Origin of the sequence: Novosphingobium sp. 9 (genome assembly GCF_025340265.1) — a bacterium.
GTDB lineage: Bacteria > Pseudomonadota > Alphaproteobacteria > Sphingomonadales > Sphingomonadaceae > Novosphingobium.
Genome location: NZ_CP022707.1, coordinates 2,895,126 through 2,952,466, shown reverse-complemented (window position 1 = coordinate 2,952,466; position 57,341 = coordinate 2,895,126). Strand labels below are relative to the sequence as shown.

Genomic DNA, 57,341 nt, shown 5'->3' with positions numbered 1-57,341 from the left:
GCGCAGATTCTCGTCGATCCCGATCGCGCTGAGCGGGTTCTCGCGCTGGGGCGGGTGCTGGCGGCCATCCCGAAGGCGGGCGTGCGCGAACTGTCGGAAGATGACAGGCTGATGATCCTGCGCCTGACGGAGCAGGTGGGGATGATCGCCGGACGCATCGAAAATCTGGCGCCGGGGGGCGCGGGGGACGCCCGTGATCCTGCCCGGACGGCTCCGGTGGCACCACCTCCCGGTCAATCGGGGGACGACGGCCTGCAGGCGCGGCAGCCAGCCTTGCCCGAAGCGCGGGTGGTGCGCCGTGTCATCCGGCAGCGACAGCTGCGCGGGCGCTTCATAGACGCCGCCCTGTTCGCCGATCCCGCCTGGGACATGCTGCTCGACCTTACGGCAGCGCGTGCCGAGGGTGGGCGGGTTTCCGTCACGTCGCTGTGCATCGCCGCGGCCGTCCCGCCGACGACGGCCCTGCGATGGATCGGCCAGATGGTCGAGGCGGGGCTGTTCGTGCGAACGTGTGACGATGCGGACCGTCGCCGGGCCTTCATCGAGTTGAGCGACAGCTGTGCAGAGGCAATGGCCCGTTATTTTGTCGAGATCGCCTGATCCGGTTTTTCGGCCTCTCGATGCGCTATGTAGGCAGGCCGGGTGTGAGGCTGGCTTTATTTCGAGATACCAAGGGCTCGATGATTACCCACTCCCGATCCGTCAGTGCATAGCGTCGCCGTGCCATCTAACCCTCCGATATGCAGGGCTCTGAGTCAGGATAGCCGTCAAACCTCAAGCGATTTTATGAGTTTATGCCCTAGGACGTAGACTCATTATCCAGCGCACCAGATGCGAGCGCATATGAGCTTGACGGCGGCGAGGTAGTTTTCGGGACACTTGTCGTAGCGGGTGGCGATGCCTCGGAAGTGTTTGATGTGATTGAAGAAGCGTTCGACGAGATTGCGCTGGCGATAGACCCAGCCCGAGAAGGCGAAGCGCTGCTTGCGGTTGGATCGTGCCGGGATGTTGGCCCAAACATTCTTGCGGGCGGCAGCCTCCCGGATGGCGTTGCTGTCGTAGCCTTTGTCGCCGAGTAGTGTCGCGCCTTCGAGTACAGTCTCAAGCAGGGCTTCGGCTTCCTGGCTGTCGTGAACCTGGCCTCCGGTCAGGCGCAGGGCGACGGGACGACCATCAGCGTCAACGAGGGCATGGATTTTGCTCGTGAGACCGCCTCGGGAACGTCCCATGCCGCGATCTCCAGTTCCCCTTTTTTACCCGTCGCACCGTGCTGGTGGACGCGGACGCAACTGGAATCGATCATCACGATCTCACTCGCGAAAGCGGCGGAGACCGCAACGAGCAGCCGGTCCCACACCCCGGCTTTGCGCCAACGGACGAACCGGTTGCAGCAGGTCGTGGAAGGTCCATAGCGTTCGGGTATCTCCACCCATGGCGAGCCGGTACGGAAACGCCAAAGGATGCCGTTCAAAACCCGTCGGTCATCAACTCGGGGAACGCCACGCGGCTTGTTGGGCAGCAAGGGCTCGATAATCGCCCATTCTCCATCCGTCAGTTCGTAGCGCCGCCGTGCCATCAAGCCTCCATTGCAATGGAAAGCCTGAATCACGTGAGACGGAAAACTTCAAGCCAGCTTGGAAATTTACGCCTTAGAGCGGATTTCGACCGGTATGAATCGGTAGGGATTCCCTACGATAGCGTTTTGTGATTCATAATCCGTGCTGGTGAAGGAGGCTGGCATGGATGGGTCATCCGCTTTCGATGGATTTGCGCTCGCGGCTTTTGGCAGCGATCGATAACGGATTGAGTTGCCGGGCGGCGGCGGCGCGATTTGGTGTTGCCCCCTCGACGGCGATCCGCTGGCATGCACTTCGGCGCGACACGGGCGCCTTTGCCGCCAAACCGCAAGGCGGTGATGTGCGTTCGCGCCGGATCGAGGAACGAGCGGCGGAAGTCCTCGCTGTCTGGGAGGCGCGGAAGGACATTTCGCTGGAAGAACTACGGGTGGATCTGGCCGCAGCCGGACTGATCGTCTCGGTAGCGGGACTTCATCGGTTTTTTGTACGTCGGGGCATGACGCGCAAAAAAAGACTGGCCATGCAATCGAGCAGGACCGTCCCGACGTCCTGAAGCAGCGGCATGATTGGTTCGAGGGGCAGGTCGACCTCGAACCAGGACGCCTGGTCTTCATCGATGAAACCTGGACCGCCACCAACATGACCCGCAGCCATGGCCGCTGTGCCAAAGGCGAGCGACTGCGGATGGGTTTCCCTCACGGGCACCGCAAGACCACTACGCTGGTCGCGGCTCTGCGCATGACGGGCATGGTCGCACCGATGGTACTGGACGGTCCCATCAACGGCGATTGGTTCGAGGCCTACGTGGCCCAGGTTCTCGTACCTGAACTGCGGCCAGGTGACATCGTCATAATGGACAATCTGTCGAGCCATAAGCGTCCGGCTGTCCGGGATCGGATCGAAGCAGCAGGTGCGACACTGCGCTTCCTTCCGCCCTACAGCCCGGACTTCAATCCGATCGAGAAGGCTTTCTCCCGCCTCAAGGCCCTCCTAAGGAAAATCGGGGAGCGAACAGTCAGCGGTCTGTGGAGCCTCATCGGAAAGCTCGTCGACATCTTCCAACCCGCCGAATGCGCCAATTACTTCAGCTCTTGCGGATATGATCCAGACTGATCGAAATCCGCTCTAAAAGTTCTGCGGCAGACCTTTGGAGATATCCCGCAGGCAGGACCGTGGTGGAGTGAATTTTCTACAGCTTGTGCGAACTTACTGGATTGGGCTTCTGCAGGAATTTTTCATGCTGAGGCTGTTGTAATGATGGTGTTTTGGACTTTGCCTTTTGCAATGTTGCTGGGCATAGACCAAAGGAATGACGGTTCTACGGGGCTGCGTAAATTTGTGCGCATTTGCGCTGCTGCTTGGTTGCCCCTTGTTCCTTGCATCGTTTGGGCAGTGATTTACCCTGGATTGTTGCGTCGGGCGCCAGATAGCTATGTGCTGTTGATGGTTGTTCCACTTGCAATCGGATTAACGCGAATTGCGATCTCAGCCAAAGGCATATTCAATCATCGCCATATAACGATACGCGACAGTGTTGACGCCGATGCCCTTTTGGCGGGGCATGAAGGTGGCGCGACTTGTACCCACGGATGACCGCTTATGGCATGGGTGCATACAACGCGGTTATATCTCCACCTGTCCTGCGCGTGTTCATCGGGCGGTATTTGCTCAGCCACGGCAGCAGACGCGCATCGTGGAAGCGGGCGAAGTAAGGTTCCATCCAGCTAAGCGCCGATGCAGTCTCGGACGGTTCCTGTTCAAAGCCGGTCAGCGATTGGAAAACGGATTTGTCCGCAAGGGCGCGAAGATTGAGGTCGATCAGTTTCTTGAGGCGCCCATCGTTGTAGGCGTATGCGGAAATACCATTGGTTTCTCCCGCTTCCGCCAGCATGATGAGGGGCTGCATGGCAAACATGTGGTAGCTGGCGGCCCGATTGCGACGTGCGAGCTCGAGGGGGAGAGTCCCGTCATCGCGGATCTGATCCACTCCAGTTCGGAAACAGTCCATGCCCCATTCCAGCAAGGAACGATCTCCTGTTGCAATCCCGGCTGCGGCTACGCTCCAACCCGCCCAGTAGAGGTGGTTGTTCTTGCGGCTATTGAGATCTGGATCACGGGAAAAGTCAGATTTTGCGGCAATCGCCAGTTTGTGAAGCCAATCAACAACTCGCGCCTGCTTTTCGGGGTCGAGGTGTGCATGCGAAATCTTGAGGAAGGTGGTGGCAAACGTGCCCAGTTCCCACTTCCTGACGGATTCACCCTGCCGATTGATTTTTCCCAAAAGAGCGTTACCGCGTGCCCATTCATCGAGCCACTCCAGCGCGCAAGAGGCGTCAAAATCCGCTGTGGATTTTGCTTCGACATAATGATCCGCGCGCTTGGTGACCGCATTGGCAAAGCTGGTGACCGGAGCGGTGTCCGCCAGATACTGCGCGTCTGCCTCTGCGTTTATTACAGTACTGTTTGTCTTGTTGTGTTCCCCATACTTGCTGACAGTTTCCATGTCTCGCACCGCAGGAGGGATGGGGCTGCACGGCTTGCCTGCCTTCTGGCGAGGAAGCTCTAAAGGGCTGGCCAAGGCAGGATAGAGGTTTCCAGGCCTCCAGTCTTGGGCTTGGGCTGGTAGGAAGAAACCGAATTGGATCGTGCTTAGCGCAATTAACGTCCGATTTCGCACTATAAATCCTCCAATATTCTAATTTTATTTATAACAATGGAGATTATGAAAATGATGCTCCACAAGCTATCGGCTAATAGTCGATATCGGATTTGGTTCGGCTTGGGCGTTCCTGTAACGGCCTGTCTCGCTGCAGCGATCGGCCCGGTGGTTTGGCAGGCAGTGTCCGGCAGTAACGAATCCGTGAAACAAGTTGTTTCTGTGCTATCCCCTCTGCAAGCTGCCAATGCCCAGCCGCTGGGTGAGCCGAGCATCTCAACCGATTGGGCTGCACCTGCCAAAAATCGCCTTGTGATGTGCGATGCGGCGCGCGATCCTAAATCTTACAAATTTCCCGGCGTGCAGGTTGTTGAGGAGGAAAATGGCTGGCTGTTCCGGCGTATGGAACTGTCCGCACAGTTTGGTTTTTCGGATGAACGGATTCATGACCTTGTCCGGGAACTCAACGGGCGATTGGCGCGCAACGGTACACGGTTGATCATTCTGTTGACGCCACCTCGTATGGTATTGGCAAAAAAACACCTTGCATTTCTTCCTGATGGGCAGAGCAGGGCTGAGCAAGTTGAGAAACGATATAGGGTTATGCTCGCCCAATTAAGGGCCGATGGCGCGCTTGTTCCCGATATTCTCGGTGAGGCTGACCGCAGCGGGACTTCCCGTGATCAACTTACGGATCCAGGCGATATCCATTGGACGCCAGTTGGTGCCCTGATGGCAGCGAGGGCGATCGCGCGCATCGTAAGAGCAGATCCTCGCGTGCAGCAAGTAAGTCCCGTCTCCTATCATTTTTCACGCAGCGGCTCTCCCGTCATTCTCGAAGGGCTGACCCGGTCGGTGAACGACATTTGCGGTTCACATATCCCTTATCCGCAGGTGCGAAGCTATGATGTGCCACAGCGAGTGGGGGCAGGGCAGTCGCTGCTAAGCAAGGACAACACGTTATCCTTGGTGGTTTTGGGAACGAGTTTTTCTGCGCTGGACCATCGGTATAATTTTTCTGGCTTTCTGGGGCAGGCAACAGGGCTGGACGTGACCAATCTGTCGGTAATTGGCGGCGGGGTGGACGAAGCTTTGGGTCAGTACCTGTCTTCCGGCGCGCTGGAGAAAGACAAGCCCGCTTACATAATCTGGGAGTTTACGCCTACAGATTTGCCGCGTGATACGAGTATTGCGGTTTTGCGCGGATTGACAGGTCGCGCCTGCTCGAACGGCCTAAGCTCAAATGTTTCTTTTGATCCTGGGGAAAGTACGGCGTTCGGCGGGGGGCAACTTCAGAAGGTGTCGGCCGGCGCAGCGACGATATCGCTTAGTAGCGACAACGCCGCACTCAAGAAGTTCACCATTCGCACCCGCGGGTTCGACGGCAGCGCGCAAAGCTTTGACTTCGACTTTGAGCGGTCAGCCAGTCCGCCACGTGATTTCAAGCTCAGATTGCCTACGTTGTCAGGCGTTGAAGCGATTACCATTCAGCCCGCAACGATGATTGCGGGTAAAATCAAGGCCAGTTTATGTAATTCTACTACCTGAGGGGGCATCTTTCATATGCGTTACCATTTTTGGCCCGCCGCAAGCTTTGCGGCGCTCAGCGTGGTGCCTGTTGCTCACGTGCATGCACAAGCGGTCGCAAGTCTGTGTGTCGTACCAAAGGCTGCCAATGTGGCTGGTCGTGTCGGGAACCGGGCGGTCGTGACTTCCAAAGATCCGCTGCAACGTCGCTTGCAAGCGGCCGATGCCTTACGGGCGCAGGGGCAGGATGGTGCAGCGGAGGCGGCCTATCGTGCATTGGCGCGTGTGCCTGAGGAGCGGAGGCAAGTGGCTCGCCGAGCGCGCCTCAGGCTTGCGCAGTACGCGCTAGCGCGTTCGGATTATGACGAGGCTGACGTCCTGGTTCGTTCCAGCATGGCGCCCGGAAGCAGTAAGGCAATTCGTCAGCAGACCTCGTATATTTTGCGCCGTACAGAATATGAACGAAGTCGAAATGCTGCATCGGCAGCGATGAAGGCTGTAGACGATAGGCGCAGAAAAGGGGCGCCGCTTACAACTCTTTTGGCAGACTATTCTCGGCTGGTTGAATTACCCTGTCCTTACCCACCCGACTTTCGGGTACGTGCGCATGAACGCCTTTCCGAAGTGAGGGCGGCATCGGGGGATTACCCTATTGCTCATCGAGAGCTTGATCTCGCGGAGCAGGCCATCCCGGCTGGCCTTTCCGATGGAGGGGCGGGGCTGAAGCAAAGATTGTTTCAGGATCGTGCTAACCTGAGGGTGGATGAACTTGTTGCACGCGCAGACAGTTTGGCCGTGACTGATCCTGTGCCAGCAAAGGCGCTCTATGCAGATTTTCTGGCGTCTCCGGGCATACCGGCTCCTTCGCCGAACAAGCTGATGCGGGTGCATCTCAAGCTTGCGGACCTGGAGGCGGACACCGGAAACTTCGCTGCAGCGCGAGCCCAGGTGGACGGGGCCTCACGCTTGCTTGCATCTGATGACGAGCAGGGGCGTCAAGGGCTGGCTCAGCAGCGAATAGATATAGATGCTCTGGAAATGTATGCCGGTTCGGATGCAGCGCGATCAAGTGACTCTACAGCGCAGCGTGCTTTCCTGAGCCGTATTCTGGCTATGGCCCCCCACCATCGCCTTCGCTAGTTCTTCGTGTCCATTTACGATTGGCCGATAGTCTCGCAAGGGATCATCAATTTGCCGAGGCGCGTCGTGAGCTTGATATGGCGGCAAAGGTGTTCTCATCCGATCCGGTGGCTAAAGCACGGATATCGACGGCAAGAGAAGGTATTGGGCAGCGCGAAGTCGATGTGCGGGCAGGCGATCGCCTCGATGCTCTGCGTATTTCCAGAGGATCGTCGCCTCATTCTGCTATCGCAGGTATGCGCGATTTGCAGCATACGAGCCCGCCTGTCTCGCCGAAAGTCCAGGATAATGTGCGGTTGACATTGGCCGATACGCTCCGGCGCGAGGGCTATTATGACGATGCGCGATCGCTTCTTGCCTCACCGGCCGCCGCGCTGGACGACGATGGTATCACTCACCGTACGGCAAACCTTCAGGCGCAGTTGGATGCTGATACGCCTGCGCAGACGCTGCATGGTCGTATCTCGATGGGCACTTACTACGACACCAACGCCCCAACTCTTGTTAGTGAATTACGGACGGACCAGAATGACACTGGATATCCGATTGATCGGAAATTCGACGATGGTGTTCTCGAATTGCGGGGGCATCTGACGCACACGGCACGATTGAACAGCAATTACGACTATTGGCGAACCGATCTTGATGCGACGCGTACAGTCCAGTTTGATCTCACCAATCTTGATAGGACCATGGCAGGCGTCGCTACAGGGCCCGTGTTCAATCTGCCGGATCAGCGCCTGCTGTTGTCGGTGGCAGGTCGGTTCAACTGGGAGCAGCGAGGTGGCAATTTTCTACGCGACTATTACGGGCTCGATGTGGGTGTAGAGCGCAAATTTTCCGATACCGTGACCGGGCAAGTGGATCTGAGCGCGCTACACAATAATGACACGCGAACTGGCCTGGATGGGGATTACTATGACATCGCCGTAGGAGCCGCGATTGGGGTTGGTGGCCATTCGCGGGTTATCCCGAGGTCGGCTTCCAAATCCGCAATCTGGATGACAACGCGTATGATTCGAAACGGTATTCCATTCGCTTAGGGTACGATGGCCGATGGGGAGTGCCGGATTTCGAATACGGGTTTGCCATAAGGCCGCGGATGCAGTGGATCGAGTACGACGAACCGCGTGAAACCGGCGATCGTCATGATACCAAGTTCGATGTTACCGCGCAGGCGTTTGCCAGGTTCAATCAGAAGTATCGAGTGACGCTGGAGTACCGTCATATCAATACCAATTCGAACCTGGCCGGAAGCGACAGGCTGCCGGATGATCGGGTTGGAGTGTCCCTTACGTATGAGTTTTGACGCGTTGGCAGTGCTATGCAGCCTTCAGAGATGAGACTAGAGAGATCGGCATGACTGAAATCGAAGCAATAGCACCTACCGTCGCCGCGATCATGGAGCAGAGCGGCGTGGCATTTGGAACCAGCGGTGCACGCGGTCTTGTCTCAGCGATGACAGACCGGGTTTGCTATGCCTACACGCAAGGTTTTCTGTCTTATTTGACGGAAATCGGCGAGTTCACGGCGGGAGACAGTGTCGCTCTCGCCGGCGATTTACGCCCCTCCACGCCCCGTATTCTGGCGGCCTGTGCAGCCGCGATTGTTGACGCTGGCGGCGTGCCGGTATTCTGTGGCTTTGTGCCGACGCCGGCCATGGCGCTTTATGCCCTGGATCAGCGGATCGCATCTTTGATGGTGACGGGCAGCCATATTCCGGCGGACCGCAACGGCATCAAGTTCTATCGACCTATCGGTGAAGTGTTGAAGTCCGATGAGGGCGGTATGAAGCGGCAGTCGGTCAATTTTCCGGCGGGGCGGTTCGATCACGATGGCATGCTGTCGCTTCCGTCTGACTTGCCTGAGCCCGTCGATGTGCTCGAAGCTTATGTGGCGCGTTATCGTGAGTTCTTCGGTGAGGACGCGTTAAAAGGGCGCCGGATTGGTGTCTATCAGCATTCTGCGGTGGGGCGTGACATGCTCGTCCGGATTTTTGAAGAACTGGGCGCGCGGGTTACGCCGCTTGGCCGTGCGGAAACGTTCGTGCCTGTCGATACCGAGGCGGTTCGTCCTGAGGATAAGGTGCTGGCTGCACAGTGGTCTGAAGCGCAGGGGTTCGATGCCATTGCTTCTACCGATGGCGATTCCGACCGCCCGCTGCTTGCCGACGAGAACGGCATATGGTTGCGCGGTGATGTGCTGGGCATCTTGTGTGCGCTGCAATTGAAGGCTGAAACGGTGGTTACGCCTGTGTCCAGTAACACGGCGCTGGAGCGTTCAGGGCAATTCGTCAGATGTGAGCGGACGAAGATTGGATCACCTTATGTGATCGCGGAAATGCAGAATGCAGGGAATGTCGGGGCGGGAATGGTATGCGGTTATGAAGCCAATGGAGGCTTCCTGCTGCAGACAGCAGTTCGAGCCGGAAGGAAGGTGCTGACTGCTCTGCCGACGCGTGATGCGGTTTTGCCGATAGTTGCTGCTCTAGTAGCAGCAAAAGGCGCTCCACTGAGCGAACTGGTGGGAACACTTCCCCTTCGTGTGACGTATTCGGACCGGATCGAGAACGTGCCGCCATCAAGAAGTCAGGCCTTGTTTTCCCGGCTTCTGGATGGGGTGAGCGATTTGGAAAGGTTGTCGGCGATTGATGGTGTCTTCTCTGATTTCGCAGGGTGCGCGACAGAGATCGACTTGACCGATGGGCTGCGCATCTCATTCGCATCGGGGGGCATTATACATTTGCGGGCATCGGGTAACGCGCCGGAGCTTCGCTGTTATACCGAGGCTGATACGGAAAAAGAGGCCATCCGGTTGAACGGATTGACGCTTGAGGTGCTGCATACCTTGTTGGGATGACGCCGATCCTGTTGTGGCTACAGAAATGGCCTTGACTGGAAATGCATGCCAAACCGCTGAGGTGTTGACATACTCCACCTTAGGAATGCCCAACAGTCTCGTGTTCAGAGTGTCAAATTGGACACCATAATACATACTGCGGACGGTGAGAAATCCCACCGTCCGCAGCCGGATGGTAATCGATCAGAGCATATAGAAGTCCGAAGCAGTCAGGTGCTGACCGGGCTGGACCGTGGCGAACAGGACGGCGTTGTGGCTGCCGTTGCCGTCATCATCATAGTAGACCTTGCCTTGAGCCTGGTCGTAGATGATCCGATCGGAAGCATCATGTGCCGCTGTGCCCGCATAGAAGGCGTCAGCCTGAAGCGCGCCTGCAGGCCCGGCCTTGGCGAAGATTGCCGTAGACAGGTAGAACTTGTCCTTGTCCAAACTGGAAAAGTCCGTGAGGGTATCTACGTTATTCTTTCCATCGAGTGCCGTATCGAAAATGAAGCGATCACGCCCTGCACCGCCGGTCAGGGTATCGTTGCCGGCGCCGCCGCGCAGATTGTCCGAGCCGTCACCGCCATCGAGTGCATCGTTGCCGCCTTCGCCATATAGTTGGTCGTCACCTGCGCCGCCGCTTATGATGTTGGCTGCATCGTTTCCTTTGAGGGAGTTGTTCAAGGCATTGCCGGATACGTCGATTGCCTTGTCGCCACGAAGATCGGCATCCTCGACATTGTCGAACAGGTGAAACGATACGGTGCTGACCACCTGATCGCGTCCGGCGTTGACCTGTTCGATCACCTGAGCGTTAACGTCAGTGATGTAGTAACGATCATCGCCACCGAAGCCTTCCAGAATATCCGCGCCGCCGCGTCCCAGCATGGCATCGTCGTGGGAAGTGCCGAGCAGGTGTTCGGCGTCGGTTGTTCCGTAGATGCTGATGGTGCCGGTCGCGGCCATATCGGTCTGAGTGGTCAAGCTCGCGAGTTGCGAGCTGGAGACCTGGTTGTCATTGAGCACCAGACCGTTCAGGCCGCTACCGGCGGTGTGGCCGAAATCCAGACCATAGTAAGATACTACGCCGTCGCCGGTCCCCTGGGTTTCGTTGACGCCGAGGTAGACCCCGGCCTTGAAATAGAGTGTGTCACTTTGCCAGACTTTGTTGACGTCGATGCTAGATGTGTAAAGCGTGCCATCGGCATAGACGCCCACAGTCATGTGGTCGCCCTTGGCGGTGATAACATAGGAAAACTTTTCACCTATTGATACCGAAGGACGGTTCCCATCTGCATCGGTGAAATCATAACGCAGTTCGGTGTTCTTGGCGCCGGCAAGATCATTTTTATAATAGACCGTGCCATTGTCCCAGTAGAGGCGGATCAGTTCATCCGATGCACCATGGATTTGGGCTACGACCATTTTACCGGCCTGTCCGTTCTTCAGTGTAGGTGCCCCGTCGACCGAGAGCGTCCCCGTCATGGTGCCGCCCTGCTTGAGGGTCCATGCGGCGCGATCTGAACCGGTGCTTTCACGCAGTTCGGAGCGGGCGTACTTTGTACCCTTCGAAACGGCACCATCTACAGAAGCAGTGAAGGTCATGGCTCCATCGGAGGCCGAATAGAACCACTTTGACTGGTAGCCTGCGAGGCTCTTGAGTTCGCTGGCGGTGCCGGAGGTGCCACCGGCGTTGTCGATTGGCAAGGTGATGTACCATTTGCTCAGGTGGAAGAGATCACTGTTAGTCGTCATTTTGCGTCCCCGTATTCGTTTGCAGGCCCGCAGAATGAAGGGAACTTGCTTTCGCCAAGCTGTTTTTATCGTTGGGTGTTTATCCCTATCCCAGGTGATCTTCCATTTTGGAGCAAGATCGGGTCGTAGGTCCGATTGCTGATGCGGGACGGCACAGCTCTTGTGTCGGAGGCTATGTGTGTGATTCGATCCGGTTTTGACGGCGTGGAGCACAGCATGATCCGGTGGATGGCGTGGGTCGGATTTCTCGTGGAGTGGCTAGGGAGGCGCCAGTAAGGTGCATCCAAAACCGATGCGATCGCGAAGTTCATTCGGAGTGTTGTGGGGAATTACGCTGTGCCGTGGACAGGCAGAGGCGTCTCTATCTTCTAGATCCCGGCAGATAAAGGCTGTCCCCCAACATTGAGAGCAGCTGTCGGTTGGGTGTGTTTCCAGGTGTCCGCATGCCGTACAGATTGCAAAGACGTGAGGTGGCCGTTTGGGGTAAGCCGGTGGTTCGTGAGCATAGGCATCGAAATCGGAAGTTGGCGGGTTCTTCATCAGTCGGTGATCTCCTGGAGACGATAAACTGGAGGTGGCAAGTTTATCCTGCCCCTACGTTGCAGATTTCCGGTTTGCTCTTTCGTGTCGAGCATTGAAATCAATCGATGGCGCGAAAGGCAATAGAGCGATGCTCGCGGCTTCGCCGTGGCCATGATCCTGGCTGCTATGTGTAGTCGCGCAGGACGACATATACCTTTCCGAAGATCAACGCGGTTTGATCATTGCTCAAGATATGGTGCAGGCTGTCTGTTCGCTAGAGGAAGTCAACCCACTATCGCTCCGAAACCAACGTTGAAGTGCTTCGCTGCTAGGAGAACATTGTTAGGATCGCAAAGGAGAGTGGTTGGGCGTTTGGTTTGTTGAATTTTCTCTTCTGAACAGAGTGAGGTCACAATAAGTGACGATCAGAAGAGAGTGGCCAATATCCAGCTGTTCGCATCAATTTCTGCATTATGATGGAGAATAAAGATGATGGTATGTTCTAGTAGTGGGGCGTTAGGGGCGGGCGTTGGAAGCGTCGCTTTTCCATGGAAAAATGCTTTGCTGTCGGTCCTTCTGCTTGGAGCGGCGGCGTGTGGAGGTGGCACTAAATCGACGGAGGCGACATCAATTGATGATCAGGCTGTCGGGATGCCTTCGGCCGGTACGGATGACCAAGTTGCCGCACTCGATAAACTGGCACGGGATGCGGTTGCGAATGGCGATGCTCCGGCTGCTATATCGTCATCAGAGCGATGAGGTGCGGTGGCGGATTGAATCGCCTCGGGATTGTTGGAGGTCTCAGGTGTTTGGTCCCATCGTTTACGGCACACACGAATAGAGGCAGCTGCTGTCAATCAGCAAATGCTTCAAAGCTACCAGAAATGAGGGATTTTTTCAGTCTCTGGCGAACTTCGCCAGTTTGAAGTTTGCCTCTGAGAGGCAAAAATGGAGGCCGAGCCGGAATCGAATTGGCGATATAAGCGTCTAATATAATGATGTTTTCTTTTGATGGAAATTTCTCGTCCATCAACGGAACCATCAAGTTTTATTTTTATCCGGGTTCTATTCCCAAAGCCGGAATCGAACTCTTTTTTGGGCTGATTCGCGAATCGCCCTTTCCTTTATCGGCTCAATTCAAATGGTCGTTAATGTCTTCCGCTGAGCAATTTAAGTTGCGATGAGGTGGGCTCGGCGCCACCAGCGGCCCGGACCATGCTGAAGACGGCAGGTCCGGGCTCACTGAGATCACTTGAAGCGAATGCCCACGCCGGCCATCAGGCGCTGGCGAGACGTGTCGCCGTGATAGTTCGAGTAAACGTACTGGACGTTCATATAGACCGGCGCCGGCCCCTGCGTAACGGTGTACTCGACGCCGCCGCCAACCTGGTAACCATCGGCATTGTAGTGATCGTACACGAGCTGGTCGCCAGTCGGACCGTCGATGCGGCGACGCTGCTCACCATTCACGTAGCCTGCCTTACCGAATACGAGCAGTTGGGGGGTGACGAGATAGCCGGCACGCACCGCAGCGCCCCATTCCTGAAACGCTTTGTGGCAAATGCTGTTGCCATCGTTCAGACCCTTGCAATTTTCATTGCCGTTGCCCGGATTCCAGTAACTGCCCTCTGCACCGATCACGACACGCTCGCCAATGGTGCCGTCGAACCCGACGGTGCCGCCATAACCAAACTTGTCATTGTGATCGCCTTCCGACTGGAAGCGATCGCCGCCGACGTTGCCTTCGATGCGGATGCCGCGGAACGACGTCCCGTTCGAGCTTACTGCCTCGCTGCTCGTCGATGCGTCGTCCTGCGCCATTGCAGGCTGAGCCGCAAAGCCAGCCACGATTGTCGCCGCCAGCGCGAGAGTTTGAATTTTCATGATATGTCTCCTGCTTTTTTGTCGGCAGGACAAGCGGCGAGACCCTAAGCCGGTTTCAGAGAAATCAACCGATTCCCAAGATCCGGATCATCTGTTGCAGTTATGCAACTTCTTCTGTTGCCTCGTCCAACTAGCGCACAGGCTCACCGCGTACCTTGTTAAAAGCGAGCGCGGATGAGGTTATTGGCTGAGAAATCCTTGTCATAGCGTTCGGAGAGGCGCGGGTAACCGCTTGCCTGGGATTGAAAAGGCTTCGCTGCTCGCAAAACTAAGGCAAAGCGAAAAGCGCTGCTTTGCGCTTACTCAGTTGAAATGTTTGCCCAGACGCCTCGCTGCGGAAGCCTCGCGTTTGGCTTGGTTGTCCCTTCGTGGTCGCCAAGGCAGTGTTATGCCTTCGGTAAGGGCCTCGATTAGCGCTCCATACCAGAACCTATGGGAAACTGACATACCAAGGGTATCGGGTTTGGCGCCGACGTGATCCAAGATCGCAAAGGCTTGGAGTTTGTCGATGGCCTGCGGCGTTCTTGGCGGCAGGGAGCCGAAGCGACGCAGGCCGGGGTGGCTGGGCTAGAGAGACCTGACGGTCGGCTCCTTGGCGCGTCAAATCGGCCCTCGAGCCATCGACAAGGGCGCGTATTCGACTGACAGGAGTATTGCCTGACCCCGTCAACGCTGCCGTGGGATCAGCCGCTCGGGTTAGGTCTATCGCCTTTAGTCCGGGCGTCCCGGGCCCTTGCGGCCCCGGCCGCGCTCTACCGCCGCTTGCGCTTCGGCCGAGCCCCCTCTCGGGTCTCGTCGGCACAGCCGCAACGATCGCGTGACGCTGGGGGCACGCCTGCGGTGCAGGTGCGCCACGCGGTCGCCGCGTGAGGGCACGCGGCGGCGTTGTGCCTGGCGGCTCCAGGTGACGGGGGCGTCGCTACCCGATAGCCCCGCCTCGCCGGGGCGCAACCCGGCCGCTTGGGCGGACCGGGTCTTCCACTGCGTTGCAGCCTTGCAGGTGCGCCCCGCCTTGGCCGGCGGGGCTGTCCGGTTCGCTCCTGCCGCCCCCCGCCACCCTGGCGCCGGGCCATGGCGGTTGAGGAAGGAGCGAGAGACACTATGGCCAAGGACGAACGCCACAGCCTCTATGGCGAGGTTACCAACCGGATCATCGCGCAGCTGGAAGAGGGGCGGGTGCCATGGGTACAGCCATGGGATGCCGACAGATGCCCGGTGACGATGCCTGCCAATGCCGTGACCGGCAGATTGTATTCCGGCATCAACGTGCTGCTGTTGTGGTGCGAAGGGATCGAGCGCGGGTTCACATCGCAGCGCTGGCTGACCTACAGGCAGGCCGCAGCGGCAGGGGGTAATGTCCGGCGCGGCGAGACCGGGACAGTGGTATGCTATGCCGACCGCTTTACGCCCCGTGAAGAAGCCGAGAAGGCTCGCAGCGAGGATCGTGACGCAAGGACGATCGCCTTTCTCAAGCGCTTCGTGGTGTTCAACTTCGACCAGTGCGAGGGGCTGCCCGAGACGCTGGCGGATCGCGCTGCACCAACCGATCCCGTGATCGCGATTGCCGAGGTGGATCGCCTGATTGCCAATTCGGGTGCGGACTTCCGGATCGGTGGGCCATCGGCCTTCTATTCCCCACTCGAGGACTATGTGCAGGTGCCCCCGCAGGCCGCTTTCCCCGAGCCGATCAACTGGTTCCGGACGGTCCTGCACGAGATGGGGCATTATGCCGGAGGGAAGGGGCGGCTGGAGCGTGACCAGAGCGGTGCATTCGGTTCGGCCTCGTACGCCAAAGAGGAAATGATCGCCGAGCTGACATCGGCCTTTGCCTGCGCCTCGCTCGGCATCGAGCCGACGGTACGGCATGCCGACTATATCGGATCATGGCTCGAGGTGCTGCGGGCCGACGAGAAGGCGATCTTCCGGGCGGCGAGCGCCGCCAGCAAGGGCGCCGATTATCTGCTGGCCTTTGCGACAGGAGGCCAGTGATGCGCGCGGCAATCATCCTGCACCATCGGGTGCGCGAATGGGGCCAGCGCTGGCGGTTCCGCCGGATCACCAATCCCCAGTTGCGCCGCATGCTGTGCGCCGTGCACGCCTTGCCCGCCCGCGAGCAGCAAGTCTTCCGGCTGGCCTGTTACGAAGACCTCTCCAACGAGCAGGTCGCAGCCCGCATGGGGCTGAGCACCGAGGAGGTGGTGCAGCACCTGTCGCTGGCCTTGCGGCTGGTTGCGGATTCCTACGAGCGGCAGCAGCAGGGGCGATGGTAGCCAAGGAGCAGTAGGGAGCGGGAGCCGCCCGGCCCGCCGGGCGGCTCCCGCCTTCGTTGGCAGGGGCAGGTTTATCCGGGCACGTGATCAGCGGCACGATAGCCGACGGGGTTGCGCTGCCATTCGCTGATGGCGCTCTCGCGCCATCCGGCGCAGCGCTGGGCAATGCGCACCTGCCTTGGGAAAGTGCCTTCCTGGATCTTGCGATAGAGGGTCGCACGCGACAGCCCGGTACGGTCGAGCACGACATGGAGGCGCAGGTAACGGTCGGGAAGCGGGGTACTCATGGGCGTAGTCCTTCATCGAAGGTGAGGGGGACTGGCCGGCCACGAGTAGAATTGGGGCAATTCGATACGAGCGCAAGACCTGCGACCAGCGCCCGCCAATGGGGCAGGCGCACGGTGGCGAACCCTGTACGACCATGGCGAACCTTGTCGCACTGTAGCGCAGGCAAAAATATTTTTCCGATGTGCGCACACGGATCGCGCTGGAGGCGCAAATTCTGCTCCATTTGAGGGACGAGGCAGTGCCATTTGCCTGATCCGGGACGCTTCGCGCTTGCGCCGTGAAGTGCAAATGCGCAGAGTCGCTGGAAAGGCCTGTCATGAAAACCGATCTCGATCATCTTCCCGCGAACAAGCAACGCGAACTCGAGCGCGTGGTGCAGCTCGTCTTCGAGGAATTCGAGGACGCCTTCGCGCTCTCGACCCACGAGTGGAAGAAGAAGGGGCGCATCGCCAAGATCGTTCTCTACGGCAGCTATGCGCGCGGCGGTTGGGTCGATGAACCGCATACTGCCAAGGGCTACCAGTCGGACTACGATCTGCTAATCATCGTCAGCGACAAGCGGCTGACCGATCGCGTCAAGTACTGGTCGAAAGTCGATGACCGGCTGATGCGCGAATACGGGATGGCCGGGACGATCCGCACGCCGGTCAACTTCATCGTTCACACCCTGCAGGAAGTGAATGATGGCCTCGCCCATGGTCGCTATTTCTTCATGGACATCGCCCGCGACGGGATCGTGCTCTACCAGAGCGAGAACAGCGAGCTTGCCCAGCCCCAGCCCAAGACCCCGCAGGCCGCGCTCGACATGGCGCGGGAGTATTTTGAAGAGTGGATGCCAGCTGCGAGCGGGATGCTCGAGACAGCAAAGTTTAGTCAATCGCAAGGCCGGTTGCGTGATGCTGCATTTCTAATGCATCAAGCCGCAGAGCGTCTCTATCACTGCGTGCTGCTGGTGAGCACTTTCTACACGCCCCACGTGCACAATCTGGCGTTCCTGCGCACACATGCCGAGCGCCTCGATCCGCGGCTTGTCCACGTCTGGCCGCGCGACAACCGCTGGCAGCGCGGAACCTTCGAGAAGCTCAAGGAAGCCTACGTCAAGGCGCGCTATTCGAAGCACTACAAGATCACTGCCGAGGAACTGACCTGGCTGGGTGAGCAGGTCGAGGAACTGGGCCGCGTGGTGCACGCGATCTGTGCAGAGCGGATCGCCGATCTCGAAGCACTCGCAGGCGAGCGCGCGGTCGGCCACAGCGCCTCCTGATCGCATCCGCAGGCCCGGCCCGGAGCCTGCCCGTCATTCCCTGTCTTCGGCAAAGGCGCGCGCGCCCCGCCGCCGCCACAAGGCGAGCGCCGTCTCGCGCTCTGCGGTGCGCAAGCGCGCTGCCGCTTCGACAAGAATGCCAAGGATCACCGCCCGATCATCACCGGTCAGATCGACCAGCCCGGCCTTGGCGACAAGCCCGCCAAGTTCGATCAACTGGCGCGTGCGCTCGCGCCGCTTCACCTGCCAGGCCCGGGTGTCATGCCGGGCCTTCGCTGCGAGCAGACGATGGCGCGCTGCCCGGCTGCGCCGCAGCGCCGCGCTCGTCGCCGCCAGCGCCGCCGCCAGGGCCTTCGGATGGACGGCCGCTCGTCCCGGCGCGCTCACCAGAAAAGAAGGCGGCGCCGCGCTTGCGCCATGCCTCCCGTCGTGCAGGCTCGGTGGTGCTCACCATGGCGAGCAGGGCGCCGGCCAGTTCCTCGATCGAGAGCGCATCGGCGCCGGTCGCGGTGACGAGCTCGCCCAGCTGCTGGACCTTGCGGTGCTTGAGCTGCCGGGCCTTGTCGTCGAGCGCCTTGAGCTCGGCATCGTAATCACGCGGTTTGCGCATGAGGGATGTCCTTCTTCTGGAGGGAAGCGGACAGTCCAGCTATCGGGAGTCTCACAGGCCAGCAAGACGCTGGAACGCCCTGAAACAGCGTGATCCCGAACGCGAGCAAATCGTGTGAGGGCGCGCTTATACGTCGTGCCGACGTGCTGCTGGAGGCGTAAATGGATCGCCGCCATGGCGATCTATCACTTCTCGGCCAAAGTCATTTCCCGCGCCACCGGATCCTCGGCGGTGGCGGCCGCAGCCTATCGCTCGGCCTCGCGCCTTCGCGACGAGCGGCTCGATCGCGATCATGACTTCTCCAACAAGAGTGGCGTCGTGCACAGCGAAGTGCTGTTGCCCGAGAACGCTCCTGAAGCCTGGCACGATCGCGAACGGCTGTGGAACGACGTCGAGGCCGCCGAGAAGCGCAAGGACGCGCAGCTCGCGCGCGAAGTCGAGTTCGCCATCCCGCAGGAGATGACGCAGGCCGACGGCATTGCCCTGGCGCGCGACTTCGTCACTCGCGAGTTCGTCGCGCGCGGCATGGTCGCCGATCTCAATGTCCATTGGGACATCGGCGCCGATGGCAGCCCCAGGCCCCATGCCCATGTGATGCTGGGCTTGCGGGAGGCCACCGAAGAAGGCTTGGGCGCCAAGGTGCGCGACTGGAACCGCACTGATCTGCTCACCCACTGGCGCGAGGCCTGGGCCGGGCATGTGAATGCGCGGCTTGCCGAACTCGATATCGCGGCGCGCATCGATCATCGCTCGCTCGAAGCGCAGGGGATCGATCTGGAACCCCAGCACAAGATCGGCCCCGCCGCCGGTCGCATGGCCGGCGAAGGCCTGGGGAGCGAGCGGCTCGAGGAACACCATGCCATCGCCAGGGCCAACGGCGAGAAAATCCTCGCGCAACCCACGATCGCGCTCGAGGCGATCACCCACAGTCAGGCGACCTTCACCACGCGGGATCTGGCAAAGTTCGTCCACCGCCACAGCGAGGGCAAGGACCAGTTCGATCAGGTCATGGCCGTCATCAAGGCCTCGCCTGAACTGGTCGCCCTTGGCAAGGACGGACGCGGCGAGCAGCGCTTCACGTCACGCGCCATGCTTGAGACCGAGCAGCGGCTGACCAAGGCCACCGTACATCTCGATGCCGCGCGCCGCCACGGCTTGCCCGAGCGCGTAGTTGAACGGGCGATAACCCGCGCCGAAACGCGCGGGCTTGCCCTCTCGCCCGAGCAGCGCGGCGCCCTCGAGCATGTGACCGGCGCCAGGGGTCTTGCGAGTGTCATCGGCTATGCCGGGACCGGCAAGAGCGCGATGCTGGGCGTCGCCCGGGACGCCTGGGAGCAGGGGGGCTACGAGGTGCGCGGCATTGCCTTGTCGGGCATTGCTGCCGAGAGCCTCGAGAGTGGCTCGGGGATTGCCAGTCGCACCATCGTCGGGCTCGAGCACCAGTGGGGCCAGGGGCGCGAACTGCTGAGCGACAAGTCTGTCCTCGTCATCGACGAGGCCGGGATGATCGGCACCCGCCAGATGGAGCGGGTGCTGGCCGAAGCCGAGCGCCGGCGCGCTAAGGTCGTGCTTGTCGGCGATCCCCAGCAGCTCCAGGCGATCGAGGCGGGCGCGGCCTTCCGTGCCATCGCCGAGCGCCACGGCGCGATCGAGATCACCCAGGTCCGCCGCCAGGTCGAGGACTGGCAGCGCGAGGCGACGCGTCAGCTTGCCACTGGGCGCACCGGTGAGGCGCTCGCCGCTTACGAGGAAGCAGGCCATGTCCATGCCGCGCCCTCGCGCGAGATCGCCCGTCAGAAACTCATCGATCACTGGGACAGCGATCGGCAGGCCAGTCCGGATACAAGCCGGATCATTCTGACCCATACGAATGATGAAGTGCAGGCGCTGAATGGAGAGGCCCGGGCCCGTCTTCGCGAGGCCGGCGATCTGGGCGAGGATGTGGCCGTGCAGGTGGAGCGCGGCACGCGCGACTTTGCCACGGGAGACCGGGTGATGTTCCTGAAGAACGAGCGCAGTCTGGGGGTGAAGAATGGAACGCTCGGCACTGTGCGCAGTGTCAATGCATTGGCCATGGGCGTGACCCTCGACGATGGCACCTCGGTGGCCTTCGACCTCAAGGACTATGACCGGCTCGATCACGGCTATGCCGCCACCCTTCACAAGGCACAGGGCATGACCGTTGACCGGGTCCATGTCCTGGCAACGCCAGGTCTCGATCGTCACGGTGCCTATGTGGCTCTCACCCGGCACCGCGACGGGGTCGAGCTGCACTATGGGCAGGATGACTTTGCCGATCACACCAGGCTAGCACGCGCGCTCAGCCGGGATCGCGGCAAGGACATGGCGACGGATTACGGCAAGACGCCAGAGGAGGGGACGCACGTTCGGCAGGTCGAGCCGGCGGGCCGTACATCGCGCAGCCGCTTCGATGGGCTACGGCTGCCCAGTGGTCCGCTCATCGATCCGGGCAAGGCAGGTCCCGTCCATGCGCCGCCGGCCAAGCGAGAGCCGCCAGCCAAGCGAGAACCGGAGGCCAGGACGCCGGACACCGGGCCCCCGCGCAAGGGGCGCTTCGATGGTCTGGAGCTGAAGCTCCCCGATCATGTGCGGCGCACACTGGAGCCAGAGCCCAATCCGGCCTCGGCATCTGCCCCGCAACTCTCGGCAGGGGCGCAGGCCGAGGCGCGCGCCGAGCGGTTGCGTGAAGAGCGAACCGATGCCTTGAAGCGCCATGCCCGGGCCGTCGCTGCCGTCTTCGAGGCCCGCGAGGCCGGGCAGCGGGCAAGCCCGGAGCAATGGTCCGAACTCGATGCCTCGCGTACCCAATTCGAGGCGCTGCGCCCCTACGGCGCACACGATGCCGAGAAGGCCTATGTAAAGGAGCCCGAGCTGGCTCATGAAGCGGCGCAGGGGCGGATCAACCGGGCGGTGCGCGCGCTGCAGCTGGAGACGCAATTGCGCACCGATCCCGAGCTGCGTGCCGACCGGTTCGTTGCCAACTGGACGGCGCTCAGGACGAAGAGCGAGCAGCAATATGTGGCAGGCCATATGAGCGCCCGCCGGGAAACCCGGGCCGTGATGGCAGACCTTGCCCACAACCTCCATCGCGATCCTCAGCTGGAATCGGTGCTGGCCCAACGCAAGCAGCAGCTCGGTATCGTGTTCACCACAGGGCGCTCGTTGGGCGATGACCTTGCGAGCAGCCTGGGGCTGGGACGGGGCAGGGGGCTTGGATTGTAGGGGCGCCGACGTGCTGCAATCTGCAAGTCGTGGCGCAACGAGAGCCACCTGCTTCCTCGCGATGCCGACAAATCTGACGCACCCCGAGACGGAATCGTGCAGCGCGCAATTCTCAGGATCTGTCCGGACATCCCAGCCTCTGGCGCTGTGGTGCGCGGCAGGCATAGCCTTGCACCCATGACCTCATCCCCAGACCCCGGCGCCGACATCGCCCCTGATTCCGCCGCGAGCCCCGCAGAAGCCTTCGAGGCTCTGCGCCATGAACTCAGCCTTCTGCACAATGCCGTGGCAGGTCTCACTGCCGCGCGCGAGAAGATCCCGGATTACCGCGCGGATTTCGATGAGCTCAAGGAGGCGATCGAAGACAGTTGCGATCGGCTTGCAGCGATCGAGCAGAGTCCCTCGCTCAAGCTGACGCCTGCGGTCCTCACGAAGGAAATCGTGACGGCTGCCAAAGCGGCGCGTGCCGAGGATGAGCGCTTGCTGGAGACGGCGCGTGTCTCGATCCATAACGCGGTGGGCGCCATAAATTCCATCGTCCAGCGTGGGCAAGCTGCCGATCGTCAGCATCTGCGCCTCGTTCAAGCCGGTATCGCAGGACTGCTGGCAGGGATCGTTCTGTGGTCTTTCCTGCCCGGCGCCGTCGCGCGCTCGCTGCCCGCTTCATGGCATGTGCCCGAATGGATGGCGGCGCGTACCTTGGGGAGGACGATGCCGGGGGTGCTGCCGGCACTGTCGCCAACATCTGTGCCGGTGTTGCCCGATAAGGCTGGCGAGGCCCGCAGTACGCATCGGAAAGCCAAGACGAGGGATTGAGCGGCTAGCAGCGTGTGGGATTGATTGATGCTCGAACGCGTCGCGGCCCATCCACGCCGCGTGCTGGCTCGCTGCTCTTCTCGGAACCATGACTTCAGAAACGTCGGTGACGATCCGTATTATGGCAAGGGCTGGGACCTTCGCGACGGTCGGCTTCTGAACAACAATTTTAGGATAGCTGACGTTCCCGGCTTCCGGCACCGGTGTCGGCTCGCGCCAACATAGCCGACGTCCATGTCGCTTCAGTCCGAGTTCGAAACCGGACATCATTCCGAGCGGCACGATTTGACGGCTCCTGGGCCGGGAAGAGACCGTCCGATCATAGCTGACGAAATGAGGAAAGCTGCCATTTTAGCCATCAGCTTGCTAAAGCAGCTTTGACCAAATGGCCGCCGTCAATAGTCTGAAGGCAGGCCGGCAGCGTTCCAAGAATCAAACTCTTTGATGACGATCGCAAAGTCGCGCTTTTCCTTCGGGCCGCCTTTGTGGACGATCCCGACGACCTCATCATTGGAGTTGATCACCGGACCGCCAGACATGCCCTGAATGAACTTGAAGTTCACTTCGAGAAGATTGATCAAACTCTTCACAGTCGTGGAGCTGACCGTTCCTTCGCGGAAATTGACCTTGTCAGCTGGACTGAAGTCGGGATAGCCGATCGCGACAATGGGATCGCCGGTCACGGCGGCGGTCGTACTCTTGCTCAGCTCGTAAAAATCGGTTGCAGGAATTGTATGCGTCAGGATCGCAAGGTCGCGGTGCTTTGAATAGTGCGCTACCGAGACCTTGAACTTATTCGAGGGCCGCGATGGGTGATGAACGATCGCGTCCTTAATCCCAGCAACGCAATGCGCCGCTGTAACTAATCCGACACCCGCGAGAAAGAACACGCTGCCCTGCGCGTATTTGTCCATGTCGTTGAGGTGATGCTCAATCACCCAAACAGACCTGTCCAGTCGTTCGTGACGGGTCGGTTGTACTTTGATGGCCTGCTTCGGGAAGGCGGTGTTGAACCGGAGAGCGAGTGCGCGATAGACCGGATCAGCAAGACCTTTCACATTCCCAAGCCACGCAATCTTTCCTTTAAGATGGGAACTGATGTCAGCCTTCCCACCAAAGTCGGCGGCATAGCGAGCTTGAGCCGCAACTGCGTCTTTCTCCACTGCGTAAAGTGCCGCGCGAATATTGCGGACGAAGCGCCGGTCAACGTTCAGTCCCTCGTTGACCTTTAGCCCTGTCACTACGCGCCGTGAGTGCCGGTCTGCGTAGTGAATTTTCTCAGGGTTGAGCGCGAAACCGTTGCTGGCAAAGGCCGCCTGCAGCGCAGCTGACAGAAGCTCGGGGTCAACGCGGCCTGTTGTGGGCAATGTACCGTCGAACAGCGCGGTGAGCGGACGCAAGCTCGACAGGCTGATATCATCCGCATAGCGCGTGTAGATACACTTTGCGTCCTTCGCAAGTTTGAGCAACGCCCGGTCGAGCCGAAAGCATACCATGTTGGAGAGAACCGGGCTGGCGGGACCGCCTTGCGGCAGATGGCCGCTGTAACAGCAGATGCGTGCGACCGTTTCCGCCGCATCGCGCGGGACACCAATTGCATGGAGAATCCCGAATACTCTTTGCTCAGTTATCGAACCGAAAAAGTCTCTGATGTCGAGATTGAGGATAAAGCGCTGCTTCAGATGCGAAGTCGCGTTCGACTTCACCGATTTGCCTTGAACGTAGCCGTGGACCGGATTGCGAACCGGGTACAGCTGGTCGAGCAGATTAGCGATCCGGCGCTGAAGGAATTTGAGGCGCCGGTCGGGAGCGTTGATAAGCCTCGGCTTGCCGCTTTTCTTGGCAACATCGAAGCAATGGTACATTTTCTCCCTGTGATACCAAATCTTCTTCATCTCTGCTGGTGAGACGCCGAGATAGGAAAGAAGCGCTGTGTTGCTCGAAAGCTCTGAGGGTATCGGTACATGGATTGGAGTAGGGATGCCGAAGCCTAGCCAGCCATTAGTCACGAGGTCTCCCTTCCAATCACGCCACGGTTAATCATCGATCGTCATGGCGCGCACGACATGTCTAGACATTTGCTCTTACGCCGCAGTTGCTACAGCGCGTATGCGAGGGGAGACCTCGTTTGGATCGAATACCAAAGAACCCATCTCCTTGATAGTGCGCTGATTAGAGTTACTAAGATTTTGAACACACTGTCCCAATGAACCGCCCCGGGATTGCCGGAGGCCCTAACTCCTGAGAGGAAGGGTCTACGATGAGCAAGACGACGAACAAGTTTGCCCCTGAGGTTCGGCAGCGGGCGATCCGGATGGTTCTGGATCACGAGGGAGATTATCCTTCTCGCTGGGCTGCGATCACATCGGTTGCTGAGAAGATCGGGTGTTCCGGACACACGCTGCTGGAATGGGTGAAGAAAGCGGAGGTGGACAGCGGCAAGCGCGGTGGTGTGCCGACGGAGACCGCCGAGAAGCTCAAGGCGTTGGAGCGTGAAGTCCGCGAACTGCGGCAGGCTAACGAGATACTGCGCAAGGCGTCGGCATATTTTGCCCAGGCGGAGCTCGACCGCCCGTTCAAACGATGATCGCCTTTATCGACGAACATCGCGATGCCTATGGGGTCGAGCCGATCTGCCGGGTTCTGCCGATCGCCCCATCCACCTATCACGAGCGCCTTGCCAAGCGGCGAGACCCGGCTTTGCAATCTGCTCGTGCCCGGAAGGATGAAGAGCTGAAGCCCGAAGTTCTGCGGGTCTTTGCCGAGAACTTCGGCGTCTACGGTGTACGCAAAGTGTGGCGGCAGATGAAGCGCGAGGGCTTCGATGTTGCACGCTGCACTGTACAGCGGTTGATGCGAGATCTTGGTCTGCAAGGGGTGATCCGCGGCAAGCCGGTTCGCACCACGATCGCGAACAAGGCGGCGCCATGCCCGCTCGATCAGGTCAACCGCCAGTTCCATGCTCCAGCGCCAAACATGCTATGGGTTTCCGACTTCACCTATGTCGCGACCTGGGCGGGGTTCGTCTACGTTGCCTTCGTGATCGACGTCTACGCTCGCTATATCGTGGGCTGGCGTGTCAGCCGGACAGCGCACGCCAGCTTCGTGCTGGATGCGCTGGAGCAGGCTATCCACGACCGACAGCCCGTTCATCGCGGCGGCCTGGTCCATCACAGCGACCGCGGATCGCAATATGTGTCCATCAAGTACACCGAACGTCTCGCGGAAGCCGGCATCGAGCCATCCGTCGGCAGCGTTGGTGACAGCTACGACAACGCTTTGGCCGAGACGATCAACGGTCTTTACAAGGCCGAGGTGATCCACCGTCGAGGCCCTTGGCGCTCATTCGAAGCCGTCGAATACGCCACGCTGGAATGGGTCGACTGGTTCAACAACAGGCGCCTGCTGGAACCGATCGGAAACATTCCGCCCGTCGAAGCCGAGCAACGTTACTACGCTATGCTGGACGAGGTCCCGCTGGCTGCCTAATTTAAGAAAACTGGCCTCCGGCAATCCCGGGGCGTGTGTGGATGCCTCCCAGATTGCAAGGTGATTTCTGACTTTGCTCGGCAGAGCGCTTCATCGGTCGTGTGTCAGGCCTCTGGTGTGGCTTGCTGACGCCACGGGCCGTTATGCAGTTCGAACGATCCGGGCCACATCGGTTCAGCGAGCTTGGTTTGCTCTCGCCCCGGGACTGGTTAGCCGTATCGTGAACATTGAAGTCCTTGCCGCATAGTATCAGTCGATCTCCTTGTCGGGGCCGAGGCCCCGAGCGCTATGGCAGTTACACCATCACGCCAAACGGTAGTCTTCCTCGCGGGTCATCATCGCCCAGATTGTCCGTGCCATTTTGTTCGCCAGTGCTACGGCGACCACCATTCTGGGCCGTCGAGCCATCATGCGGCCCAGCCAGTTGTCGGGAGAACGCCTTTGCGCACGATCCATCGTATCCTGCTCATCGCACCGACGACGAGAAGTTTGCGAATGTCGCTTTGACCCATTTTGCTCATGGACCCGAGGCGGGATTTTCCGCCCGTTGATCGCTGCTTGGGCACGAGGCCGAGCCATGCTGCGAAGTTTCTGCCGCTGGCGAAAGTCCGCAGATCTGGTGCAAACGCCATGATCGCACCAGCGGTCACCGGGCCAACGCCCGGCACCGTGCAAAGGCGGCGAAGCTCGACGCTGACCGCCATTGCTTCCCGTAGTCTGAGTGAAAGCTCGTCAATCTTCGCGGACAGGGTGTCGATGTGCTCGAGGTAGAGTCTTGCGATCTCCCGTATACCGGGAGGCACGTCGACATCATCATCGTCCATGGCTGCGCGGATTTCCTTCAGATGAGGAACTCCTTGAGGGAATACCAGGCCGAACTCGGCCAAGTGTCCTCGTAGCGCATTGATAGTCTGCGTCCGCTGGCTCACAAAACACTGATGGGTACGATAGGCCACAGCTCTCGCTTGATGCTCCGCGCTTTTGACCGCAACGAAATGCAGGTTCGGGCGCACAGCAGCTTCGGCAATGGCCGCCGCGTCTGCAGCATCGTTCTTCTGCCTCTTCACGAAAGGCTTCACGTAGATTGGCGGGATCAGCCGAACCTCATGACCTTCCGCGCCAGCAAATCGGCCCCAAAAATGGCTCGTCGCGCAGGCTTCCATAGCGACTATACAGCGAGGCTGCGCCTTGAGCAGCGCCTCCAGTTTGGACCGTGAGATCGTCCGATTATATAGAACCGACCCTGCTCGATCAGTCGCGCAGACTTGGAAGCTGCGCTTCGCCAGGTCGATCGACAGCATGTGTGCATTCGCCATATGCTCCTCCTTCGGGCACCGCCACGGCGCCATTGAGCATCATACGATGCCCGATGAAGGGAGGCATCCACCGCATCAGTTCACAAACATGCTCCCGCGGCACTTGTCGGTGCAATTGGAGGCTGACGAACCGAGCCCGCAATCGCGCAAGGAGTGGCTTGCAAACTTCTCAGCGCCGTCGATAATCTAATGGCTGCCTTGATCGGAGCGAGCGCGCGTATAGTTTCGAGCCATGTCGCCACTCAGTGCCTCGCTCCAGATTTTCCACGGTGATCGCGTCACCAATCCGGCCGAGATTGCCTGCGCGCGCCAGCTGAAGCGCGATCTGGAAGCGGACGGTGTCGAAGCCGTTCTGCTGGCCAATGTCACGCTTGGTCCTAGGCGTCGCCAGATTGACCTGATTGTCGCGACCGCGACCACCGCGGTCGTGGTCGAGATCAAGGCCTATCTACATCCCGTCTATGGCGGCGTGAATGGGCCCTGGTCGGTCGAGCAGGACAATGGCAGCAGACGCGAGCTTGGTAGCACCAATCCCTACCAGCAGGCACTGGAAAACCGCTTCACGGTAACAGACAGTTTGCGTGGACAGGACGGACGGGACGCGAAGGATGCCGTCGCGGGTATGCTGTGTCTCTATCCTGGGGCTCCGGCCGGATCGAACATACCCGCAGGCGATTTCAAACTGGCGATCGGAGGCTATGCCGAGCTCGTCGCATTGCTCAAGGTCCCTCGCACGAACGCGCTCTCCCTTGACCAGTGGCGAGCCTTTGCACTGGCGCAGGGCCTCGCTGACCAAAGCATGCAGCCGCCTAGCGCGGCCGACCAGATCGTCGCCCAGTATCTGACAGCCCATGCCGATCTTGGGCGGACCACGCTCGGCCCCTACGTTGAACCTCAGTTCGATGGGAAGGACAGCACTGCGGAGCTGGCTCGTCGCATCGCCGAGGGAGAGCAGTTGCAGATCGTCGGTCCGTCTGGGAGCGGGAAGACCGAGCTCCTGAAACACCTCGCTACCGCATGCGCCGCACGCGGCAACATCCCCCTTCTGATCCGGGGGCGCGACTTCGGTCGAGGCATCGGCCCGCTGCTGCGCGCAGATGCGGCGCGTTATTCGCGCGAGAAGATCCCCGCGTTGTTTCGCGCTGCCGTCGAGGCCGGTGCTGAAATCGTCCTCCATGTCGACGCGGTCAACGAATGCCCCGCTGACAAGCGTGCCGAGCTGGTCGCTGCCTTGCAGGCAGCGCGCATCAACTATGGCGCGCGTATCGTGATCACGGGGCAAGAGGAAATCGGCCTGCCGACGAGCCTCGCGGGCGCGACGATCACACTCAATCAGCCCGAGCCGACACAAGCCCACCGCATCGTGGAGGCGCATCTGGGCCGCGCGCTTACACCGCCTGAGATCGCCGCGCTCGAAGTCGTTGCGACCGCGCACGATGCGGCGATCCTCGCCGCAGTGCTCGATCGAGCCAGCGTCATCGATGGCCGCTATTCGCTCTACTACGCCTTCAGCCGGGCCAGGCTCGATTCCGCGCCGGCTGCACAAGACCATCGGCGGCTCTCCGAACTGGCGACGGCGATGCGGATCGGGTTCGTTGCCGCAATGCCCAAGTCGGCGGCGGAACGGATCGTCGGAACCGACGGTTCGACGATCGACGCGGCATGCGCGGCGGGCCTGCTGTGGAGCGACGCGGGCGGCATCGGCTTTCGCCACGATTTGATCGCCGACTTCTACGCCGCCGATGCGATTCTGCACCGTGCAGGAACGCCCGCGGGCCTTCATGCGCTCGCGTGCCAGCCGATTCATGCGGAGCTGCGCGAGTTCATCCTGGGCGGGTGCGCAACGACGCAGGAGATCGAAACCCTGCTGGCCAATGCACCGGACTCCCGGCTGCTCGAAAGCGCGCTGTCGGGCCGTGCCGGCGCGAAGGCGCGGAGCTTCGTCCTCAGTCGGATGAGCGATCTGATCGCGCAGCTTAAACGGCGCTACAGCACTATCGACCTGGCGCTACCCGACGGGGTGACGAGCGCCCGCGAACTGTCGTCGCTCGTGCCCGGCTTCACGGATGGGGTCGAGGACGATCCGATCGACGACCTATACCTCAATCTCATTCCGGCGGCGCTCGGTGACGGACTGCTTGCAGACTTGCTCGATGCTTTTGCCGCAGTGGATCGAAGGCTGCTCGCCGAAGCGGAACGGCTCCGGGAGCGGCACCCCGACGTGCGTCTCGCCTGGCGTGCTGCAGCATGCGGCACCGTCTACGGCATGCACCATTTCAGCGGGGCGCGGCATCTCCAGACTCTTCTTCAAGCGATCCAGAATTCCTGGTCCACCCGCGGCGAGCATGCCACCGCGCTCGACATCGCATCCCACCTCGACGCCTTCGAATCCTTCAGCGTAGGGCAACTCTTCCTGCTGGTCTCTGCGCTCCGCTGTGCCCGCGGCGAGCCCATGCCGGCGCGCTTTCCCGAGCTCCTCCGGCGGGTCTGGCGCACGCAGGTCTATCACCTGCGCCTCATCATCTGCGACTTCATCCGCTTCCGCGGCGGCGAGCTCGGCGAGGACGATCGCCTGGCGGTGCGCGACGAACTCAACAGCTATCTGACCGACGACAATCTGTTTCTGAACAGTTCGGTGTTCGACGCCCTTGTCGGAGTTGACGGGATCGAGCACGATTTCACTATTGAATCGGCGGTCGAGGAATACGAGGCGATGCTCGCCATGCCGGATTCGCCGGAGGCCTGCTCGCTAGCGGTGAGCGCGGTGACCCGGACCTATGACCACCCGTTCTGCGAAATCTACTGGGAGGCCTTTTACGACGTCTTGCCGGTGGAGAAGCGGCAAGCCTTGCTGCTCCGCGGATTGCGCGACCGCCAGGGCGATCCGTGGTTCATCAGCGACATCTTGCGGGCTCTGCATCGCGATCCCACACCGGAAGCGGCAACCGAGCTCCAGCAGCTCGCGCGCGGACCGCGCCTCGATGGCCATTCGCACCAGTGCGCGGTTGTCGCCTATGCCGAGGCGATCAGCTTGCTCGCCAAGCTGGATCTTCCGCTCGAGGCGTCAGAGAGCGTTCCCGACGATCCGGCGATGCGCGCCTGGCACGAAGCCGCGCCGCTCCTTCACGCTCTTGGCGGCGGGGCCACGAACGTCTCGACCGATACCTTCTTTGCATGCGGCGTCGCCGAAGCGTTTGACGTCATTCAGCGCGTGAAACGCGAGGCGCGCATTTTCGATTTCGACAGTCGTCTCGACGTTGCCTTCGAGCGCCTGTGGCCGGACATGGTGAGAGATCTCGCCCGGGCGGTGCTGGCCCGCGATTATGTCGGGAAGTCCGCATTTGCCGCATTCCAGTTCGGTCGATCGCTCGAGGACGAGCACATCGATGCCGCGCTCCAGTTTCTGGCCCAGGTCGGCCGGCCAACCGATCTCGCGCTCGTCCAAGGCTGGCTCGAACATCCACGCCATGGCGAGCAGGCACTGGCAACGGCGCGTGCGCTCGAACGGAGCGAAACCGGCCAACCGGCGGCGCGATGAAGCATCGTCTCGTCATTTGGCATGATCACTTGCCATTGCTTTTTCGTGATCGAGCCGTTTGGGAGTGGCTGTCATGTCGGAGCACTATCGCGACGCACTTGTCGAGCAGATCGTTCAGTCGCAGCCCTCGCTGGGTGCGCTGGTGCGCGATCTGTCCTCGGACTTGACGGCGGGCTCGTGGGATCTCGTCTCATTCAGCTTTCAACGCGGGTTCGAGGCGTTGTGGGATGCCGCGCGCAAGGATCACTCGGGTTTGCTTGAAAGGCCGTTGCTCGCGCTCTGGCGGCAAAGCGTCGAGCTGGCAATCAAGGCCGCCATTATCGAACTCGCCAGCGCGATTGCGGGCAGTCCGGGTCACGATCTCCGAAAGCTGTTCAAGCAACTGCTCGATCTTCGTTCGCAGGAAGGCTGTTGCGACGACGATGACCTGACCCGTGAAGTGGTGGCCATGATAGCCCATATCCAATCCTTCGATCCCTCGGCCGATCGCTTTCGCTATCCTGCCGATCGCGGCGGCGCACGCTATGTCGGGCTTTCGGTCGATCTCGATGCGCTGTTCCAGGCGCATTGGATCATCACGACCTGGTGCGAAGGCGCTGTTCTGGAATTGCGCGGGGACATGTGATGGTCGGGCTCGCGCCCTATACCGGCCTGCAACACCAATAAGCATTCAGTGCGCTATTCCGTCTCTCCCACTGCTCGACGTCTGCTTTCGAGCGTGGCTGCCATCGGACATGGCCGCGACGAAGGACAGCTATACGCAAACTGCGCCCTAAGACCTGCCGTTCCGGAGTGTCCAACCAAGGCGACATGATGACCGCCCTGAGTGCAGCTATGCAATGTCCGCACCTGGGTACGAAAAATTGGCCCCTGAACGACAATGATGGGTCGCTGGGAGCCTATCCAGCCATGGCAGCAGAAATAGCCTGATCAAGCATAGTCTGTCCAAACGGTTTGCCCAATCGAACGATCCGCTGCTGCGAGCCTGCCGGTACGTCACCATATCCGCTGGCAAGGATGATAGGGATGTCCGCCCGTATCTCCGTGACATGGTCGGCCAATTGGGTTCCCGTCATCTGTGGCATCGCCTGATCTGTGATGACCAGATCGATGTCCGGATATTGCCGGACAAGGGCAAGAGCCTCCTCGCCGGAATTTGCTTCCAGAACCTCATGCCCCAAATCCTCCAGCAAGGCGGAGGTGTTCATGAGGATCAGGAAGTCGTCGTCCACGACAAGGATTTTCAGCTTGCCAGCGAAGGATACCTTGCTTTCGCGTTGGGGTGCCGCCGGCGCGGCGTCCGGCTCGGCTGCAGGCAGCCACAAGGTTGCGGTGGTGCCGCGCCCGATAATGCTATCCAGTGTAAAGCCGCCGTCCAGTTGCTTGGCCAGCCCATGGATCATGGAGAGGCCAAGGCCAGTGCCCTTGCCTACACCTTTCGTCGTGAAAAAGGGCTCGGTTGCGCGGGCGAGGGTCGCTTCATCCATACCGCTGCCGGTGTCGATGACCGAAAGACCGATATAGGTGCCCTCCAAGAGGCCGTCAGACGGAATGTCCTTCTCTTCACGGCACTCGGCAACCACCTTGATGGTGCCGCCCTCTGGCATGGCGTCGCGGGCATTGACGGTCAGGTTTAGTAACGCCAGTTCGAGCTGGTTGCCGTCCGCCAGAACGGCCGGAAGATGGTCCGGGAATTGCAGGTCGAGAGACCAGGCCGGGCCCAAAGTGCGCTCGATCAGTTCGCGCACGTCATTGACCAGCACCGGCACGTCGATACGCTCCGATGCGAGGTCCTGACGGCGGGCGAATGCCAGCATGCGCTGCGTTAGGGCGGCGCCCCGCTCGGCGCCCTGCTGGGCATTCTCGATCAGCTTCTGCGTCTGCGGATCGGCCGGGATGCGCTTCTGGAGGAGCGTGAGGCTGCTGGTGATCGCCATCAGGAGGTTGTTGAAGTCGTGCGCGATGCCGCCGGTGAGTTGGCCGACAGCCTCCATCTTCTGCGCCTGTCGCAGCGCGTCCTCGGCCTGCTGGCGGTTGGCGACTTCCTGCTCGACGCGGCTTTCCAGCGTATCGTTCAATTCGCGCAGCTTGGCCTCGTTCTCTTTGGCCGCGGTGACATCATAGATGACGCCGATCAGGCGATAACCGGCGCCTTCGCGCACAATCTCGCCGCGCCGCGCTATCCAGCGCATCGCACCATCGTCGTTTCGCCGGATGCAGAACTCCGCGTCGAGGCCATCGGGAATGGCGCCCTCGCGGTGGCTGGGGATGAGGAGGGCATTTTCCCCCTGCAACACGCCGTTGATCGTCTGTACGGGCAGGACGGGGGCAGGGTGGAGGCCCAGCAAGCGGCAGAATTCATCGGAAACCGCCGCCGTTGCATAGCCGTCGACATATTCGAAAGTGCCGACACCGCCTGCGCTCTGGGCGACACGAAGGCGCTCCTCTGTCCGCTTGCGTTCGGTAACGTCGACCAGGATGCCGGTGAACCGCACCGGCTGATCATTCTGGTCGAGATGGCCTTGCCCCCGCGCGTGCATCCACAACGGGACGCCGACGGGATCGACGACGCGAAACTCCTTGGAAAAGAGTTCCGCGCCTGACAGGATGCCCGCCACTGCGATGCGGATACGGGCGCGGTCCTCCGGATGAATAGCGGTGAAAAAGGTGCTGGTCGGGAGGTCGTTCGCCGTCTGCGGATCAAGTCCGAAGAGTTCCGCGAAGTGCGCATCGACCGACAATCGGTCGGCCGCAATGTCCCAATCCCAGGTTCCACTAGCGCCCGCCGCCGCGAGGATGGAACCGATTTGTTCTGGCTTGATCACGATCAGATGCCGTCCTCGCCGACCACACGCGCGATGAATTCGCCCAGCAGTTCCTTCAACATTGCCAGCGACGGCAGGTCCATGATCATCGCGATATAGCCACGGATGTCCCGGCTGCGCACCGCAAAGTCGATATAGAGGAAGAGAACGAGCCCGTCCGTCTTACCGTCCTCGCTAACCTCGAACAGGCTGGCCCCGGATCCGCGCAGAACCTCCGGAATGGTCATGGTGAGCGAGCGACGGAGCATGTTCGCCATCGTCGCGAGGCAGCTGTTTAGTATGACATTGCCGGTTTCGGCCAACGCCTCCTGCTCCATGTCGACGACATCCTGCGCGGACAATTCGCCGCCGGTCACCGCCCGCACCAGTTCCAGACTGTTCGTCTCGGGAAGATCAGCAGTGCACGGCCGGAAAACGGGCCGGAAAAATCCTGACGCACGGCAACGAGATCGGTCACTTCCCGTTCGCTGATGAGCCGCGCGGCTCGCTTCTGGCTCACCACTTCGATGGACGGCACCGACAGGAACACCTGGTCGCCGATCATCTTGCGCAGGCTGGATGCTGCGCGGCTGACGCCGATGTTCACGATTTCGGTCAGTGCGTCGCGTTCAAGCTCGGCGAGGACAATACTTTCAGGAATCACCTGCGCTGCGACCTGAGACGGAGTGCGGCCCCCGAGAGGAAGGGTTCCAAAGCGTCAGGCGTCACAGGCTTGGCGACGAAAGCGGCGCCGATTTCTCTCGCGCGCGCTATGATCTCGTCCTGGATATTGGCGGTGATGATGGCGATGGGCATATCTGGTCGCAGAACGTGCAACTCGGCCGCAAGTTCAAGCCCGTCCTTCTCCGGCATGTTGAAATCGATGAGCGCGACGTCGGCGGGCTGTTCGGCGATGAGTTCCAGCGCCTGACTGGCGCTGCCCGCTTCGATCTTCTGCCAGTCCGGCTGCAGTTCCGCGAGGGCCTTTCCCGCGACGATCCTCGCCAGCTTGCTGTCATCGACAATCAAAACGGTAACGGACATCGGGCACTCCGGAAACAGGGGATATCACAGCATTCTTGGTCATGGTTGCTAAGGCGTTTTGGTCGCCATGTCGCTATCCGAAACCATCGGCCCAAAAATATTTCGCGAGAGAGAGGGGGGCTCCGGTGCGCCCCGAATGGTGGGACGAAGCGCGAGAAGGACCTGTGCGACGGCCATGTGCAGCTTTTGAACGGCGGTGGCATCGACGACGGCTTCCGGCGCATCCTGCAAGGCCAGGAGCAGCGTTTCCGCATCCTCGACGCCGCAGCGCCCCTCCAGAAGTATGGCGTCGTCGGTCTTGCGCACGGTCATGTCGCCAGCTCCGGCAGGTCAAGAACGAGAAGGACGCTGCCATCGCCCATGAGGGCGGAGCCGATGACACCTCGGGCAGAGGACAGCATGCCCGTCGGCGGGCGCACGATCGTATTGATGCGTTCGGCGAAATCATCGACCCGCAGCGCCACCGGCTCACCGCCGCTCTGCGTCACCACTAGCTTGGCATGCGGCCCTTCCGCGTGGTGGGCATCCAGCAGGGTCGCGAGGTCGAGAACGGGCACGGTCCGGTCCCGCAGGACGCAGGCGATACCCCGGCCGACGGGGAACAGCGCGGAACGGTCGATGCGGACCGTCTCGACCACCTGATCGAGGGCGACGCCATATCTCTCTCCGCCGACCTCCACGACCAGCAATCGCGTCGTGAGCGCATTGGCCGGCAGGCGCATGCGGAAAATGGTACCCTGGCCGGCGGTGCTGTCGATCTCGATGGAGCCGCGCAACCTGTCGATGGCCGCCTGCACGGCATCCATGCCGACGCCTCGTCCGGATACTTCCGTGACAGCGCCAGCAGTCGAAAAGCCGGGAGCGAAGATGAGGCGTAGCGCGGCCGCGTCGGTCAGGTTATCTGCAGTGTCCTGCGTCAGGAGATCGCGCGAAACGGCGACCTGCCGAATATGGGCGGGATCAATGCCTGCCCCATCGTCGCTCAGCGTGGCGACTACCGTGTCTCCTTCACGAGTGAAGCCAAGAGCGATCCTGCCCTCCTGCGGCTTTCCCGTCGCGCGGCGAACCTCGACGGCTTCTATGCCATGATCGATGGCATTGCGGATCATATGGAGGAGCGGTTCGAAGAGGCCGTCGGCAATTTGCTTGTCGACCTCGATCCCTTCCCCGGCAATGGCGAGCGCCACGCTCTTGCCCAGGCTTTGCGCAATCTCGCGTGAGAGCCGTGGTAGGCGCTGGAGAGCGGGTTCGAGAGGGACCAGACGCACGGCGGTCAGATTGCGATGGAGGGAACCCGTCGCCCGCTCGATGTTCGCCTGGACGGTGCGGATGCGTGCCGCAAGGGCACGATCGACGCTCTGCGCGTCCTCGGCCAGCGGGGCGAGTGCGTTGATCGCGACGACAAGGTCGCCCAGCCCGTCAGCCATCGCATCTACCCGTGCGGATTCGACCCGCAGCACGCTCGTATCGACGCGAGCTGCGCGCGCGACGTCGGGCCGGTTATCGGACGCCAGCTCGGCGAATTGCACCTGATCGGGTTGCAGTCGGAAGGCAGCGCAAACGCTGTCCAGAGAGGCCGAACTGAGGCCCTCCAGGATGCTGAAGCAGGAGAATGGCTCAATGGCCGCGGGGTCGGGCCATGCCCCGTCGCGGGGAGTATGGCAAGTGTGAGGAGGTCCGGAACTGCTTCCGCCACCGCCAGCGGGTCTTCGCCACGAAAGAAGCAGTCTGCATCCGGCGTGTAGCAAAACGCGACGACGGGCCCTGCCGCACCGGCGATGATCGAGGTCTCTCTTTCCGACAGGCGGGTGACCCATTTCTGGTTGCCTGCTATCGGGTCATGGGAAGGAGGCTCGGCAGCGCGTGCTATCAGGCGGGTAATCGCCTGTTCGCTCCTTGCCAGGGCATCCTCGCTCAACCGGCCGTCCCGCTCCATGTCGTCGATCCAGCGGTCAACCTCATCAAGGCTGGCGACAAGCGCGGCGGTCTCTGCCGCTTCGAGAGCGCAGGTGCCTTTGCGGACCCGGTCCAGAAGATCCTCGGCGGCATGCAACAACCGCTCGGCAGGGCCGAGGTCGAACACCACCACGGACCCTTTGAGCGTATGGATCGCCCGAAAAGCGCTGTCGATGGCGGCGACGTCGGTGGGATCGCGCGACAGGGCGGCAAAATCCTTGCTCGCCTGCGCGACGAGTTCGCGCCCCTCGATCAGAAATTGTTCAAGCAGTTCGTCCATTACGGCTTTTGATAGACGATTGCGTCCGGAAGGCGAGAGAGGGTGAAGCGATCGGAGATGCGCCCCATGGACTCGCTATGGCCGAGGCAAATGGTCCCGCCGGGGTTGAGGGCATCGAAGAGATTGTTCGCTGCAATCAACCGAGAGCTGTCGTCAAAATAGATCAGCAGGTTGCGGCACAGGATCACATCGAACAGGCCCAGCCCGCTCAGGCTGCTCGCGTCGATGATGTTGGCGGCGACAAAGCGCACCGATTCCCGCAAATCCTGAATGATGCGGCGGCGATGGCCATGTTCCGGTTCGAAATAGCTTTCGCGCACAATGTCGGGCAGCCGGGCGAGCGCCCGCTCCGCGAAATGGCCCTCCTGCGCTTTGGCAATGGCACCTGTATCTATGTCGGACCCGACGATTTCAACATTATAGGCATCCACCAGCGGCCAGTTTTCCAGCAGCCAGAGCGCGATCGAATAGGCCTCCTCGCCCGTCGAGCAGGGCATGGACCAGATGCGGACAAGATCGCCCGCCCGCTTGGTCTGGACCAGGTCGGGGAGAATGTCGCGGGAAAGCGCCGCGAGTTGATGCTCTTCGCGATAGAAATAGGTCTCATTAATCGTGAAGGCGTTGATGAGCGCCTCGCGCTCAGCGAGGTGCGCGCCGACATAGCCGAGATAGGCCTTCGCCGTGGTGACGTTGGTGCGCTTCATCCGCTCGGTGATGCGGCGCTCGATATAATAACGCTTGTTCTCGCCGAAGATCATGCCCGTCCAGCGGTAGAGCAGGGTGCAGACCGTCGCCAGTTCCTCTGCCGATAGGGCGATCGGTATGTTCGCGGCAGAGGGGACACCGCTCACGCCGGCAAAAGAGCCGTGAGTGCATCGGCAATGCGGTCGAGAGGCTGGACGATGCTGGCACCGTCTGCCTGCACCAAGGCGCCCGGCATGCCCCAGACAACGGCCGTATTCTCGGCCTCGGCGATGGTGAGCCCGCCTGCCTGCTTCAACCGTGTCATCGCTGCCGCTCCATCTGTGCCCATGCCAGTCATCAACACCCCGATCAGCCTGTCGGGCGCAATCAGGCGCATCGCACTGTCAACGAGCCGGTCCACGCTGGGATGCCAGAAATAATCGCTGCTGCTGGGAGCAGGGAGCGCGATGAGATGCCCATTGCGCCGGGAGAGGATGAGATCGGCGTCCCCCTTTCCGATATAGGCATGGCCGGGCAGCAGCGGCGTGGTGCCCGTGATCTCCTGTACTCTCAGCGCACACATACGGTCGAGGCGGCGCGCAAGCGGTCCGGTAAAGCTGGCGGGCATGTGCTGGGCGATCAGGATCGGCCAAGGGAAATCCGCGGCCAACCCGTCGAGCACGGTGTCGAGCGCAGGGGGGCCTCCCGTCGAGCAGCCGATGACAATTACGCCCGTTTCTCCATCCACGCGGGACAGGGGCGGCAGGGGCATGGCACCATCCGGCATCAAGCGGACAGGGCGCGATTTGCGGCTGGCGAGCGTGCCGCTGGCGCGGGCACGGACGCGCTCCTGAAGGCGGGTTGTGCGGGAAATGCGCGCTTTCGCGGCGGCGCGCACCTTGTCGACCAGATCGTCGGCGATGGCGTCGATTTCGAGCGATACGGCGCCCTTGGGCTTGGCGATAAAATCGACTGCACCCAGCGCCATTGCCTCCAGCGTTTCCTCGGCGCCGTCTGTGGTGAGCGAGGAGACCATGACGACGGGGCAGGGGCGTAGCACCATGATCCGGTCGAGGCAGGCCAGCCCGTCCATGCCGGGCATGTTGATGTCGAGCGTGATGACGTCCGGCGCGACGTCGGACAGCATCTCCAGCGCCTCTGCGCCACTTCGCGCGACGGCGAGTTCGAAGTCGCCCGCCGCCGTGAAGATTTCTGTCAGCAGACGCCGCATCAGCGCCGAATCGTCAATGATCAGCAATCGGGTCACGGCGCTTTGGTCACGCTCTTCTTTCCCAGCCTGGTCAGCAAATCCTGCTCGGCCCGGTCTAGCAGTTCACACGCACTGACGATCAGGACGAGGCTGTCCCGGCCGCCAAGCGTCGCGACACGGTCGAAAACCCGCGTCCCCTCCGTCCCCAGATCGGGGGCTTCGTGTAGCGCGCTTTCGGCCACCTGGGCGATTTCGGAGACGGCGTCGACGATGAAGCCGGCAGTCAGCGAACCGATGCGCACCACGATCACACGGGGTTTGGCGCTACCTACGGCGGTGCCGCTGAACCGCCGCGCCTGGTCGATCACCGGGATGACCTGACCGCGCACGTTCATGACTCCCTGCACGAAGTCGGGCGCCTTGGGCAGAGGCGTGAGGCGCGGCGGCAAGGGGAGGACCTCCTCGACCGCATCGAGGGGCAAGCCGAAGCTGTCGTCGCCGATGCGGAACAGAAGAAACCGCTCGCTTCGTTCGCTGGCCGCGCCGCCTGTCATGTCGCCTTGTTCCTTGCCATCGCCCTGTAGCAGCCTTGCCATGATGTCCCCCGCAGCAGTTGATCCGTGGCGAGGACGGACAACAGGCCCCTGCCTTCTCCGAGCCGGCAGATCGCCTGAATACGCGCTTCCGCACCGCCCCGGTTCAGCACTTGCGGAACGGGATCGATGTCGGTCTCGGCGACGCGCACAACGGACTGCATCGCATCGACCAGCAGACCGACGCGATGCGTGCCAATCCTGACGATGAGAATGCGGGCATGATGGTCTGCGGACCGGATGGGCAGTGCCAGCAGGGCCGCGAGCGACAGCAACGGCAGGACGGTGCCTTGCATCGGCATTGTGCCGACCACGACATCGTCCGCATTTGGCATCCGGGCAATGTCGTCTGGCACGCGTAGGATCTTGTCTACGTTGGACAAGGGGAGCGCAAAGGCCTGATCGCTGATCGTGAAGGCGACGAGCGGCACGGTATCTTGCCGGGCAGCACGGCTAGCCAACGCGATGACGCGCCCGCCGGACTGGTGCTGACGTTTCTCCGGCACGGCTCGTGAGACCAGTTCGGCAACGTCGAGCAGGGAGACATCATCGAACGCGCGCTGGTCCACAAGTTGCGCAACGCTCGTTACGGCCAACCCGATGAGGCCGTCGACATCGACGACGATCAAGCGCCGGGTTCCGCTCTCTTCCTGACCGACCAGCCGTCCAACGGAAATCACCGGAATGACCGTGCCGCGCATGTTCGCGACGCCCAGCAGCGCACGCGGCGCATGCGGCACGCGCGAAATCCGCGGCATCGACAGGATATCCCGCACCTGCACGGCGGGCAGGCCCAGACGCCGCTCGCCGACGGTGAACGTCAGCAGCTGCATGGCGGGAAGGGGGGCGGAGGCCAAACTCAGTTCTCTTGTGCGGCAAGGACGGTGGCGATGGACGCGATTTCCTCGATCGCCGCCGCCAGCGCCTCGGCGCCCTGCGCCTGCTGGCGTGCGGCTGCGCTTGCTTCCCGGACGGCCGCCGCAGCCAGATCGGCCGCTTCGGCGATCTGACTGGTGCCGCTCTGCACCTCCCGAACGGACCGCAGCATGGCATCGGCGCTCGCCACGATCGCGCCGTTGGATGCTTGCGCATCCTCCAGTTCCGCCGTTACCAGCGCAAAGCGTTCCACCATGGCGCGGTTGCGGGCTATTTCGGCCTCAGCGGCTCCGACGACCTGATCGAGATCGCGGCGGACGGAAACCATTTGATCCTGTATCGTGCGGACGATGTCCTTGGTCCGTTCTGCGCTATCGGCGGCATCGCGAGACAGCTTGCGGATATCTCCCGCGACCGTTGCAAATCCCGACCCTGCGTCCCCGGCACGGGTCGCCTCGACCGCGCCGCTAACGGCTAGCATATTCGTCTGGATGGAAATCAGGGCGAGGCTGTCGGCGATCTTTTCGATCTTTCGCGTAGTGTCGTTCAGGCCTGCCAACAGGCCCTGCACGCCGTTGACCTCTTGCAGCGCGGTGCCGACGCCATCAACCAGCCGCTCCATCATCGCCCGGCCTTCCGTCACCGATCGCACGATCGCGGTGATCCGGCCGTTAGCGGCTTCAGCTCGCTCTTGGGCAATGCGAGCGGATTTTTCGATTTGGCTCATCGCGGCATTGGCCTGAAGCGTGGTTGATGCCTGAACCTGAGTGCCACGACTGATCTGTTCGAGCGCCACGAGGATTTGTCCGGACGCGCCGGACAGTTCCTGCACCGTCGCTGACAGTTCTTCCGCTGCCGCTGCCACCTGTTCGACCACGACCTCGCCGGCATTGCTCTGCAACTGCTCGGTCAAGTCGCCAAGCGCCTCCGCCGTTTGCTGGCTTTCCTCCAGCGAAGATCCCTGCTGCTCTATAGCCTGCTGGGCTTCTGCGGCCGCGGCAGACTGCTCCTCCGCGGCGCTCGCCACCTGCTCCGCGCCGCGCTCCGCCTCGCGGGTCGCACTTTCCGCTTCCACTGCGGTCTGGAGGATGTCCTGCATATTCATGCCCAGCGACGCCAGATCATCGCGCGCAACCTTCAGGCGCGCGACGACGTCATGACCAAGGCTGGCCTCGCTCGTAGCCTGCGTCGAGGCGGCGCGAATCTTTGCCGCGATACGCTGAACCTCGCTACCGATGCTGGCGGAGAGGCGCCGAATGTCGCTCGCGCCCGCTTCGGAATTCTCGGCCAGCGTGCGTACCTCGTCCGCGACGACCGAAAAGCCCGCACCGCTGTCGCCCGCGCGCGCGGCTTCGATGGCGGCGTTGAGAGCGAGCAGGCTGGTCTGGTCCGACACGTCTGCGACATAGGCCCCGATCTCGTCGATGTTCCCGGCGGCTTCTTCCAATGTGGACATCAGATCGACGGTCGTCAGCTGCCGCTGCGCGCTCAGCTCGATGGCGGCAACCGATCCTTCGATCTGCGTGCAGATCTCGGCAAAGCTGCTCTGCACCGCCTCGGTCTGACGACGGGATTGTTCGGCGCGGCTCCGCGCGTCGCGGAAATTCGTGCCGAGCGCGGCAATCAGGCCGAGCGATTCCTGGGCTGCACCCGCCGCCTCCTCGGCCCCGCTCGAAATCTGGTCCATCGTGCGCTGCAACTCGGCTGCTGCCGCCGAGGCTTCGCCCAGGCCGCTAGCAAGTTCCTGCGTGGCTTGGTCGATGCGCTCTGTCGGCGAGGCCGATCTCCGCTTTGCAGCCGGCCGGCGAGTAGCGCTGACTTTTGCTGATGGTGTCCCCTTTGCAAGATCCGAGGTCGGACCGTTTGCACGAGAACTTAGGGTCGATTTCTTTACCAGCGCCATAAGCTCTCTCGTTGTCCATGCAGGAGGCTGTGGCTTACGACACGGAAGCCCGTGCTACCAGAGCTCGATTTAGATGGTCACCATTGAAGCTGCCTTGAGACAAAGCGTCAGCGATTTTGAGCACAAGCGATTGCGGACCATCCGCACCTGGAGCGCTGCAAACGGGTGCTGAGCGTCTCATAAGGGTCGAATTTTACGGCTGCCGTTACCGTGCAAATTCAATCAGATGTAAGTCAAAGTGCAAATTCATGATAGACGAAGTTCAAATTTATTTTCCATGCCGAACATTGATTTTCTAAAAATCTTTCCCATATTCCGAGCATCGAGGGAATCTGATTATAAGCCCCCTTGGCTGAGAGACCATCGCGCTCCCGCTTATGACAGGAGCATCCGCATGGATCTCAACATCCTATATTCCGCACATCAGATATCGCTTATACGAGCAGGAAACGCCTCATCGCGCCTCTGCAGAACAAGACATCTTGCTGCCGCAGGCGCTACTGCTAACCGAATTCGCAACCATCAGCTTTCTATAGGTGCTGGCGCGGCTGACGGATGGCGTGCAAGCATGGAGAACCTCGACGAAGGTTTTGACCGCGCTGCAGGACTTGTCACATGAGCCGCCTTTTGAACATCGATCTGCCGGAGGCAGAAGTCGAGAAGGCATGTGCGGCACATAATGTAGCCATTAGCGCGATAGAGCCGTTGCCTTCCGGCGGTACACATCTGGTATGCATCCTTCCGGAAGGTGCTGATACCATGCGGCAGGTGTTCGAAAAAAAACTGATTGCCGGAATTGTGAGGCGTTTTCCGTTTTACCGCGCACGCGGGCCATGGTGATGACATTGAGAATCGGCGTTCACACAAGTGGCCGATGTGACGGGTCAATGCCGAGCCGGCGAAAACATTCAGATCATGAACCCTATCCGTTTAGATTTCATTCAACGCTCTAAATACAGCCGGCGGGCGAAAAAGAGTGTTTAGGAAAAAGGCTTTGGTATATTTCTTATTCCGCATACGAACGGCAAATTTACCACTTTACCGGGAACTTTCAGGCAGTTTTGCTATTACCTCATGAGGCTCAAACGGAGCCTGCGAGACCTGGCCGATGAAATCGGGACGGCAAGCCAGGCTGTCTACTGTGCCCCGCAGAAAGCCGTCATTCTATGCTTCCCCAGCGTACCGTCCTCGTTGTCGAGGATGAACCTTTGATTCTGCTCGGGGCCTCAGACATGTTGGAAAGCGCCGGCTTCCAAGTGAGAGAGGCCGGAAACGCTGACCAGGCCATGCATATTCTCGAAGTCGATAGAGCGATCGACATCCTTTTTACCGACGTCGATATGCCTGGATCAATGAACGGCATGGGATTGGCGTTTGAGGTAAGTAAGCGGTGGCCCCGCATATGTATCGCCATCACGTCCGGGCGTTGGCCCGCGGCCCGAGAGGAAATTCCAGCGGGCGCCGTGTTCCTTGACAAGCCCTACCTCGCAAGCTCGCTCGTCAAAGCGCTGCAAGGCCTTACCGGTTAGCGGGGAGCGAGAACATGGCCTGGGTCAGGGGTGTTTGAGGAAATGCAATGTTAGATGATGTCGTGCTTGGTCAGGCGACCGTACCGAATGGCGTAGAATTGACACTGGTCCGGCATGGCTCCGATTTCACCATATTGCTCGACGACAATGGACTGATGAGCACTCAGGCCAATGCCTCCGAAGAGGCCTTGGCAGTTCTCACATGCCAACAGCTCACCGAGCGTGCCAAGCCGCAATTGCTTATTGGCGGATATGGCATGGGATTTACGCTTCGTGCTGCTCTGGCGGTGCTGGGCAACGGGGCAAGCATTACGCTTGCCGAAATCGTCCCTGAAATTTTGAGATGGGCCAGAGGGCCTATGAAAGCCATTACGAATGGATGTCTCGATGATCGGCGCGTGCACATCGTGGATGAAGATGTGGCGCTGCTGATAGCTTCGGCTCGAAACGCATACGATGCCATTTTGCTGGATGTCGATAATGGGCCCGAAGGCCTTACGCGACGCCAGAACGATAGCCTCTATTCGATAGCCGGTCTGGAGCGTGCAATGTCAGCACTGAGATCAGGGGGCATTCTTGCCATTTGGTCGGCCTTTCCCGAAGCCGCGTTCACCAGGCGTCTTCGGGAGGTGGGCTATGAGGTGACAAGGTTGGTGGTCAGGGCGCAAGCGGGCAATAGAGGGGTTCGCCATCTTATCTGGTTCGCCCGCAAGCCGTGATACCCTTAGCAGGTTTCACAGTGCTTGGTCGTAGGCCGAAAGGGGATCAGTCCACCATGTCCGCGACCAGACGGCAAAGATGAGCCCTGCTGAGAAAGCCTGGCATTCGCTGGCCAGGCGCGGGGGAAACGGCACCTTCGGCCTGTGCGTGGAACGGGGAATTGAGGCGGCGCGGTTGTGCGCCGGAGGTATTGCTTTGCATGTTATCCTATGTGCGGCCTTGCGCCGCGTTCTATCTTCTGAAACCGCTGCCCCGTTTTGGAGGCCCTCCGGCCTGCCCAAGCCCTCTTTCGCGGAATATGATCCGGCCCTTGGAAAGATCGTAAGGCGTCATTTCGACATGCACGCGATCCCCAACCACTGAGCGGATACGAAACTTTCGCATTTTCCCCGCGGTGTAGGCAATGATCTTGTGCTCATTGTCGAGCAAAACTGCAAAGCGCCCATCGGGGAGAATTTCCTCGATAAACCCTTCCATCGTCAGCAATTCTTCCTTCGCCAATCCATGTGTCCCGAAAACGAGCGGGCCTGCCGTCATGCATGCGCAAAAACGGCGATCATGAGAGTCAGGCTGATGCTGGAAAAAATACCCGCACAAGGCAGGTGCGCATTCGCAAAAACGAGGCAGCGAGAGCTATATATATCGAAAATATAATTTTTCAATGCAAATCACAATTTATATTATTATGTTCGATTTTTCGATTGCTCTCGCTGCTCGATAAAATTTCGTGTATAAGAATTTTATTGCCGGTCATTTTTGCATGCCGGCGACTGAGAGACACAATGCGCTCCCGCAGGAAGGAGAGCCCATATGGACCTCAATCAACTACTTTATCATCACCAGATGGCACTTATCGAATACGCGGCTCGGGGCGATGACGATCGCCAACGCGGATCGCGTTTCGATATGGTTCGCCATTACGAAACGCGTATCGCGCGTTTGCGGCATGACATGGGAGTGCCCTCCTATCCCCTATGGTTATGAGTTCGCCTCTGCCAAACGTTGCGGCTTGCTCCGAAGCAGAAAGGCCGGTGTTCCCGCATATGGGCGGCGATGGCCTCGTGTATCGAGAGAAAGTCAGATTTATAAACGGCGAAGCGAAATAGCTGATCTCGCATTGGCACTTCTTGGTGGCCACGTCGCCGCGCGCGATTTCCTTTCCGGTATTGGACCCGATCGAAGCCGCAGCATGCTTGAATTCGGATGCGCTTGCGCAAGTGGCCAGGCCCAGATCGTGCATCTTTTCTGGAAGATCGCAGCACACCGGATGCGCGCCTATCAATAGGAAACTCAAAATGGACAGCGAAGAAAAGCCCGGCAGGCCTTTCCGGTCAAAAGTGCGGTGGTCGGACAAGCCCAGGTTAGCGCCGGATGCTGCCAGCCGTCAGGGACAGGTAACCAAGCTTGCGCTCGATACATTGGGCAATCGGGATGTGGCCATCGCCTATCTCAATACGGCATGTGGGAAACTTGGCGGCCGCCCGCTCGATCTGGCTATCGAATCGGCCGAAGGCCTAGGGCGCGTGGAGCGCTCGCTTGCAGCCTTGAAGCCGGTATGCTGATCCGGGCGGGATACGATATAGGATTTACGTGTGAGCAGCGGGTGCCGACTCTTGCGCATCTTAGCGTACATCCTTCGCGCCATAAGGACCTGCGAACGCCGCAGCGCCTGTTTACCACACCGGACGTACCGATTTACGACTATGTCGACGGGTTCGGCAACATTTGCACGCGCTTCACCATTCCGGAAGGTGGCATTACGATCTCGTGCGGGTTCGTCATCGAAGATGCCTTCGAACCCGATGCGTTTGCGCCGGATGCCTTGCAGTCTTCCATCGAAGATCTACCTGATGATGTCCTGATCTATCTTCTTGGCAGCCGCTATTGTGAAACGGATCATCTGGTCGAGATCGCATGGGGCCTGTTCGGAAATGCACCTGCAGGCTGGCCTCTGGTCCAGGCGATCGTAGACTATGTGCATGAGCATATCCGCTTCGATTATCTGGAGGCAAGGGCGACCAAGAGCGCTTGGGACGTGTTTCAGGAGCGCAACGGCGTCTGCCGTGATTTTGCGCATCTGGCGATCACGTTGTGCAGGTGCATGAATGTGCCAGCACGATACTGCACCGGCTATCTTGGGGACATGGACTTGCCCGCGCCGGTGGGCGACATGGATTTTTCGGCTTGGTTCGAAGTGTGGCTGGGCGGGAGATGGTATGTGTTCGACGCCAGACATAATCGTCCAAGACGTGGACGTATACTGATGGCGCAGGGCCGCGATGCTGCCGATGCGACCCTGACGATGGGCTTCGGCACCGCCACCCTCTCACGATTTGAGGTTTACACCGACGAAGACCAGCTGAAGCTTGCATCATCCTGAGGTTTGAATGACTTCAGCCTCTTCAGCGTTCTCGCCCTCAGGGAAAAAGCAGGATCTGACTTGCTCGCTCACCCGGACGGGACGTCGCGACAGGGCATCAATGCAGCACCAGCGCGACTGTATTTCCGCGATCACCTCACTCCCGCGTCGGATCGTCGTGTCATAAAACGCGCTTTCCCGGCGCACGCGCTCGAGGACAACATTGGCTGTTAGCCGGTCGAACAAAAATGCAGGTTTTCGGTAAGTGATCTCGTGCTTGAGGGCGATCCATAGATAGGCACCCACTGCTGCAGGGGAGGCGACCCGGTGCCAATGCTCGATAATCGCGGCTTGCACCCATTTCAAATACGTCGAGTTGTTGACATGCCCCATAAAGTCAATGTCATGGGCATCGATCGTGAGCGAGCAGTCGTGCATCTGAGCGGAATTCATAATTCCATATACCACATAAATGATGGAAGCCGCATTTAATCGGTAAAAGGCATCGAATATCTATATCTATTTTTTGCGGTTGCGCCTACAAGAGCTTTGCTGAAACGTCGCCTGCGACGGATATTGAGCCGCAATGGCTCCTCTTTGTCCCTTACTAGCCTCACGAAGCCGGGATGTGCTGTTGTTGGCGCATGCCCGTCATACTACATTGGGCAAAGGATACCCATATGATCACCGGCACCGTAAAGTTCTTCAACGCTGACAAGGGGTTTGGCTTTATTGCTCCTGAAACCGGAGGCGATGACGCTTTCGTTCATATCAGCGCGGTGGAGCGCGCAGGCATGCGCACGCTGAACAAGGATCAGCGCCTATCCTACGATTTGGAAACCGACCAGCGTGGGAAGACCTCGGCTGTTAATCTCCAGTCGGCCTGAACGACCGAACCGGCGGGTCTTTTGCGAGGCCCGCCATTCCCAAATATAGTATCGGGAGCGAGCTTAATGTCGTCATTGACATTTTACCGTGAGCAAGCCGAGCTTCAGGAAATCGCTGCCGGCGCAGCCAGCTTGCCGGAGGTACGCGCTCGCTGCCTGCGTGCTTCGTATGCCTGGAGTGAGCTTGCCGAACGCGCACAAAACACAGAAGATGCGAGAACTAAAGCAGCACAGGACAAGATGCTGACAGTCACTCCCTCGTTGTGAGACTAATTTTTTTAGAAAATCTTAGATTGCTGGTCGTGTGCTGCGGGGTGGCTGGAACACTGGATGTATCCGCAACGGGGCGTGTGCCGTCAGCCCGGATTGCGCCCATTGTCGCCGGACAAGGGTTCAGTTCCGTTTCCCGGAGCGGTCATTCGTTCAGGATAGACTGGCATATCTGAAACGAGAAAAGCGGCCAGTCGGCTGACGCCAACTTAGCGGACGTGAAGTGCCACAGCGAAGAGGTGGGCAAGCTGCCGCTTCCCATCCCAGTCTGGCGGCGGATCACCGGAGCCATCCCAAGGAGCGGTTTGCCCCCAATCCTTTCGATAATCCCTCAAGCGAACCAACACTTCATCTGGTGAGCTTGCGTGGGCATCGTCCAAGCTTGGCTCCCAAAGGCATGCTTCGCAGATGAAAATCGGCAAGCCTTCGTCTTCTGTGTACCGTGGGATTTGAAGCTCGTTATCAAACCCACAGGCGGTGCAGAGCAGCCGACCGTTCTCATCCCATATGTTAAATTGTGTGAGTCCTGGCATTTAGCTATTCTAGCGTTTTACAATGCGGCGTCCACCAACGCTGATAGACCGCCAGTCCGCTTGCCACCCTGCTCGTTGCTCCGGATCGGCATTTGCATCGTCTGGCGGCGTAAAGGTGCCGGACGACTTCGAGGCAGCGCAGATTCGCAGCAGCAGCGGTTACGATGGGTGGATAAGCGTCAGGCAGGTATTAGCTGCGATTCTCATTAAGCGGACGTTAGCAGCCTACCAAGCTCTCCAGTTCATCTTTGCGAGCCACGGATCAATAGCGAGTTCGCCATCGTCATTATCGCTCCCGGGAACCATCATGATCCGTTTACCCGACGGGTGAGTAAGAAAAACTGGATTGTAGGAGCCTCCCTCGTGGCTATCCCAATATCGGTGGGTCTGCACGAGCAGGTAGCCTCTGTAGGGGCCGGTCCGCATCACACGCAAAGCCCAACCCGTACTAATTGACTTTATAACGTTCAGCTTAAGGTCGAATTGGTGAACGTAGCCCGAGTTCGGAGAGACGTCTGAAGTATTGAAATATACATAACCACCGTCCAATGAGAACAACGGATGCGAGAGATTGGCAAGGTTGCGACTGTAATCAGCGTTCCACCTCGATATAAGGAGGCGTCGCTGAGCATTATCCCTTGTTCTGTACAGAACAAGGGCCTGTGCGCCCGAACCATTCTCGTCACCTTTGCCATTCGGGATGACAGAAGCCGTATAAAGACCATCGGGTGATTTTGCTGTGTCCTGCGCATGTGCATTCGTTGCTAGCAGCACGGCAAGCGCGCCAAATGCCATCTTTCGCTTCACGCTGTTGCCTCCTTCAGCCGAAGTCAGCAATTGTCTCTGCCCCCGGTGTCCGCTTTCAAGATGTATCGATTTGGCCACGAACGGCAAGACGGGGCGTCTGCCGTCAGGCAGTTATAGTCACGCTCCCGCCCGGAAAGATGACAGGCAGCTATCCGCCTCGTCCGCCCCGTAAGCCGTCAGTCCAAAATCGGCCAATCTTCGGCGTCCAGAATTGGAAAGCGGATGAGGTGGATGGCTCCCGCTTACGGCATCTAAGTGCCAATTCAAGCTGCTCATATGGCTTGGCGGACACACTGCAGGCCCTGTGTTGCTCCCTGCTTACGGGTCAGTCAGGGTCACGGTCCTTTCATGCCATCAAATGATCTGCGCCGATGGCGTGCCATAGTAGCTCGACACGCGATCGGCATACGCCTGATTGAATTCGGGTGCGTTGTTTGCCCAACTGGGACCACCTTCCAGAACACGCCGATCGATAGTGACCACGTAGTCATCCGCCGGCGCGTCGTAGGCCAGCACACTGAAGGGCACGGGATAGAAGCTTTTGTTGAAGCCCAGAAAGCCGCCCAGGCTCAACACGGCAAAGTCCGACTGGCCCGAACGCTTGTCGACCATGAAGGATTTGATGTGGCCAAGGTTGTCGCCATCGCGCGACCGCACCTTCAATCCGGAAGTGTCCGCTTCAACGAGGGTCGGAGTTGCTGTGGCTGCATCCGCCATTTATCGTTCCTTTGCCGTTGCCGGTTAATCTTACATCCTCCTGCAGGATGATTGTCCCGATCAAACGCTTGGTGCTTCGCCACGTTCCGCGCTCATGCGACACGCTCAACCGCTAGGCGGCCAGACATCAGTTCAGCCTGCCCCCTGTTTGGGCTGCACTGAACGACGGCATCTGTTCTGACTTCGGCCGGAATTTCGGGAACCATGATTATGCCTGCCCGCTATGTCAGTGAGAGGAGATTTTCATGGCTACAAATCCAGAAATGCCGCCGCCCGACACCATCAATCCGCAATCGCCGATTGAGATGCCGCCAGACATGCCGCCTGCCGAGACCCCGTTCCAGGAGCCTCCGGAGATCGTGCCCGAAGTTCCTGATATCGATGAACCTGATGAGGGGCCGTCAGAGATGCCAGCGCCGGATCAGGATAGCCGGTAAGCAGCAGGCAGGCGCGGTCCGGTTGGTTTCGGGCGCGGAGTGGGGCTCGCCGGTGCTCCGCTACGGCCGGAAGTCTTCACAGTGCAACTTGCGGCAAATGGTCGGAGTGGTGCTAAACCCGATCTGCACTTGTACATTTGGCGCTTGTGGCCTGCAAAATGCGCACGGAAACGGTCAATGCCCGCACCACGAAAATTCCTCCGGCATGGTTTCGGCTGCTTGCGTCAAGCTTTCGTATTTGTTGCGCAAGCTGAGGTAATTGTCAGTGCAACCCTTCATGAGCCGCTATGGCCGAATTTGGGTCGCAGTACCGTGGCGCCGTCGCGCAGTTGATCGATGTGGTCCGACCAATGCTGCATCATGCGAACACGCTCGTCCCAGTATTGGCCGCGCGCATAGGCGCGGCGGATGGAATTGCCATCAGCGTGAGCGAGCTGGCGTTCGATCGCATCGGGATTCCAGCAGCCCATTTCGTTGAGCAGCGTCGCGGCCAGCGCCCGAAATCCGTGGCCGGTCATTTCGTCCTTGCCGTAGCCGAGGCGCCGGAGCGCGGCATTGATCGTGTTGTCCGACATCGGTCGGTCCACCGAGCGTAGGGAGGGGAAAAGAAAAGGGCTGTAGCCCGCATCGTGTTCGATCTCGCCAAGTATGGCGACGACCTGCCGGGTGAGGGGGACGGCGTGGGGGCGGCGCATCTTCATCTTGTGACCTGGGATCGTCCAGACGCGCTTGTGCAGGTCAAACTCGCTCCATTCCGCCCAGCGCAGTTCGCCGGGCCGCACGAAAACATGCGCCAGCAAACGCAGCGCCGTTCGCGTAAGCGGATTGCCGTCATATTCATCGATAGTCCGCAGCAAAGCCCCGGCTTCGATCGGCGTGGTGATTGCGGCCCGATGAGTCGTTCGAGGGGTGACAAGGGCGCCGCGAAGATCCGAGGCGATATCGCGCTCGGCTCTCGCCGTGGCAATCGCATATCGAAAGACCTGGCTGGACGCGGTCCGTGCCCGATTGGCGGTGTCGTAGCGTTTCGTGGCCTCGATCTTCTTCAAGGCCAGAAGCAACTCATGCGCCGATATTTCGCGGATGGGGCGCTTTCCGATCGCGGGATAGAGCTTCGCGAGCAGCCAGCGCGCCTTCTTGAGCGTCATGGCTGCGGCACCTTCGGCGGCTATCTTTTCAAGCCACTCGTTCGCCACCGCTTCGAAAGTGTGCGCCGCTGCGAGCATCTTCTCGATCTTTTCAAGCTTGGCATGCTCGACGGGATCGACCCCCTTGGCGAGAAGCCGCCGCGCATCGAGCAGTCGTTCTCGCGCCTCTCCCAGCAGCAGCTCTGGCCAACGCCCGAAGGTTATGGTTCTCTGTTTGCCTAGAAAGCGGTAATTCATTCGCCAGACGCGTAAGCCGCTGGGTTCGATCTGGAGGTAGAGCCCATCGCGGTCGCTGAGCTTGTAGGCCTTGTCTTTTGGCTTAGCACGCGACACCCAAGCTGCGGTGAGCCCGGACTTCTGCCGCTTTCCTTCCAACATGATGGTATCTCCCCATCGCTATGGCGGGGCGTACCATCAAATCTTCCATGATTGGGGTGAGATTTGGTGAAATGGCCCGAACCTGTCGGAGACATTTTACCACGTAAAAATGGCGAAAAACAGCGACTTATGCGATGCTCTCAGACCCTCTGAGAAGCAAAAATGGAGGCCCGAGCCGGAATCGAACCGGCGTGCACGGATTTGCAATCCGCTGCGTCACCACTCCGCCATCGGGCCGATCGCGTGGGAATGGCGCCACTAGCGGCTTCCGGCACAGGGCGCAATCCTGTTTCTGGCTTTATGCAGCACAAGTGTGAATCAGAGGGTGCGGCGCCGTGCGGTATTCAGGCAACCTGTTGGCAGGTAGAGGGTTTGGACAAGGGCTGAGCCTTCGCTTATGTTGTTGCCTGTCTGCGGGAATACCCGGCGCATGAAAGGAGCCTGCCGTCATGACCCTGATCCTTGGTGCGGTGATCGCGGGCGGTCTGTCGACCCGGTTCGGAAGCGACAAGGCGCTGGCGGTCTATGATGGCCACACCCTTCTTTCACGCGCGGTGGATACGCTGGCCGGGTGGTGCGAATATGTGGTGGTGGTCGGGCGTGAGACAGCGCCTGCGCCGACGTTGCCCGATTGGCCGCATGCGGGCATGGGGCCGCTTGGTGGATTGGCCGCCGCCCTGCGGCTGGCGCAGGATGAAGGCTATGGGGCGGTGCTCAGCAGCAGCGTCGATGCGCTGGGCATGCCGGAGGATCTGTTGGCGCGCCTTTCTCCCGGCCCTGCCTGCCTTGCCGCGAATCCGGTGATCGGTCTGTGGCCGGTGGAAACGTTGCCGGTGCTGGAAGAGATCCTGCATGGCGAAGGCACGCATTCGATGATGCGCTTCGCCGAGGCGGTTGGCGCTCGGATGGAGCGCCTTGCGCAGGCGCCCGCCAACATCAATACGCCCGCTGACCTCGCCCGCCTGCCCGACGCGGGCTGACAGACCGTTTGAAAAATGCCCGCGACGGCATTCTTGGGGTGACGCCGCAAAATTCGCTTTTCGCGAATTTTCAAACGGGCTCTGAGCGCCGGGCGGATGGCCCCGGTCAGAGGGCGTGCCGTTCCATCCCAGCGGATTGCGAGGCGAGAGGGCGGTATGCCGCAGGGCCTTCGCGCGCATCGAGAGCGAGCAGATAGCCGCCTTCGGGTGCAGTCGCGATGATGCTGGCCAGCCCCGCGTAGCCCAGCTTGCGGCGCAGGCGGGACATGTGGACGGCGATGCTGTTGGTCTCTGGCACGAAGCCCATGCGCCAGACGTCCTGAATCAGCGCCTGCTTGCTGACGACACTGCGCGGCTCGTCGGCCAGGCGCCAGAGCAGCGAGAATTCACGCGGATTGAGATCGAGCGAGCGCCCATCGGCAAAGGCTTCGCGATCGACGAGATCGAGATGCAGCGGGCCGACATTGCGGAAGCGCGGCACCCACGTTCCCAGGCAATCGATACGCTCTGCCCGCGCGCCGATTTCCTCCAGCGATGTGCCGGATTTCAGCGCTTCGCCATATCCCATGCGCAGGATGGCGGCGCAGTCGGCAGTGTCCGGCAAGCCGACGACGGCGATCCGGCGTCGCTGCGGCCTGGGGACAGACAGCAGCAGCGTGCCGAGAAAGCCTGCATCCTCGCCCTTGCCGTCCTCGCCCCTGCCGTCGAGCAGCATCGGACAGGCGATCTGGGACGCGCCATGCTCGAAATCGCTGCGCTGCCGGAAGCCCCAGCCGAGTTGCCTGAGGTCATATTCCGCGCTGATTTCCCCTGGACCGACCCACGCAAAAAAGCGCTGTCGACCGGCTGCCGTATGGCTGCCCATCTGTAATCCCCCGTTGTTGTCGCTTGCCATTTTGTAAGGGGCGGCAAGCCTCAGGAACAACACGGAGAAAATTACAGATGGGGCCTGTAATCGGCAGAATTGCTCAGGTTGCGGGCGTGTTCACGCCTTTCTTCTGCAGGAAGCGGCGAATGTTGCGCGCGGCCTGACGCAGGCGCTGCTCGTTCTCGACCATGGCGATTCGCACATAGCCTTCGCCGTCCTCACCATAGCCGACGCCCGGCGCGACCGCGACTTCGGCCTCGCTGAGCAGCTGCTTGGAGAATTCCAGGCTGCCCATTTCCTTGAGCGCAGGCGGCAGCGGCGCCCAGGCGAACATTGAGGCCTTGGGGCTGGGGATGTCCCATCCCGCCCGTCCGAACGCCTCGACCATCACGTCGCGACGCTTTTGATAGAGCAGGCGGTTCTTCTCGACGATATCCTGCGGGCCGTTCAGCGCGGCGCAGGCCGCCGCCTGGATCGGCGTGAAGGCGCCGTAATCGAGATACGACTTCACGCGGGTCAGCGCTGAGATGAGGTGCGGGTTGCCCACCGCAAACCCGATGCGCCAGCCTGCCATCGAGTACGTCTTCGACAGCGACGTGAATTCGACCGCGACATCCTTGGCGCCCGGCACTTCGAGGATCGAGCGGGTCGGGTTGCCGTCGTAATACAGCTCCGAATAGGCAAGGTCGGACAGGATCCACACCTTGTTCTCCTTCGCCCAGGCGACGAGGCGCTCGTAGAAGGCGAGGTCCACCGTCTCCGCGGTCGGGTTCGACGGGTAGTTGACGATGAGGATCGAGGGACGCGGCACGGTGAAGGCCATCGCTCGGTCGAGCGAGCGCCAGTAATTCTCGTCCGGCGTCGTCGGCACCGAGCGGATGGTCGCCCCGGCGATGATGAAGCCGAACGTGTGGATCGGATAGCTGGGGTTGGGCGCCAGCACCACGTCGCCGGGCGCGGTGATCGCGGTGGCGAGGCTGGCGAGGCCTTCCTTCGAGCCCATGGTCACGACGACCTCGCGCTCGGGGTCCAGCTCGACGCCGAAGCGGTTGGCATAATAGTTCGCCTGGGCGCGGCGCAGGCCGGGGATGCCCTTGGACTGCGAATAGCCGTGCGCGTCGGGCTTCTGGGCAACCTCGCACAGCTTGTCGAGCACGTGCTGGGGAGGGGGCAGATCGGGGTTGCCCATGCCGAGGTCGATGATGTCCCGTCCCGCCTGGCGGGCCGCGTGACGCATCGCATTGACTTCGGCGATCACGTAAGGCGGCAGACGCTTGATGCGGTAGAACTCTTCGGACATGGTCTCTTTCCTGATCTTGCGCGAAAATCGGCGCGAGCCTCCCATATCAGTCTTTCGCCCGCGCGAAAGTGGCGAGTTGCTTTCCGGGGCGATCGGTGGAGGCGACGAAGCGCTCTTTTGAGGACTCGACAGCGCTGCGCTTGCTCCCCACAACGACATGGTGAGAGGAAGGAGCCGCGCCTACGCCATGCCCACCGAATCCAATGCGATGCTTGCCGATATCGTCCGTGCGCAGACCGATACGTTCCAGGCCCTGCTGGGCACGACATCGGCGGTTGCGAGCGGGGGCGATGCGAAAGCGGCTGACGAGAATGCCGTGAACTGGGCCGGTGTCGTTGGCCGGATGCAGTCGCTCTGGCAGGACTATCAGATCGAGCAGTTGCAGAAGGTCGGAGGCGGCACGTCGCCGCTGGGCGATCCGGCGAAGTGGGCCGGCACGATCGAGACGGTGCTGCGCCAGTTGCCGCTCAGCGATCCCGATGTGCACAAGCACCTGTGGGAAGAAGGCATTTCCCTCGTGAACGCGGTGCTGGGCCAGTACGGCATGGGGCCGGACGCTGCCGAGCAGGTGCCCGAACTGCCGCTGTTGCCGCTGGGCGGGGACCGCCGCTTCGGGGATGCCGCATGGAGCAGCAAGCCGTTCTTTGCCGTCATCCATCAGCTCTATCTGCTGCTCTCGCAGCGGCTGGTGGCGATGGCCGAGGCCTCCGAGGGTGTCGATGCCAGCCGCAAGGCACAGCTGGTGTTCGCCGCGCGGGCTGTCGCCGACGCGCTCAGCCCCTCGAATTTTCCGCTGACCAATCCGCTGGCGATGGCGAAGGCGGCGGAGACGCAGGGCGAAAGCCTGGTGCGCGGGTTCGAGAACCTGATCGACGATCTGCGCAAGGGGCAGATCGTGCATTCCAGCCCCGGCGCCTTCACGCTGGGCGAGAATATCGCGGTGACGCCGGGCAAGGTGATCGCCGAGACGCCGCTCTACCAGCTGATCCAGTACACGCCGACCACCGACAAGGTGCTGGCGACGCCGCTGGTGATCTTCCCGCCGTGGATCAACCGCTTCTACATCCTCGACCTCAATGCGAAGAAAAGCTTCGTGCGCTGGGCGGTGGAGCAGGGGATCACCGTGTTCATGGTCTCGTGGAAGTCCGCCGATGCATCGATGGCCGATATGGTGTGGGACGATTACATCGCGGCGCAGATCGCCGTGATCGACCTTGTGCGCGAGCGGCTGAAGGTGCCCGCCGTCCACACCGTGGGCTATTGCGTCGCGGGCACGACGCTGGCCGCCACGCTGGCGATCCTTGCGAGGAAGGGCGAGGGCGACAAGGTGGCCAGCGCCACGTTCCTGACCGCGCAAGTGGACTTCGAGGAGGCGGGCGACCTCAAGAACTTCGTCGACGATGCGCAGATCGACGCCATCGGCAAGCTGTCGACCGACGGCTATCTCGACGGGCGCTATCTGGCCGCGACGTTCAATATCCTGCGCGGCAACGACCTGATCTGGTCGCATGTCGAGCGCAACTATCTCAAGGGCGAGGATCGCCCGGCCTTCGATCTGCTGCACTGGAACGGCGACGTCACCAATCTGCCCGCGCGCTGGCATCGCGACTATCTGCGCGATCTCTATCGCGATAACCGGCTGGTGGTGCCCGATTCCCTTCAGGCCGGGGGCGTGCCTATCGACCTACGGCGGATCACGACGCCCTGCTACATTCAGGCGGGGCGCGAGGATCATATCGCCCCGCCGCGCAGCGTGTGGAAGCTGACGCGCCATCTGGCAGGGCCGTGGACGTTCCTGCTGGCGGGATCGGGGCATATCGCGGGTGTCGTCAACCCGCCGAGCGCCAACAAGTACCAGTACTGGGTGAACGGCGCCCCTGTCGATTCGCTGGAGGCTTTCGTTAGCGGCGCGAGCGAGCACCGGGGCAGCTGGTGGCCGCACTGGGCCCAATGGATTGAGGCGCTCGATGGTACGAAATTGCCTGCCAAGGGCAAGCGGCGGCCCGGCGGTCGCGGCGACAAGGCGATCGAGGATGCGCCGGGGCGCTATGTGATGACGCGCTGATCGCGCTTTTCGGGCAGATCGGTAAACCGCTGAAATTCCCCATGGCAAAGGATTGTGTCGGACGCCTCGTGGCGGCGCCGGGCGCTAGTGTTTGAAGTAATTGTGTGCCCTTTCGCACAAACGGAATTGTCTCCCGGTTATGTCTGGATTGCGTCTGAAAATTCTCCGGATTTCTGCGTAAAATACGTATGCTGCACTGCAGCATGAGGAGCTTGACTTGGTGTGCTGCTCATCCTATTTTGCGTTGCAGCAATGGA

General features: G+C 60.5%; 54 protein-coding genes, 1 tRNA gene, 1 pseudogene and 1 other annotated feature (1 of these 57 only partly in view). Of the genes and pseudogenes, 26 read left to right on the top strand and 30 right to left on the bottom strand.

The window, feature by feature from the left end; translation table 11 throughout:
• A protein-coding gene (locus tag CI805_RS14410; protein WP_260924715.1) for a MarR family transcriptional regulator crosses the window boundary here: on the top strand, positions 1-600 show its 3' portion. Its footprint begins 414 nt before the window's first position; only the last 600 of its 1,014 coding nucleotides appear in the window; its start codon lies beyond the left edge, outside the window; it ends in the stop codon at positions 598-600.
• Between the two features lie 215 nt (positions 601-815).
• Here CI805_RS14410 and CI805_RS14405 read toward each other — a convergent pair.
• A protein-coding gene (locus tag CI805_RS14405; RefSeq protein WP_260924713.1) for an IS5 family transposase occupies positions 816-1,576 on the bottom strand; the annotation gives its coding sequence in 2 pieces (ribosomal slippage) (positions 816-1,240 and positions 1,240-1,576; 762 coding nt in all).
• A gap of 167 nt (positions 1,577-1,743) precedes the next feature.
• Between CI805_RS14405 and CI805_RS14400 the strand changes: the two genes are divergently transcribed.
• Both CI805_RS14400 and CI805_RS14395 read left to right on the top strand, forming a co-directional pair.
• A protein-coding gene (locus CI805_RS14400; protein WP_260923236.1) for an IS630 family transposase occupies positions 1,744-2,690 on the top strand; the annotation gives its coding sequence in 2 pieces (ribosomal slippage) (positions 1,744-2,080 and positions 2,080-2,690; 948 coding nt in all).
• A 141-nt stretch (positions 2,691-2,831) separates the two neighbouring features.
• Positions 2,832-3,170, top strand: coding sequence for a hypothetical protein (locus CI805_RS14395; RefSeq protein ID WP_260924711.1), 339 nt, complete (start codon positions 2,832-2,834; stop codon positions 3,168-3,170).
• Between the two features lie 4 nt (positions 3,171-3,174).
• Here the strand turns inward: CI805_RS14395 and CI805_RS14390 are convergent, their stop codons facing one another.
• Complete coding sequence (locus CI805_RS14390) at positions 3,175-4,080, bottom strand: alginate lyase family protein (RefSeq protein ID WP_260924708.1); 906 nt, start codon at positions 4,078-4,080, stop codon at positions 3,175-3,177.
• A 225-nt stretch (positions 4,081-4,305) separates the two neighbouring features.
• Between CI805_RS14390 and CI805_RS14385 the strand changes: the two genes are divergently transcribed.
• The 5 genes from CI805_RS14385 to CI805_RS14365 all read left to right on the top strand — a co-directional run bounded on the left by CI805_RS14385 (position 4,306) and on the right by CI805_RS14365 (position 9,759).
• Positions 4,306-5,781: an alginate O-acetyltransferase AlgX-related protein gene (locus CI805_RS14385; protein WP_260924706.1), complete on the top strand. Its 1,476-nt coding sequence runs from the start codon at positions 4,306-4,308 to the stop codon at positions 5,779-5,781.
• 159 nt (positions 5,782-5,940) lie between these two features.
• Positions 5,941-6,900, top strand: a complete 960-nt coding sequence (locus tag CI805_RS14380) for a hypothetical protein (RefSeq protein ID WP_260924704.1) — start codon at positions 5,941-5,943, stop codon at positions 6,898-6,900.
• 20 nt (positions 6,901-6,920) lie between these two features.
• Positions 6,921-7,943 (top strand): hypothetical protein, encoded by a 1,023-nt coding sequence (locus CI805_RS14375; RefSeq protein ID WP_260924702.1) that lies wholly within the window; start codon positions 6,921-6,923, stop codon positions 7,941-7,943.
• Positions 7,944-8,002: 59 nt separating this feature from the next.
• Entirely contained in the window at positions 8,003-8,209 is a 207-nt protein-coding gene (locus CI805_RS14370; RefSeq protein WP_260924692.1) for a hypothetical protein, read from the top strand.
• Positions 8,210-8,259: 50 nt separating this feature from the next.
• Positions 8,260-9,759: a phosphomannomutase gene (locus CI805_RS14365; RefSeq protein ID WP_260924690.1), complete on the top strand. Its 1,500-nt coding sequence runs from the start codon at positions 8,260-8,262 to the stop codon at positions 9,757-9,759.
• Between the two features lie 183 nt (positions 9,760-9,942).
• On the opposite strand, the gene CI805_RS14360 is transcribed toward CI805_RS14365, so the two are convergent.
• The 3 genes from CI805_RS14360 to CI805_RS14350 all read right to left on the bottom strand — a co-directional run bounded on the left by CI805_RS14360 (position 9,943) and on the right by CI805_RS14350 (position 13,902).
• Positions 9,943-11,496, bottom strand: a complete 1,554-nt coding sequence (locus CI805_RS14360; protein ID WP_260924688.1) for a polysaccharide lyase family 7 protein — start codon at positions 11,494-11,496, stop codon at positions 9,943-9,945.
• A gap of 1,375 nt (positions 11,497-12,871) precedes the next feature.
• A complete protein-coding gene (locus CI805_RS14355; protein WP_260924686.1) occupies positions 12,872-13,048 on the bottom strand; it encodes a hypothetical protein in 177 nt (58 codons plus the stop codon).
• Between the two features lie 218 nt (positions 13,049-13,266).
• Positions 13,267-13,902: an outer membrane protein gene (locus CI805_RS14350; protein WP_260924685.1), complete on the bottom strand. Its 636-nt coding sequence runs from the start codon at positions 13,900-13,902 to the stop codon at positions 13,267-13,269.
• A gap of 1,101 nt (positions 13,903-15,003) precedes the next feature.
• Between CI805_RS14350 and CI805_RS14345 the strand changes: the two genes are divergently transcribed.
• Together CI805_RS14345 and CI805_RS14340 are read left to right on the top strand one after the other, a co-directional pair.
• Entirely contained in the window at positions 15,004-15,891 is an 888-nt protein-coding gene (locus CI805_RS14345) for an ArdC family protein (RefSeq protein WP_260924683.1), read from the top strand.
• Positions 15,891-16,172, top strand: a complete 282-nt coding sequence (locus CI805_RS14340; RefSeq protein WP_260924675.1) for an RNA polymerase sigma factor — start codon at positions 15,891-15,893, stop codon at positions 16,170-16,172. Before CI805_RS14345 ends, CI805_RS14340 begins: the two co-directional genes overlap by 1 nt.
• Positions 16,173-16,243: 71 nt before the next feature.
• On the opposite strand, the gene CI805_RS14335 is transcribed toward CI805_RS14340, so the two are convergent.
• Complete coding sequence (locus CI805_RS14335; RefSeq protein ID WP_260924673.1) at positions 16,244-16,459, bottom strand: helix-turn-helix transcriptional regulator; 216 nt, start codon at positions 16,457-16,459, stop codon at positions 16,244-16,246.
• A 317-nt stretch (positions 16,460-16,776) separates the two neighbouring features.
• Here CI805_RS14335 and CI805_RS14330 point away from each other — a divergent pair, with 317 nt between their 5' ends.
• The gene (locus tag CI805_RS14330) at positions 16,777-17,724 is read left to right on the top strand and encodes a nucleotidyltransferase and HEPN domain-containing protein (RefSeq protein WP_260924671.1); all 948 of its coding nucleotides are present in this window, start codon (positions 16,777-16,779) and stop codon (positions 17,722-17,724) included.
• Positions 17,725-17,757: 33 nt separating this feature from the next.
• Here the strand turns inward: CI805_RS14330 and CI805_RS14325 are convergent, their stop codons facing one another.
• Both CI805_RS14325 and CI805_RS14320 read right to left on the bottom strand, forming a co-directional pair.
• Positions 17,758-17,967 carry a conjugal transfer protein TraD gene (locus CI805_RS14325; protein ID WP_260924670.1) on the bottom strand — a complete coding sequence of 70 codons (210 nt, stop codon included), beginning with the start codon at positions 17,965-17,967 and terminating at the stop codon, positions 17,758-17,760.
• Between the two features lie 16 nt (positions 17,968-17,983).
• Entirely contained in the window at positions 17,984-18,334 is a 351-nt protein-coding gene (locus CI805_RS14320) for a conjugal transfer protein TraD (protein WP_260924668.1), read from the bottom strand.
• Between the two features lie 174 nt (positions 18,335-18,508).
• On the opposite strand from CI805_RS14320, the gene traA reads away from it, so the two are divergent.
• Both traA and CI805_RS14310 read left to right on the top strand, forming a co-directional pair.
• Complete coding sequence (gene traA, locus CI805_RS14315) at positions 18,509-21,577, top strand: Ti-type conjugative transfer relaxase TraA (protein WP_260924667.1); 3,069 nt, start codon at positions 18,509-18,511, stop codon at positions 21,575-21,577.
• 96 nt (positions 21,578-21,673) lie between these two features.
• On the top strand, positions 21,674-22,393 hold the full coding sequence (locus tag CI805_RS14310; RefSeq protein ID WP_260924665.1) for a DUF6118 family protein: 720 nt from the start codon (positions 21,674-21,676) through the stop codon (positions 22,391-22,393).
• Between the two features lie 395 nt (positions 22,394-22,788).
• Here CI805_RS14310 and CI805_RS14305 read toward each other — a convergent pair whose 3' ends face one another.
• Positions 22,789-24,402: a reverse transcriptase domain-containing protein gene (locus CI805_RS14305; protein WP_260924663.1), complete on the bottom strand. Its 1,614-nt coding sequence runs from the start codon at positions 24,400-24,402 to the stop codon at positions 22,789-22,791.
• Between the two features lie 251 nt (positions 24,403-24,653).
• On the opposite strand from CI805_RS14305, the gene CI805_RS14300 reads away from it, so the two are divergent.
• A protein-coding gene (locus tag CI805_RS14300; protein WP_260924661.1) for an IS3 family transposase occupies positions 24,654-25,882 on the top strand; the annotation gives its coding sequence in 2 pieces (ribosomal slippage) (positions 24,654-24,942 and positions 24,942-25,882; 1,230 coding nt in all).
• Positions 24,935-25,051, top strand: a sequence feature (AL1L pseudoknot). Its footprint overlaps the gene before it by 117 nt.
• Before the next feature lie 303 nt (positions 25,883-26,185).
• Here the strand turns inward: CI805_RS14300 and CI805_RS14295 are convergent.
• Positions 26,186-27,198, bottom strand: a pseudogene (locus CI805_RS14295) (IS110 family transposase).
• A gap of 232 nt (positions 27,199-27,430) precedes the next feature.
• Here CI805_RS14295 and CI805_RS14290 point away from each other — a divergent pair.
• Entirely contained in the window at positions 27,431-30,736 is a 3,306-nt protein-coding gene (locus tag CI805_RS14290) for an NERD domain-containing protein (protein WP_260924652.1), read from the top strand.
• Positions 30,737-30,800: 64 nt separating this feature from the next.
• The gene (locus tag CI805_RS14285) at positions 30,801-31,361 is read left to right on the top strand and encodes a hypothetical protein (protein ID WP_260924650.1); all 561 of its coding nucleotides are present in this window, start codon (positions 30,801-30,803) and stop codon (positions 31,359-31,361) included.
• Positions 31,362-31,635: 274 nt separating this feature from the next.
• Here the strand turns inward: CI805_RS14285 and CI805_RS14280 are convergent, their stop codons facing one another.
• Genes CI805_RS14280 through CI805_RS14225 form a run of 12 tightly spaced genes read right to left on the bottom strand, consistent with a single transcriptional unit; the run spans position 31,636 to position 42,086 of the window.
• On the bottom strand, positions 31,636-33,561 hold the full coding sequence (locus tag CI805_RS14280; RefSeq protein ID WP_260924648.1) for a PAS domain-containing sensor histidine kinase: 1,926 nt from the start codon (positions 33,559-33,561) through the stop codon (positions 31,636-31,638).
• A gap of 2 nt (positions 33,562-33,563) precedes the next feature.
• Positions 33,564-33,917 (bottom strand): hypothetical protein, encoded by a 354-nt coding sequence (locus CI805_RS14275; RefSeq protein WP_260924646.1) that lies wholly within the window; start codon positions 33,915-33,917, stop codon positions 33,564-33,566.
• Positions 33,914-34,204: a chemotaxis protein CheC gene (locus CI805_RS14270; RefSeq protein ID WP_260924644.1), complete on the bottom strand. Its 291-nt coding sequence runs from the start codon at positions 34,202-34,204 to the stop codon at positions 33,914-33,916. Before CI805_RS14270 ends, CI805_RS14275 begins: the two co-directional genes overlap by 4 nt.
• The gene (locus CI805_RS14265; protein WP_260924643.1) at positions 34,201-34,584 is read right to left on the bottom strand and encodes a response regulator; all 384 of its coding nucleotides are present in this window, start codon (positions 34,582-34,584) and stop codon (positions 34,201-34,203) included. The genes CI805_RS14270 and CI805_RS14265 overlap by 4 nt, the downstream gene beginning before the upstream one ends.
• Before the next feature lie 48 nt (positions 34,585-34,632).
• Positions 34,633-34,896, bottom strand: coding sequence for a hypothetical protein (locus tag CI805_RS14260; RefSeq protein ID WP_260924641.1), 264 nt, complete (start codon positions 34,894-34,896; stop codon positions 34,633-34,635).
• Positions 34,893-36,113 (bottom strand): chemotaxis protein CheA, encoded by a 1,221-nt coding sequence (locus CI805_RS14255; protein WP_260924639.1) that lies wholly within the window; start codon positions 36,111-36,113, stop codon positions 34,893-34,895. The genes CI805_RS14260 and CI805_RS14255 overlap by 4 nt, the downstream gene beginning before the upstream one ends.
• Positions 36,017-36,820 (bottom strand): Hpt domain-containing protein, encoded by an 804-nt coding sequence (locus tag CI805_RS14250; RefSeq protein ID WP_260924638.1) that lies wholly within the window; start codon positions 36,818-36,820, stop codon positions 36,017-36,019. The genes CI805_RS14255 and CI805_RS14250 overlap by 97 nt, the downstream gene beginning before the upstream one ends.
• A complete protein-coding gene (locus CI805_RS14245; protein WP_260924633.1) occupies positions 36,820-37,671 on the bottom strand; it encodes a CheR family methyltransferase in 852 nt (283 codons plus the stop codon). The genes CI805_RS14250 and CI805_RS14245 overlap by 1 nt, the downstream gene beginning before the upstream one ends.
• Entirely contained in the window at positions 37,668-38,771 is a 1,104-nt protein-coding gene (gene cheB / locus CI805_RS14240; RefSeq protein WP_260924631.1) for a chemotaxis-specific protein-glutamate methyltransferase CheB, read from the bottom strand. Before cheB ends, CI805_RS14245 begins: the two co-directional genes overlap by 4 nt.
• A complete protein-coding gene (locus CI805_RS14235; protein WP_260924629.1) occupies positions 38,768-39,268 on the bottom strand; it encodes a chemotaxis protein CheW in 501 nt (166 codons plus the stop codon). The genes cheB and CI805_RS14235 overlap by 4 nt, the downstream gene beginning before the upstream one ends.
• Positions 39,265-40,140: a chemotaxis protein CheW gene (locus CI805_RS14230; protein WP_260924626.1), complete on the bottom strand. Its 876-nt coding sequence runs from the start codon at positions 40,138-40,140 to the stop codon at positions 39,265-39,267. Before CI805_RS14230 ends, CI805_RS14235 begins: the two co-directional genes overlap by 4 nt.
• A gap of 26 nt (positions 40,141-40,166) precedes the next feature.
• Positions 40,167-42,086: a methyl-accepting chemotaxis protein gene (locus CI805_RS14225; protein WP_260924623.1), complete on the bottom strand. Its 1,920-nt coding sequence runs from the start codon at positions 42,084-42,086 to the stop codon at positions 40,167-40,169.
• A gap of 615 nt (positions 42,087-42,701) precedes the next feature.
• On the opposite strand from CI805_RS14225, the gene CI805_RS14220 reads away from it, so the two are divergent.
• From CI805_RS14220 to CI805_RS14210, 3 genes are all read left to right on the top strand, one after another.
• Entirely contained in the window at positions 42,702-42,926 is a 225-nt protein-coding gene (locus CI805_RS14220; RefSeq protein WP_260924621.1) for a hypothetical protein, read from the top strand.
• 326 nt (positions 42,927-43,252) lie between these two features.
• On the top strand, positions 43,253-43,615 hold the full coding sequence (locus tag CI805_RS14215; protein WP_260924619.1) for a response regulator: 363 nt from the start codon (positions 43,253-43,255) through the stop codon (positions 43,613-43,615).
• A gap of 47 nt (positions 43,616-43,662) precedes the next feature.
• On the top strand, positions 43,663-44,334 hold the full coding sequence (locus CI805_RS14210; protein WP_260924617.1) for a spermidine synthase: 672 nt from the start codon (positions 43,663-43,665) through the stop codon (positions 44,332-44,334).
• A 232-nt stretch (positions 44,335-44,566) separates the two neighbouring features.
• Here CI805_RS14210 and infA read toward each other — a convergent pair whose 3' ends face one another.
• The gene (gene infA / locus CI805_RS14205; RefSeq protein ID WP_260924615.1) at positions 44,567-44,836 is read right to left on the bottom strand and encodes a translation initiation factor IF-1; all 270 of its coding nucleotides are present in this window, start codon (positions 44,834-44,836) and stop codon (positions 44,567-44,569) included.
• A gap of 373 nt (positions 44,837-45,209) precedes the next feature.
• Here infA and CI805_RS14200 point away from each other — a divergent pair, with 373 nt between their 5' ends.
• Genes CI805_RS14200 through CI805_RS14190 form a run of 3 tightly spaced genes read left to right on the top strand, consistent with a single transcriptional unit; the run spans position 45,210 to position 46,715 of the window.
• Positions 45,210-45,620 carry a hypothetical protein gene (locus CI805_RS14200; RefSeq protein WP_260924612.1) on the top strand — a complete coding sequence of 137 codons (411 nt, stop codon included), beginning with the start codon at positions 45,210-45,212 and terminating at the stop codon, positions 45,618-45,620.
• A gap of 10 nt (positions 45,621-45,630) precedes the next feature.
• Complete coding sequence (locus tag CI805_RS14195) at positions 45,631-45,897, top strand: hypothetical protein (protein ID WP_260924610.1); 267 nt, start codon at positions 45,631-45,633, stop codon at positions 45,895-45,897.
• Positions 45,891-46,715 carry a transglutaminase-like domain-containing protein gene (locus tag CI805_RS14190; RefSeq protein WP_260924608.1) on the top strand — a complete coding sequence of 275 codons (825 nt, stop codon included), beginning with the start codon at positions 45,891-45,893 and terminating at the stop codon, positions 46,713-46,715. Before CI805_RS14195 ends, CI805_RS14190 begins: the two co-directional genes overlap by 7 nt.
• Here CI805_RS14190 and CI805_RS14185 read toward each other — a convergent pair.
• Positions 46,707-47,147, bottom strand: coding sequence for an acyl-CoA thioesterase (locus tag CI805_RS14185; RefSeq protein WP_260924606.1), 441 nt, complete (start codon positions 47,145-47,147; stop codon positions 46,707-46,709). The two genes, CI805_RS14190 and CI805_RS14185, sit on opposite strands and share 9 nt — an antisense overlap.
• A gap of 227 nt (positions 47,148-47,374) precedes the next feature.
• Between CI805_RS14185 and CI805_RS14180 the strand changes: the two genes are divergently transcribed.
• Complete coding sequence (locus CI805_RS14180; protein ID WP_260924603.1) at positions 47,375-47,581, top strand: cold-shock protein; 207 nt, start codon at positions 47,375-47,377, stop codon at positions 47,579-47,581.
• A gap of 1,028 nt (positions 47,582-48,609) precedes the next feature.
• Here CI805_RS14180 and CI805_RS14175 read toward each other — a convergent pair.
• Entirely contained in the window at positions 48,610-49,191 is a 582-nt protein-coding gene (locus CI805_RS14175) for a hypothetical protein (RefSeq protein WP_260924601.1), read from the bottom strand.
• A gap of 354 nt (positions 49,192-49,545) precedes the next feature.
• Entirely contained in the window at positions 49,546-49,908 is a 363-nt protein-coding gene (locus tag CI805_RS14170) for a PRC-barrel domain-containing protein (RefSeq protein WP_260924599.1), read from the bottom strand.
• A gap of 263 nt (positions 49,909-50,171) precedes the next feature.
• On the opposite strand from CI805_RS14170, the gene CI805_RS14165 reads away from it, so the two are divergent.
• A complete protein-coding gene (locus CI805_RS14165; protein ID WP_409934906.1) occupies positions 50,172-50,345 on the top strand; it encodes a hypothetical protein in 174 nt (57 codons plus the stop codon).
• 275 nt (positions 50,346-50,620) lie between these two features.
• Here the strand turns inward: CI805_RS14165 and CI805_RS14160 are convergent, their stop codons facing one another.
• Positions 50,621-51,871 carry a tyrosine-type recombinase/integrase gene (locus CI805_RS14160; RefSeq protein WP_260924596.1) on the bottom strand — a complete coding sequence of 417 codons (1,251 nt, stop codon included), beginning with the start codon at positions 51,869-51,871 and terminating at the stop codon, positions 50,621-50,623.
• Positions 51,872-52,034: 163 nt separating this feature from the next.
• A tRNA-Cys gene (locus CI805_RS14155) sits at positions 52,035-52,108 on the bottom strand.
• Between the two features lie 212 nt (positions 52,109-52,320).
• Between CI805_RS14155 and CI805_RS14150 the strand changes: the two genes are divergently transcribed.
• Positions 52,321-52,851: a molybdenum cofactor guanylyltransferase gene (locus CI805_RS14150; protein ID WP_313958505.1), complete on the top strand. Its 531-nt coding sequence runs from the start codon at positions 52,321-52,323 to the stop codon at positions 52,849-52,851.
• Between the two features lie 106 nt (positions 52,852-52,957).
• On the opposite strand, the gene CI805_RS14145 is transcribed toward CI805_RS14150, so the two are convergent.
• Positions 52,958-53,746: a winged helix-turn-helix domain-containing protein gene (locus tag CI805_RS14145; protein WP_260924588.1), complete on the bottom strand. Its 789-nt coding sequence runs from the start codon at positions 53,744-53,746 to the stop codon at positions 52,958-52,960.
• Positions 53,747-53,819: 73 nt separating this feature from the next.
• The gene (locus tag CI805_RS14140) at positions 53,820-55,019 is read right to left on the bottom strand and encodes an LL-diaminopimelate aminotransferase (protein ID WP_260924587.1); all 1,200 of its coding nucleotides are present in this window, start codon (positions 55,017-55,019) and stop codon (positions 53,820-53,822) included.
• Positions 55,020-55,206: 187 nt separating this feature from the next.
• On the opposite strand from CI805_RS14140, the gene CI805_RS14135 reads away from it, so the two are divergent.
• Positions 55,207-57,084, top strand: a complete 1,878-nt coding sequence (locus CI805_RS14135; protein WP_260924585.1) for a PHA/PHB synthase family protein — start codon at positions 55,207-55,209, stop codon at positions 57,082-57,084.
• Positions 57,085-57,341 lie beyond the last annotated feature (257 nt).

Bases quoted from the DNA above. Each gene is read 5' to 3' on its own strand.
- CI805_RS14170 (WP_260924599.1), bottom strand. From the start codon at position 49,908: ATGGCGGATGCAGCCACAGCAACTCCGACCCTCGTTGAAGCGGACACT.
- CI805_RS14320 (WP_260924668.1), bottom strand. From the start codon at position 18,334: ATGCGCAAACCGCGTGATTACGATGCCGAGCTCAAGGCGCTCGACGAC.
- CI805_RS14195 (WP_260924610.1), top strand. From the start codon at position 45,631: ATGGACAGCGAAGAAAAGCCCGGCAGGCCTTTCCGGTCAAAAGTGCGG.
- CI805_RS14345 (WP_260924683.1), top strand. From the start codon at position 15,004: ATGGCCAAGGACGAACGCCACAGCCTCTATGGCGAGGTTACCAACCGG.
- CI805_RS14225 (WP_260924623.1), bottom strand. From the start codon at position 42,086: ATGGCGCTGGTAAAGAAATCGACCCTAAGTTCTCGTGCAAACGGTCCG.
- CI805_RS14150 (WP_313958505.1), top strand. From the start codon at position 52,321: ATGACCCTGATCCTTGGTGCGGTGATCGCGGGCGGTCTGTCGACCCGG.
- CI805_RS14180 (WP_260924603.1), top strand. From the start codon at position 47,375: ATGATCACCGGCACCGTAAAGTTCTTCAACGCTGACAAGGGGTTTGGC.
- CI805_RS14360 (WP_260924688.1), bottom strand. From the start codon at position 11,496: ATGACGACTAACAGTGATCTCTTCCACCTGAGCAAATGGTACATCACC.
- CI805_RS14215 (WP_260924619.1), top strand. From the start codon at position 43,253: ATGCTTCCCCAGCGTACCGTCCTCGTTGTCGAGGATGAACCTTTGATT.
- CI805_RS14265 (WP_260924643.1), bottom strand. From the start codon at position 34,584: ATGTCCGTTACCGTTTTGATTGTCGATGACAGCAAGCTGGCGAGGATC.
- CI805_RS14185 (WP_260924606.1), bottom strand. From the start codon at position 47,147: ATGAATTCCGCTCAGATGCACGACTGCTCGCTCACGATCGATGCCCAT.
- CI805_RS14260 (WP_260924641.1), bottom strand. From the start codon at position 34,896: ATGACCGTGCGCAAGACCGACGACGCCATACTTCTGGAGGGGCGCTGC.
- CI805_RS14395 (WP_260924711.1), top strand. From the start codon at position 2,832: ATGATGGTGTTTTGGACTTTGCCTTTTGCAATGTTGCTGGGCATAGAC.
- CI805_RS14355 (WP_260924686.1), bottom strand. From the start codon at position 13,048: ATGGACGAGAAATTTCCATCAAAAGAAAACATCATTATATTAGACGCT.
- CI805_RS14365 (WP_260924690.1), top strand. From the start codon at position 8,260: ATGACTGAAATCGAAGCAATAGCACCTACCGTCGCCGCGATCATGGAG.
- CI805_RS14160 (WP_260924596.1), bottom strand. From the start codon at position 51,871: ATGTTGGAAGGAAAGCGGCAGAAGTCCGGGCTCACCGCAGCTTGGGTG.
- CI805_RS14140 (WP_260924587.1), bottom strand. From the start codon at position 55,019: ATGTCCGAAGAGTTCTACCGCATCAAGCGTCTGCCGCCTTACGTGATC.
- CI805_RS14135 (WP_260924585.1), top strand. From the start codon at position 55,207: ATGCCCACCGAATCCAATGCGATGCTTGCCGATATCGTCCGTGCGCAG.
- CI805_RS14230 (WP_260924626.1), bottom strand. From the start codon at position 40,140: ATGCAGCTGCTGACGTTCACCGTCGGCGAGCGGCGTCTGGGCCTGCCC.
- CI805_RS14235 (WP_260924629.1), bottom strand. From the start codon at position 39,268: ATGACAGGCGGCGCGGCCAGCGAACGAAGCGAGCGGTTTCTTCTGTTC.
- CI805_RS14290 (WP_260924652.1), top strand. From the start codon at position 27,431: ATGTCGCCACTCAGTGCCTCGCTCCAGATTTTCCACGGTGATCGCGTC.
- CI805_RS14210 (WP_260924617.1), top strand. From the start codon at position 43,663: ATGTTAGATGATGTCGTGCTTGGTCAGGCGACCGTACCGAATGGCGTA.
- CI805_RS14330 (WP_260924671.1), top strand. From the start codon at position 16,777: ATGAAAACCGATCTCGATCATCTTCCCGCGAACAAGCAACGCGAACTC.
- CI805_RS14350 (WP_260924685.1), bottom strand. From the start codon at position 13,902: ATGAAAATTCAAACTCTCGCGCTGGCGGCGACAATCGTGGCTGGCTTT.
- CI805_RS14145 (WP_260924588.1), bottom strand. From the start codon at position 53,746: ATGGCAAGCGACAACAACGGGGGATTACAGATGGGCAGCCATACGGCA.
- traA (WP_260924667.1), top strand. From the start codon at position 18,509: ATGGCGATCTATCACTTCTCGGCCAAAGTCATTTCCCGCGCCACCGGA.
- CI805_RS14335 (WP_260924673.1), bottom strand. From the start codon at position 16,459: ATGAGTACCCCGCTTCCCGACCGTTACCTGCGCCTCCATGTCGTGCTC.
- CI805_RS14165 (WP_409934906.1), top strand. From the start codon at position 50,172: ATGCCGCCGCCCGACACCATCAATCCGCAATCGCCGATTGAGATGCCG.
- CI805_RS14385 (WP_260924706.1), top strand. From the start codon at position 4,306: ATGATGCTCCACAAGCTATCGGCTAATAGTCGATATCGGATTTGGTTC.
- CI805_RS14370 (WP_260924692.1), top strand. From the start codon at position 8,003: ATGCAGTGGATCGAGTACGACGAACCGCGTGAAACCGGCGATCGTCAT.
- CI805_RS14340 (WP_260924675.1), top strand. From the start codon at position 15,891: ATGCGCGCGGCAATCATCCTGCACCATCGGGTGCGCGAATGGGGCCAG.
- CI805_RS14190 (WP_260924608.1), top strand. From the start codon at position 45,891: ATGCTGATCCGGGCGGGATACGATATAGGATTTACGTGTGAGCAGCGG.
- CI805_RS14390 (WP_260924708.1), bottom strand. From the start codon at position 4,080: ATGGAAACTGTCAGCAAGTATGGGGAACACAACAAGACAAACAGTACT.
- CI805_RS14200 (WP_260924612.1), top strand. From the start codon at position 45,210: ATGACGATCGCCAACGCGGATCGCGTTTCGATATGGTTCGCCATTACG.
- CI805_RS14250 (WP_260924638.1), bottom strand. From the start codon at position 36,820: ATGGACGAACTGCTTGAACAATTTCTGATCGAGGGGCGCGAACTCGTC.
- CI805_RS14220 (WP_260924621.1), top strand. From the start codon at position 42,702: ATGAGCCGCCTTTTGAACATCGATCTGCCGGAGGCAGAAGTCGAGAAG.